This window comes from Lentzea sp. NPDC003310 (genome assembly GCF_040610935.1).
Taxonomy (GTDB): domain Bacteria; phylum Actinomycetota; class Actinomycetes; order Mycobacteriales; family Pseudonocardiaceae; genus Lentzea.
Genome location: NZ_JBEXNC010000011.1, coordinates 115344 through 170517 on the forward strand (window position 1 = coordinate 115344; position 55174 = coordinate 170517).

At 69.0% G+C, this 55174-nt stretch carries 59 protein-coding genes, 5 tRNA genes and 2 pseudogenes (2 of these 66 only partly in view); 30 read left to right on the forward strand and 36 right to left on the reverse strand.

What is annotated here, in order from left to right; all coding sequences use genetic code 11:
• Positions 1-191, forward strand: partial view of a DNA polymerase Y family protein gene (locus ABZX02_RS23535; protein WP_355300711.1) — the 3' portion only. 1312 nt of this gene lie to the left of the window's left edge; the window shows 191 of its 1503 coding nt (coding positions 1313-1503); its start codon lies off the left edge, out of view; its stop codon occupies positions 189-191.
• A gap of 60 nt (positions 192-251) precedes the next feature.
• Entirely contained in the window at positions 252-3539 is a 3288-nt protein-coding gene (locus tag ABZX02_RS23540; protein ID WP_355300712.1) for an error-prone DNA polymerase, read from the forward strand.
• Positions 3540-3548: 9 nt separating this feature from the next.
• Here the strand turns inward: ABZX02_RS23540 and ABZX02_RS23545 are convergent, their stop codons facing one another.
• The 7 genes from ABZX02_RS23545 to ABZX02_RS23575 all read right to left on the reverse strand — a co-directional run bounded on the left by ABZX02_RS23545 (position 3549) and on the right by ABZX02_RS23575 (position 5593).
• The gene (locus tag ABZX02_RS23545) at positions 3549-4223 is read right to left on the reverse strand and encodes an SUKH-4 family immunity protein (protein WP_355300713.1); all 675 of its coding nucleotides are present in this window, start codon (positions 4221-4223) and stop codon (positions 3549-3551) included.
• 14 nt (positions 4224-4237) lie between these two features.
• A tRNA-Asn gene (locus tag ABZX02_RS23550) sits at positions 4238-4309 on the reverse strand.
• A 10-nt stretch (positions 4310-4319) separates the two neighbouring features.
• Positions 4320-4408, reverse strand: a tRNA-Ser gene (locus ABZX02_RS23555).
• A gap of 13 nt (positions 4409-4421) precedes the next feature.
• Positions 4422-4506: transfer RNA gene (locus ABZX02_RS23560), tRNA-Ser, on the reverse strand.
• A gap of 11 nt (positions 4507-4517) precedes the next feature.
• A tRNA-Phe gene (locus ABZX02_RS23565) sits at positions 4518-4589 on the reverse strand.
• 99 nt (positions 4590-4688) lie between these two features.
• Positions 4689-4760 (reverse strand) — tRNA-Arg (locus ABZX02_RS23570).
• Positions 4761-5029: 269 nt separating this feature from the next.
• The gene (locus ABZX02_RS23575; protein ID WP_355300714.1) at positions 5030-5593 is read right to left on the reverse strand and encodes a dihydrofolate reductase family protein; all 564 of its coding nucleotides are present in this window, start codon (positions 5591-5593) and stop codon (positions 5030-5032) included.
• Between the two features lie 75 nt (positions 5594-5668).
• On the opposite strand from ABZX02_RS23575, the gene ABZX02_RS23580 reads away from it, so the two are divergent.
• Positions 5669-6241 (forward strand): TetR family transcriptional regulator, encoded by a 573-nt coding sequence (locus tag ABZX02_RS23580; protein ID WP_355300715.1) that lies wholly within the window; start codon positions 5669-5671, stop codon positions 6239-6241.
• On the opposite strand, the gene ABZX02_RS23585 is transcribed toward ABZX02_RS23580, so the two are convergent.
• From ABZX02_RS23585 to ABZX02_RS23595, 3 genes are read right to left on the reverse strand one after another with little or no spacing between them, the layout of a single operon-like run.
• Complete coding sequence (locus tag ABZX02_RS23585; protein WP_355301056.1) at positions 6231-6524, reverse strand: DUF3017 domain-containing protein; 294 nt, start codon at positions 6522-6524, stop codon at positions 6231-6233. The two genes, ABZX02_RS23580 and ABZX02_RS23585, sit on opposite strands and share 11 nt — an antisense overlap.
• 13 nt (positions 6525-6537) lie before the next feature.
• Complete coding sequence (locus tag ABZX02_RS23590; RefSeq protein ID WP_355300716.1) at positions 6538-7386, reverse strand: bifunctional methylenetetrahydrofolate dehydrogenase/methenyltetrahydrofolate cyclohydrolase; 849 nt, start codon at positions 7384-7386, stop codon at positions 6538-6540.
• A complete protein-coding gene (locus ABZX02_RS23595; protein WP_355300717.1) occupies positions 7383-8303 on the reverse strand; it encodes a DMT family transporter in 921 nt (306 codons plus the stop codon). Before ABZX02_RS23595 ends, ABZX02_RS23590 begins: the two co-directional genes overlap by 4 nt.
• Before the next feature lie 138 nt (positions 8304-8441).
• On the opposite strand from ABZX02_RS23595, the gene ABZX02_RS23600 reads away from it, so the two are divergent.
• On the forward strand, positions 8442-11177 hold the full coding sequence (locus ABZX02_RS23600; protein ID WP_355300718.1) for a glycohydrolase toxin TNT-related protein: 2736 nt from the start codon (positions 8442-8444) through the stop codon (positions 11175-11177).
• Positions 11178-11236: 59 nt separating this feature from the next.
• On the opposite strand, the gene ABZX02_RS23605 is transcribed toward ABZX02_RS23600, so the two are convergent.
• Complete coding sequence (locus ABZX02_RS23605) at positions 11237-11827, reverse strand: pentapeptide repeat-containing protein (RefSeq protein WP_355301058.1); 591 nt, start codon at positions 11825-11827, stop codon at positions 11237-11239.
• Positions 11828-11928: 101 nt separating this feature from the next.
• On the opposite strand from ABZX02_RS23605, the gene ABZX02_RS23610 reads away from it, so the two are divergent.
• Positions 11929-12909 carry a malate dehydrogenase gene (locus ABZX02_RS23610; protein ID WP_355300719.1) on the forward strand — a complete coding sequence of 327 codons (981 nt, stop codon included), beginning with the start codon at positions 11929-11931 and terminating at the stop codon, positions 12907-12909.
• A 24-nt stretch (positions 12910-12933) separates the two neighbouring features.
• A complete protein-coding gene (locus ABZX02_RS23615) occupies positions 12934-13746 on the forward strand; it encodes an inositol monophosphatase family protein (protein ID WP_355300720.1) in 813 nt (270 codons plus the stop codon).
• Here the strand turns inward: ABZX02_RS23615 and ABZX02_RS23620 are convergent.
• The 10 genes from ABZX02_RS23620 to ABZX02_RS23665 all read right to left on the reverse strand — a co-directional run bounded on the left by ABZX02_RS23620 (position 13743) and on the right by ABZX02_RS23665 (position 22043).
• Positions 13743-13934 carry a DUF1918 domain-containing protein gene (locus tag ABZX02_RS23620; protein ID WP_355300721.1) on the reverse strand — a complete coding sequence of 64 codons (192 nt, stop codon included), beginning with the start codon at positions 13932-13934 and terminating at the stop codon, positions 13743-13745. The two genes, ABZX02_RS23615 and ABZX02_RS23620, sit on opposite strands and share 4 nt — an antisense overlap.
• 97 nt (positions 13935-14031) lie before the next feature.
• Positions 14032-14379 carry a hypothetical protein gene (locus tag ABZX02_RS23625; protein ID WP_355300722.1) on the reverse strand — a complete coding sequence of 116 codons (348 nt, stop codon included), beginning with the start codon at positions 14377-14379 and terminating at the stop codon, positions 14032-14034.
• A 45-nt stretch (positions 14380-14424) separates the two neighbouring features.
• Positions 14425-15396, reverse strand: a complete 972-nt coding sequence (locus ABZX02_RS23630) for an ATP-binding cassette domain-containing protein (RefSeq protein ID WP_355300723.1) — start codon at positions 15394-15396, stop codon at positions 14425-14427.
• On the reverse strand, positions 15393-16190 hold the full coding sequence (locus tag ABZX02_RS23635; protein WP_355300724.1) for an ABC-2 family transporter protein: 798 nt from the start codon (positions 16188-16190) through the stop codon (positions 15393-15395). The genes ABZX02_RS23630 and ABZX02_RS23635 overlap by 4 nt, the downstream gene beginning before the upstream one ends.
• The gene (locus tag ABZX02_RS23640; protein ID WP_355300725.1) at positions 16183-16893 is read right to left on the reverse strand and encodes an ABC-2 family transporter protein; all 711 of its coding nucleotides are present in this window, start codon (positions 16891-16893) and stop codon (positions 16183-16185) included. Before ABZX02_RS23640 ends, ABZX02_RS23635 begins: the two co-directional genes overlap by 8 nt.
• Before the next feature lie 110 nt (positions 16894-17003).
• Complete coding sequence (locus ABZX02_RS23645; protein ID WP_355300726.1) at positions 17004-18383, reverse strand: serine/threonine-protein kinase; 1380 nt, start codon at positions 18381-18383, stop codon at positions 17004-17006.
• Between the two features lie 38 nt (positions 18384-18421).
• Positions 18422-19387, reverse strand: a complete 966-nt coding sequence (locus ABZX02_RS23650) for an esterase-like activity of phytase family protein (RefSeq protein WP_355300727.1) — start codon at positions 19385-19387, stop codon at positions 18422-18424.
• A gap of 52 nt (positions 19388-19439) precedes the next feature.
• Positions 19440-20006, reverse strand: a complete 567-nt coding sequence (locus tag ABZX02_RS23655) for an HhH-GPD-type base excision DNA repair protein (RefSeq protein WP_355300728.1) — start codon at positions 20004-20006, stop codon at positions 19440-19442.
• Between the two features lie 121 nt (positions 20007-20127).
• Positions 20128-20766: an RICIN domain-containing protein gene (locus ABZX02_RS23660; RefSeq protein ID WP_355300729.1), complete on the reverse strand. Its 639-nt coding sequence runs from the start codon at positions 20764-20766 to the stop codon at positions 20128-20130.
• 161 nt (positions 20767-20927) lie between these two features.
• The gene (locus ABZX02_RS23665) at positions 20928-22043 is read right to left on the reverse strand and encodes a DnaJ domain-containing protein (RefSeq protein ID WP_355300730.1); all 1116 of its coding nucleotides are present in this window, start codon (positions 22041-22043) and stop codon (positions 20928-20930) included.
• A gap of 105 nt (positions 22044-22148) precedes the next feature.
• Here ABZX02_RS23665 and ABZX02_RS23670 point away from each other — a divergent pair.
• The 3 genes and pseudogenes from ABZX02_RS23670 (at position 22149) to ABZX02_RS23680 (ending at position 23065) form a co-directional block, all read left to right on the forward strand.
• A pseudogene (locus ABZX02_RS23670) lies at positions 22149-22225 on the forward strand.
• A gap of 188 nt (positions 22226-22413) precedes the next feature.
• Positions 22414-22784: pseudogene (locus tag ABZX02_RS23675) on the forward strand (MmcQ/YjbR family DNA-binding protein).
• A gap of 20 nt (positions 22785-22804) precedes the next feature.
• Complete coding sequence (locus ABZX02_RS23680; protein ID WP_355300731.1) at positions 22805-23065, forward strand: Prokaryotic metallothionein; 261 nt, start codon at positions 22805-22807, stop codon at positions 23063-23065.
• On the opposite strand, the gene ABZX02_RS23685 is transcribed toward ABZX02_RS23680, so the two are convergent.
• A complete protein-coding gene (locus ABZX02_RS23685) occupies positions 23062-23655 on the reverse strand; it encodes a helix-turn-helix domain-containing protein (RefSeq protein WP_355300732.1) in 594 nt (197 codons plus the stop codon). The two genes, ABZX02_RS23680 and ABZX02_RS23685, sit on opposite strands and share 4 nt — an antisense overlap.
• An 80-nt stretch (positions 23656-23735) precedes the next feature.
• Here ABZX02_RS23685 and ABZX02_RS23690 point away from each other — a divergent pair, with 80 nt between their 5' ends.
• Complete coding sequence (locus ABZX02_RS23690; protein ID WP_355300733.1) at positions 23736-24071, forward strand: hypothetical protein; 336 nt, start codon at positions 23736-23738, stop codon at positions 24069-24071.
• A 5-nt stretch (positions 24072-24076) separates the two neighbouring features.
• Here ABZX02_RS23690 and ABZX02_RS23695 read toward each other — a convergent pair whose 3' ends face one another.
• Genes ABZX02_RS23695 through ABZX02_RS23705 form a run of 3 tightly spaced genes read right to left on the reverse strand, consistent with a single transcriptional unit; the run spans position 24077 to position 26168 of the window.
• Entirely contained in the window at positions 24077-24652 is a 576-nt protein-coding gene (locus tag ABZX02_RS23695) for an ABC transporter permease (protein ID WP_355300734.1), read from the reverse strand.
• The gene (locus ABZX02_RS23700; protein ID WP_355300735.1) at positions 24649-25122 is read right to left on the reverse strand and encodes a TetR-like C-terminal domain-containing protein; all 474 of its coding nucleotides are present in this window, start codon (positions 25120-25122) and stop codon (positions 24649-24651) included. Before ABZX02_RS23700 ends, ABZX02_RS23695 begins: the two co-directional genes overlap by 4 nt.
• Entirely contained in the window at positions 25119-26168 is a 1050-nt protein-coding gene (locus tag ABZX02_RS23705; RefSeq protein ID WP_355300736.1) for a medium chain dehydrogenase/reductase family protein, read from the reverse strand. The genes ABZX02_RS23700 and ABZX02_RS23705 overlap by 4 nt, the downstream gene beginning before the upstream one ends.
• A gap of 110 nt (positions 26169-26278) precedes the next feature.
• On the opposite strand from ABZX02_RS23705, the gene ABZX02_RS23710 reads away from it, so the two are divergent.
• Entirely contained in the window at positions 26279-26905 is a 627-nt protein-coding gene (locus ABZX02_RS23710) for a TetR/AcrR family transcriptional regulator (RefSeq protein ID WP_355300737.1), read from the forward strand.
• A gap of 1 nt (position 26906) precedes the next feature.
• On the opposite strand, the gene ABZX02_RS23715 is transcribed toward ABZX02_RS23710, so the two are convergent.
• The 4 genes from ABZX02_RS23715 to ABZX02_RS23730 all read right to left on the reverse strand — a co-directional run bounded on the left by ABZX02_RS23715 (position 26907) and on the right by ABZX02_RS23730 (position 30743).
• Positions 26907-27851, reverse strand: a complete 945-nt coding sequence (locus ABZX02_RS23715) for a ribose-phosphate pyrophosphokinase (protein ID WP_355300738.1) — start codon at positions 27849-27851, stop codon at positions 26907-26909.
• Between the two features lie 10 nt (positions 27852-27861).
• Complete coding sequence (locus ABZX02_RS23720) at positions 27862-28344, reverse strand: hypothetical protein (RefSeq protein ID WP_355300739.1); 483 nt, start codon at positions 28342-28344, stop codon at positions 27862-27864.
• A complete protein-coding gene (locus tag ABZX02_RS23725; protein ID WP_355300740.1) occupies positions 28341-29858 on the reverse strand; it encodes a PHP domain-containing protein in 1518 nt (505 codons plus the stop codon). Before ABZX02_RS23725 ends, ABZX02_RS23720 begins: the two co-directional genes overlap by 4 nt.
• A 78-nt stretch (positions 29859-29936) precedes the next feature.
• Positions 29937-30743, reverse strand: coding sequence for a metal-dependent hydrolase (locus ABZX02_RS23730; RefSeq protein WP_355300741.1), 807 nt, complete (start codon positions 30741-30743; stop codon positions 29937-29939).
• A gap of 260 nt (positions 30744-31003) precedes the next feature.
• Between ABZX02_RS23730 and ABZX02_RS23735 the strand changes: the two genes are divergently transcribed.
• From ABZX02_RS23735 to ABZX02_RS23750, 4 genes are all read left to right on the forward strand, one after another.
• A complete protein-coding gene (locus tag ABZX02_RS23735) occupies positions 31004-32227 on the forward strand; it encodes an NADP-dependent isocitrate dehydrogenase (protein ID WP_355300742.1) in 1224 nt (407 codons plus the stop codon).
• A 167-nt stretch (positions 32228-32394) separates the two neighbouring features.
• Entirely contained in the window at positions 32395-32706 is a 312-nt protein-coding gene (locus tag ABZX02_RS23740; RefSeq protein ID WP_355300743.1) for an SH3 domain-containing protein, read from the forward strand.
• Between the two features lie 10 nt (positions 32707-32716).
• A complete protein-coding gene (locus ABZX02_RS23745; protein ID WP_355300744.1) occupies positions 32717-32935 on the forward strand; it encodes a hypothetical protein in 219 nt (72 codons plus the stop codon).
• Positions 32936-32946: 11 nt separating this feature from the next.
• Positions 32947-33741, forward strand: coding sequence for an exodeoxyribonuclease III (locus tag ABZX02_RS23750; protein ID WP_355300745.1), 795 nt, complete (start codon positions 32947-32949; stop codon positions 33739-33741).
• Here ABZX02_RS23750 and ABZX02_RS23755 read toward each other — a convergent pair.
• Positions 33729-34166 carry a hypothetical protein gene (locus ABZX02_RS23755; RefSeq protein WP_355300746.1) on the reverse strand — a complete coding sequence of 146 codons (438 nt, stop codon included), beginning with the start codon at positions 34164-34166 and terminating at the stop codon, positions 33729-33731. The two genes, ABZX02_RS23750 and ABZX02_RS23755, sit on opposite strands and share 13 nt — an antisense overlap.
• A gap of 177 nt (positions 34167-34343) precedes the next feature.
• Between ABZX02_RS23755 and ABZX02_RS23760 the strand changes: the two genes are divergently transcribed.
• The 5 genes from ABZX02_RS23760 to yhjD all read left to right on the forward strand — a co-directional run bounded on the left by ABZX02_RS23760 (position 34344) and on the right by yhjD (position 40978).
• Positions 34344-36002: a TIGR03767 family metallophosphoesterase gene (locus ABZX02_RS23760; protein WP_355300747.1), complete on the forward strand. Its 1659-nt coding sequence runs from the start codon at positions 34344-34346 to the stop codon at positions 36000-36002.
• Between the two features lie 61 nt (positions 36003-36063).
• Positions 36064-38586, forward strand: coding sequence for a bifunctional FO biosynthesis protein CofGH (locus ABZX02_RS23765; RefSeq protein WP_355300748.1), 2523 nt, complete (start codon positions 36064-36066; stop codon positions 38584-38586).
• Positions 38587-38709: 123 nt separating this feature from the next.
• Positions 38710-38904 carry a hypothetical protein gene (locus tag ABZX02_RS23770; protein WP_355300749.1) on the forward strand — a complete coding sequence of 65 codons (195 nt, stop codon included), beginning with the start codon at positions 38710-38712 and terminating at the stop codon, positions 38902-38904.
• A gap of 27 nt (positions 38905-38931) precedes the next feature.
• The gene (gene trpS, locus ABZX02_RS23775; protein ID WP_355300750.1) at positions 38932-39954 is read left to right on the forward strand and encodes a tryptophan--tRNA ligase; all 1023 of its coding nucleotides are present in this window, start codon (positions 38932-38934) and stop codon (positions 39952-39954) included.
• A 37-nt stretch (positions 39955-39991) separates the two neighbouring features.
• Positions 39992-40978 carry an inner membrane protein YhjD gene (gene yhjD, locus ABZX02_RS23780; RefSeq protein ID WP_355300751.1) on the forward strand — a complete coding sequence of 329 codons (987 nt, stop codon included), beginning with the start codon at positions 39992-39994 and terminating at the stop codon, positions 40976-40978.
• Positions 40979-41035: 57 nt separating this feature from the next.
• On the opposite strand, the gene ABZX02_RS23785 is transcribed toward yhjD, so the two are convergent.
• Positions 41036-42301: a D-alanyl-D-alanine carboxypeptidase family protein gene (locus ABZX02_RS23785; protein ID WP_355300752.1), complete on the reverse strand. Its 1266-nt coding sequence runs from the start codon at positions 42299-42301 to the stop codon at positions 41036-41038.
• Positions 42302-42362: 61 nt separating this feature from the next.
• Between ABZX02_RS23785 and ABZX02_RS23790 the strand changes: the two genes are divergently transcribed.
• Together ABZX02_RS23790 and ABZX02_RS23795 are read left to right on the forward strand one after the other, a co-directional pair.
• Entirely contained in the window at positions 42363-42590 is a 228-nt protein-coding gene (locus ABZX02_RS23790) for an SCO4848 family membrane protein (RefSeq protein WP_030478462.1), read from the forward strand.
• 10 nt (positions 42591-42600) lie between these two features.
• Entirely contained in the window at positions 42601-42951 is a 351-nt protein-coding gene (locus tag ABZX02_RS23795) for a hypothetical protein (protein WP_355300753.1), read from the forward strand.
• 97 nt (positions 42952-43048) lie between these two features.
• Here ABZX02_RS23795 and ABZX02_RS23800 read toward each other — a convergent pair whose 3' ends face one another.
• The gene (locus tag ABZX02_RS23800) at positions 43049-43543 is read right to left on the reverse strand and encodes a hypothetical protein (protein WP_355300754.1); all 495 of its coding nucleotides are present in this window, start codon (positions 43541-43543) and stop codon (positions 43049-43051) included.
• On the opposite strand from ABZX02_RS23800, the gene ABZX02_RS23805 reads away from it, so the two are divergent.
• Entirely contained in the window at positions 43533-43691 is a 159-nt protein-coding gene (locus ABZX02_RS23805) for an LPXTG cell wall anchor domain-containing protein (RefSeq protein ID WP_355300755.1), read from the forward strand. The two genes, ABZX02_RS23800 and ABZX02_RS23805, sit on opposite strands and share 11 nt — an antisense overlap.
• Positions 43692-43730: 39 nt before the next feature.
• Positions 43731-44645, forward strand: a complete 915-nt coding sequence (locus ABZX02_RS23810) for a hypothetical protein (RefSeq protein ID WP_355300756.1) — start codon at positions 43731-43733, stop codon at positions 44643-44645.
• Positions 44646-45042: 397 nt separating this feature from the next.
• Here the strand turns inward: ABZX02_RS23810 and ABZX02_RS23815 are convergent, their stop codons facing one another.
• Genes ABZX02_RS23815 through sdhC form a run of 4 tightly spaced genes read right to left on the reverse strand, consistent with a single transcriptional unit; the run spans position 45043 to position 48435 of the window.
• The gene (locus ABZX02_RS23815; protein WP_355300757.1) at positions 45043-45825 is read right to left on the reverse strand and encodes a succinate dehydrogenase iron-sulfur subunit; all 783 of its coding nucleotides are present in this window, start codon (positions 45823-45825) and stop codon (positions 45043-45045) included.
• Positions 45825-47579 (reverse strand): succinate dehydrogenase flavoprotein subunit, encoded by a 1755-nt coding sequence (gene sdhA, locus ABZX02_RS23820; protein WP_355300758.1) that lies wholly within the window; start codon positions 47577-47579, stop codon positions 45825-45827. Before sdhA ends, ABZX02_RS23815 begins: the two co-directional genes overlap by 1 nt.
• Before the next feature lie 22 nt (positions 47580-47601).
• A complete protein-coding gene (locus ABZX02_RS23825; RefSeq protein WP_285643312.1) occupies positions 47602-48009 on the reverse strand; it encodes a succinate dehydrogenase hydrophobic membrane anchor subunit in 408 nt (135 codons plus the stop codon).
• A gap of 3 nt (positions 48010-48012) precedes the next feature.
• Positions 48013-48435, reverse strand: coding sequence for a succinate dehydrogenase, cytochrome b556 subunit (gene sdhC, locus ABZX02_RS23830; RefSeq protein ID WP_355300759.1), 423 nt, complete (start codon positions 48433-48435; stop codon positions 48013-48015).
• A gap of 605 nt (positions 48436-49040) precedes the next feature.
• On the opposite strand from sdhC, the gene ABZX02_RS23835 reads away from it, so the two are divergent.
• The 6 genes from ABZX02_RS23835 to ABZX02_RS23860 form a co-directional block, all read left to right on the forward strand.
• A complete protein-coding gene (locus ABZX02_RS23835; protein ID WP_355301060.1) occupies positions 49041-50174 on the forward strand; it encodes a BMP family ABC transporter substrate-binding protein in 1134 nt (377 codons plus the stop codon).
• 81 nt (positions 50175-50255) lie between these two features.
• The gene (locus ABZX02_RS23840; protein WP_355300760.1) at positions 50256-51836 is read left to right on the forward strand and encodes an ABC transporter ATP-binding protein; all 1581 of its coding nucleotides are present in this window, start codon (positions 50256-50258) and stop codon (positions 51834-51836) included.
• Positions 51836-52909 carry an ABC transporter permease gene (locus ABZX02_RS23845; protein WP_355300761.1) on the forward strand — a complete coding sequence of 358 codons (1074 nt, stop codon included), beginning with the start codon at positions 51836-51838 and terminating at the stop codon, positions 52907-52909. Before ABZX02_RS23840 ends, ABZX02_RS23845 begins: the two co-directional genes overlap by 1 nt.
• Positions 52910-52917: 8 nt before the next feature.
• Positions 52918-54159 (forward strand): ABC transporter permease, encoded by a 1242-nt coding sequence (locus ABZX02_RS23850; protein ID WP_355301062.1) that lies wholly within the window; start codon positions 52918-52920, stop codon positions 54157-54159.
• The gene (locus ABZX02_RS23855) at positions 54152-54541 is read left to right on the forward strand and encodes a cytidine deaminase (RefSeq protein WP_090067213.1); all 390 of its coding nucleotides are present in this window, start codon (positions 54152-54154) and stop codon (positions 54539-54541) included. The genes ABZX02_RS23850 and ABZX02_RS23855 overlap by 8 nt, the downstream gene beginning before the upstream one ends.
• Positions 54538-55174, forward strand: the 5' end (the start) of a protein-coding gene (locus ABZX02_RS23860) for a thymidine phosphorylase (protein ID WP_355300762.1). The gene runs 638 nt beyond the window's last position; only the first 637 of its 1275 coding nucleotides appear in the window; it begins with the start codon at positions 54538-54540; its stop codon lies beyond the right edge, outside the window. The genes ABZX02_RS23855 and ABZX02_RS23860 overlap by 4 nt, the downstream gene beginning before the upstream one ends.

Sequence of the window (55174 nt, forward strand, 5' to 3'; positions counted from 1 at the left end):
GACCGGCGGTGCTGGCGGTCAGGGGGAAGAGGCTGGAGATCACCGCGTGGGCTGGTCCGTGGCCGGTCGACGAGCGGTGGTGGGCGCCGGACCCGCACCGGGCCGCGCGCATCCAGGTGCAGACGGACGAACGGGCGTTCCTGCTGGTCCGCAGGGACCAGAGGTGGTTTCTGGAAGGGGTGTACGACTGATGAAGGACGAGTACTGGGATCTGCTGGAGACGCTGATCCCGTTGCCGCGCAAGGAAGCCGATGGGGTGGAATAACCCGCCGGTCCGCTGGAGGGAGCTCGAGCGGGCCCTGTCCGGCAAGCCCTACGAGCAGAAGCCCGACGGCGGTGACGGTCCGGGGTGGGGAAGACACCGCGACCGCTACACCGCCCCACCGGGTTTCACGCTGCACGCGGACGAGATGGCGGTCACCCGCAAGCGCGTCCCGTACGCGGAACTGCACTGCCACAGCAACTTCAGCTGGCTCGACGGCGCGAGCCACCCCGAGGAGCTGGTCGAGGAGGCGCAACGGCTCAAGCTCGACGCCATCGCGATCACTGACCACGACGGCATGTACGGCGTGGTGCGGTTCGCCGAGGCGGCCAAGGAGCTCGGCATGCACACGGTGTTCGGCGCCGAGCTGAGCATCGGGTTGTCGAGGCCCGCCAACGGTGAACCGGATCCCGAGGGCGACCACCTGCTTCTCCTTGCACGCCAACAGGACGGCTACCACGCGCTGTGCCGCACGCTGACCACCGGGCACCTGCACGACGACGCCGAGAAGGGCAAACCCGTCTACGACGTCGACCAGATCATCGCCGACACCAGGGGCGACGTCGTGGTGCTCACGGGCTGCCGCAAGGGAACCGTGCGCCGGGCGTTGACCAGGGAAGGCCCCGAGGCGGCGTTCGAGGAGATCGTCAAGCTCACCGACATGTTCGGCCGGAGCCGCGTCTACGTCGAGCTGACCGACCACGGCCTGCCGGAGGACAGCCGCCGCAACGACCTGCTCAACGCGATGGCGCAGAAGCTGCAACTCCCCGTCGTGGCAACGAATGCCGCGCACTACGCGACCCCGAGCCGGGGCAGGCTCGCCGCCGCGATGGCCGCCGTGCGCGCACGGAGCAGTCTCGACGACATGGCGGGCTGGCTGCCGCCGTCACCCGCGGCGTTCCTGCGCAGCGGTGAGGAGATGTTCCACCGGTTCCGCCGTTTCCCGGGAGCCGTGCACAACGCCGCGTTGCTCGGCATGCAGCTGGCGTTCGACCTGCGGCTGGTCGCGCCGAAGCTGCCGCCGTTCGACGTGCCGGCGGGCCACACCGAGATCACCTGGTTGCGCGAGCTCACCTACCTCGGCGCCCGGCGCAGGTACCCCGACGGCGCCGAGAAGGCGATGCGGCAGATCGAGCACGAGCTGCGGATCATCGAGCAGCTCGGCTTCCCCGGCTACTTCCTCGTCGTGCACGACATCGTGGACTTCTGCAAGCGCAACGACATCCTCTGCCAGGGCAGGGGCAGCGCGGCGAACTCCGCGGTGTGCTTCGCGCTCGGCATCACCAACGTCGACGCGGTCCGGTTCGACCTGCTCTTCGAACGGTTCCTCGCCCCCGCCCGCGACGGCCCGCCCGACATCGACGTCGACATCGAGTCCGACCGGCGCGAGGAGGTCATCCAGCACGTCTACGCCAAGTACGGCCGCAGGCACGCGGCGCAGGTCGCGAACGTCATCACCTACCGCGCCCGGTCCGCGGTGCGGGACATGGCGCGCGCTTTGGGGCACTCGCCGGGCCAGCAGGACGCGTGGAGCAAGCAGATCGACAGGTGGGGTCCACTCGGCACCACCACCGACGACTGCGACATCCCGCGCGACGTGCTGGAGCTCTCGGCGCAGCTGGAGAACTTCCCGCGCCACCTCGGCATCCACTCCGGCGGCATGGTGATCTGCGACCGCGCCGTCAGCGAGGTGTGCCCGGTGGAGAAGGCGCGCATGGACAAGCGCACGGTCCTGCAGTGGGACAAGGACGACTGCGCGTCCATCGGCCTGGTGAAGTTCGACCTGCTCGGCCTCGGCATGCTCTCCGCGCTGCACTACGCCATCGACCTGGTCCGCGACCACGAGGGCGTCGACGTGGACATGGGCCGGATCGACCTCGCCGACGCCGCCGTCTACGAGATGCTGCAGAAGGCCGACTCGGTCGGCGTCTTCCAGGTGGAGAGCCGCGCGCAGATGGCGACGTTGCCCCGCCTGAAACCGCGGGAGTTCTACGACCTGGTCGTCGAGGTGGCGCTGATCAGGCCGGGCCCGATCCAGGGCGGTTCCGTGCACCCGTACATCCGGCGCCGCAACGGGGTCGAGAAGTGGGACTACGACCACCCGTTGCTGGAGAACTCGCTGAAGAAGACCTACGGCGTCCCGTTGTTCCAGGAACAGCTCATGCAGATCGCGGTCGACGTGGCCGGCTTCACCGCCGCCGAGGCCGACGAACTGCGCCGGGCGATGGGCGCCAAGCGTTCCACCGCCCGCATGGAACGCCTGCGCGACCGCTTCTACGAGGGCTGCGCCGCGCAGGGCATCGACTCCGAGCTGGCCGGCCGCATCTACGCGAAGCTGCTGGCGTTCGCGAACTTCGGCTTCCCGGAGTCGCACGCCCTGTCGTTCGCGCACCTGGTGTTCGTGAGCGCGTGGTTCAAGCTCTACCACCCGGCGGCCTTCTGCGCGGCCCTGCTCCGAGCGCAGCCGATGGGCTTCTACTCGCCGCAGTCCCTTGTGATCGACGCCCGCCGCCACGGCGTGACGGTGCACGGCCCGTGCGTCAACCGCTCCCTGCCCTGGGCGGGCCTGGAACTCTTCGAGGGCGCCCAGGCCGTCCGCATCGGCCTGAGCGCAGTCCGCGGCATCGGTGACGCGGACGCCGAGAGGATCGTTGCGGCACAACCGTTCCGCGACATGGAGGACTTCGGCACCCGAGTCCAGCTCACCGCCGCCCAGGTCGAGGCACTGGCCACCGCAGGCGCTTTCGCCTGCTTCGGCCTGGCCCGCCGCGAGGCCCTCTGGGCAGCGGGCGCAGTGGCCGCGATCCGCTCCGACCGCCTGCCCGGCACCGTGGTCGGCGTGGACGCACCCGCACTACCGGGCATGGACGACGTGGAACTGGCCGTCGCGGACGTCTGGGCCACGGGCCTGTCCCCGGACAGCTTCCCGACCCAGTTCGTGAGGTCCACTTTGGACTCGATGGGCGCACTGCCGGTGACGTCGCTCGGGGACGTGAAACCCGGTACCCGAGTGCTGATCGGCGGCGCGGTGACGCACCGGCAGCGGCCGGCGACGGCGGGCGGCGTCACGTTCCTCAACATCGAGGACGAGACGGGGATGGTGAACGTCGTGTGCTCGCCGGGGCTGTGGGCGCGGTACCGGAAGGTGGCGCGGGGCAGCGGCGCGATGCTGGTGCGGGGCGTGGTCGAGTCGGCCGACGGCGTGGTCAGCCTGCTGGCGGACCGGTTGCAGCACCTGGATCTGCGGATCCCGTCGAAGTCGCGGGACTTCCGCTGACCTCGGCGATCAGCAGCCGCTCAGTTCGGTGACGACCTCGCGCCAGAGCGAGCCTGGGAAAACGGCTCGCAGCTGGTGGTCGATCTTCTCCACGTGCTGGAGGACGATCCACTCGTACGCTTCCAGGCGACGTACAGCCGCCTCCTGCACCTCCCGAGGCGCGTCGAAGGGAGGCTGCTCCATCGCCGCGACGACTCGCACCACAGCGCGCCACCGCCACGAGATCTCGACCAGGTGCGTCACCGAGGAGTTGATGAAGTCCACGGCGGGGTGGTGGAGGTGGCGATAGTGCCAACGCAGATCCCGGTGCACGTCCTGCGCCGTCATCGGTCTGTCGCGGATGGCGAGGACCCTGCCGTCGCCGGCGACCGCACCCATCCGCGGGGTGCCTTCCCACGACCCCCACCCGCCCAGCCGGTAGAGCCGGTCCTCGGGGGTGATCAGGCGGCTCTCGAACGGGCCGGCCACGTTCGGCACGAGCACCGGTTCGGACTCCGTCTGGAAGTCGGGCGTCTTGATCCCGTCGTGGGGCAGACCCCACCTCGACAAGGCGCGCAGATCGGACTCCGGCAACCGCCACCGGCGCAGCACCTCCTCGGGAGGGAGCGTCTGCGCGTCGACGTCGACGATCGAGTCCAGCGGTGCCGTCAGCACCTCTACCAGTCGCTCTTCCCCCAGCACCACGGGGCGAAGCGTAGTTCCCCTGCCAGGATTCGAACCTGGTCCTCCCGCGTAACAGTCGGGCGTGCTGCCATCAGCACTTCAGAGGACACGGTGGAGCGGAGGATGCAGGATTCGAACCTGCGCAGCGCTCACGCGCTGACCACTGTTTTCGAGACAGCTGCCTTACCGGGCTCGGCCAATCCTCCTCGGAACGGGACGCGGAGGGCGCGCGGATCGAACGCGCGCCAGACATCGCTGGACCTCGGATCAGCAATCCGGTGCCTTACCACTCGGCCAGCCCTCCTTCGTCCGTCGTGGCTCCCCAGGGAGTCGAACCCTGACCACCGGGTCTTCACCCCGGTGCTCTGCCAGTTGAGCTAAAGAGCCTTGCGCGCTCCGAAGAGCGCCAGTCGGATGCCCGCGAGTCGAACGCGGTGTGTCCTCATCCCAAATGAGGCGGGTTGCCGTCTCCCTCGCATCCGGAATTACCCCTGCCAGGAGTCGAACCTGAATCTCGGCGTTCGTAGCGCCGCACTCTCTCCATTGAGCTACAAGGGCAAGAAAATGAACACAACAAATAAAGAGAGCCGCCCTGATCGGTTTCCCGATGGGCGGCTCCCTGTGGTGGCCTCGATCAACTCATGCCACTACAAGGAGCTCACCTGCGAAAACGGTCGCGAGGAGCTTGGGCGTCGCGACGAGTGCACGCACGCGACGACGACGCTAAATCGTCCGTCCCGTCGCAGCTGGCTCATCATGACGTTCCCCTTGGTCTCGGTGTGTGGCACAAGTATTGCGGGCGCACGCGGCGCCCGTCAATCATTTTTCTAAACGCGTTCGTAAGTCATGAACGAAACTCCGCTCTCGAACAGCTGCGCGTCGGTGCGCTGGAACTTCCTGATGTCGGCTTTTCCGTCGAACAGCGGGATGCCGCGGCCGAAGACCACCGGGTGGAACTTGAGCAGCAGCGTGTCGATCTCCGGCAGCAGCTCGGCGGCCAGCTTGCCGCCGCCGCACAGCCAGATGTCCATGCCGTCCTCGGCCTTGAGTGCCCGCACGCGGCCGACGACGTCCGACGAGATCACCTCGACGTCCGGCGGGGTGTCGAGGTCCTGCGTCGTCACGACGAACTGGCGCAGGTGCGCGTACGGCGAGGCCAGGCCGCCGGGGACCTGGTAGGTGTTGCGGCCCATCAGCACCGTGTCGAAGTGCTGGTTCTTCGCGTCCTGCAGGCCGACCAGTTCGCGCGCCTGGGTGGGCACGGTCTCCGGGTAGTGCGCGTTGATGCCGGCCATGTGGTCGCCTTCGAAGATGAAACCGTCGAAGGTCCCGTCCTCGGCGGCGATGAACCCGTCGAGCGTCACGGCCACGTAGTAGACGAGCTTTCGCATAGCTGAACCCCCTGGGATGTATCTCAACCACGACAACTGTAGTACTATGTCTGTAGTGGTTGTCAAGGAGGCATCGTGGTCAAGAACGAGGCACGGCGAGCGGCCCTGCTGGACGCGGCGATCGACGTCCTGGCCGAGGAGGGTGCGCGGGGCCTGACCTACCGCGCGATCGACGCGAAGGCCGAGACGCCACCGGGCACCGCGTCGAACTACTTCGCGAACCGCGACGAGCTGATGGCGGCGGTGATGACGCGCGTGCACATCAGGCTGATGCCGTCCGACGAGTCGGTGGCGGAGTCGCTCGCCAGGCCGCGCGACCAGGCGCTGAGCGTGAAGTTCATGCACGACATCATCAAGCGGGCCGACGCCGACAAGGCGTGCTACCTCGCGATGATGGAGCTTCGGCTCGAGGCCACCAGGAGGCCCGACCTGCAGGCGGAGCTGACGAAGACGATCGCCGAGGGCATCGAGTTCAACGTCGCGTTCAACGAGGAGTCGGCGCTGCCCGGCGACCGGATGACCGTCATGCTCATGTACTTCGCCATGACGGGGTTCATCTACGAACGGCTGACGCTGCCCGACGCGGCCGCTGCGGCGGTGGACCTCGACGAGTTCGTCGAGGTCCTGGTCGACCGCGCTATCGGCTGAGCGGGCCGCCGGTGATCGTCAGGGCCACGGCGATCACCACGATGCCCAGCGTCGAGTAGAGGAACGCGTCCATGCCGCGGCCGCGGATCTTGATCAGACCCGCCTGCTCGTCGGTCACGAGGATGCGCAGGACGGCCGCGACCAGCAACGACACGCCGAGCAGCACGGCACCCTGCCGCCAGTGGTACTGGAAGATCCGCACCAGGCCGAGCACGCCGACCCCGAGCACCAGCGCGAACGGCAGGTGCTTGCCGGGGCCGGAACGCCAGCGCGTCTCTCCCATGAGCGCCTGCGCGTCAGACCGCTGCATGAGCGCGCTCGGCGGCCTCGACGGTGTTGGTCAGCAGCATCGCGACGGTCATCGGGCCGGCGCCACCGGGGATCGGGGCGAGCCAGCCGGCCACCTCGCGGACCTCGGGGGCCACGTCGCCGACGAGACCGGCCTCGGTGCGGGTGATGCCGACGTCGACCACGGCCGCGCCCGGCTTGACCATGTCCGCGGTGATCAGGCCGGGGCTACCCGCGCCGGCGATCACGATGTCCGCGCGGCGCACCTCGGCCGCCAGGTCCTTGGTGCCGGTGTGGCACAGCGTCACGGTGGCGTTCTCGCTGCGACGGGTCAGCAGCAGGCCGATCGGGCGGCCCACGGTGACGCCGCGGCCGACCACGGTGACCTGGGCACCCGAGATCGGCACCTCGTAGCGGCGCAGCAGCTCGACGATGCCGCGCGGCGTGGCGGGCAGCGCCGCCTCCTCGCCGAGCACGAGCTTGCCGAGGTTGACCGGGTGCAGGCCGTCGCCGTCCTTGGCCGGGTCGATGCGCTCGAGGATCGCGTTCGCGTTGAGGTGCTTGGGCAGCGGGAGCTGCACGATGTACGCGGTGACCTCGGGGTTCGCGTTCAGCTCGTCGATGACGGCTTCGAGCTCCTCCTGGGTCGTCTCCTCGGGCAGGTCGCGCCGGATCGACGCGATGCCGACCTTCTCGCACGCCCGGTGCTTGCCCTTGACGTACGAGTGCGAGCCGGGGTCGTCGCCGACCAGCACGGTGGCGAGACCGACGGGGCGGGGGAGCGCGGCCACCCGCGCCTTCAGGTCCTCGAACAGCGCGTTCCGGGTTTCGTTGCCGTTGAGCAGCGTCGCAGTCACGGCCTCATCTTCCCACTGGGCAGCGCGGCGACGCCCACCGACACCAGCGTCAGCGCCACGCCGATCACCGTCGGCAGCGCCAGGTGGCCGCTCGCCGCGTCGAGCAGCACGGCCCCGATGAGCTGCCCGCACACGCCGCACAACCCGACCATCAGCACGCCGATGTACCGCACGGATGTGATCGCGCCGCCCACGCCGACGATGCCCAGCAACCCGCCGAGGTAGAGCCACCAGCCGCTCGGGAACGAGTCGGGCACCCCCTGCCACGCCACGGCGTTGACCAGCGACAACGCGATCGTGCCGACGCTGAAGTTCACCAGGATCGTGGCCATCGAGTTGTCCGCGGCCTCGCGCACCAGCCCGTTCACCGCCTGCTGCCAGCCCATCAGCAGGCCCGCGGCCAGCGGCAGCACCGCGAGCCACAGCGCGCCCGGCGACGTGAGCTGGTGCGACACCGCGACCGTCACGGCGATAACGCCGACGGCCGCTCCGACGACACGTGTCTTCGTAACCGGCTTCGACTCGCCGGGACCGACCCCGAGGTTGTCCATGACCAGACTGCTCACGACCTGTCCGATCACCACCGCGACCGTGAACACCGCCACACCGATGGTCGCGACGGCGAGACCCTGCGAGCCGACGAGGAACGCGCCGCTGACGCCACCGACGCACTCCCACCACCGGATGCGCCGGTGCCGCAACGCGTCCCGCAGCCGGGTGAGGCCGTCCCGTCCGGACTGTCGCGTCAGGACGACCGCGAGCAGCACGAACCACCCTCCGGCGAAGGAGATCAACGCCGCCACGAGGCCGTTGCCGAGCCCCTGCGCGAGCGACCCGTTGACGCGCGCCTGCACGGCGATGGCCACGCCGCCGGCCGCGGCCAGCAGACCGCCGGTCACCTGCGCGGACCGCGCCACGTCGCCTCCAGACAGGTCAAAGGTGTTCTTGATCAGCTTTAACCTTGCACGTCCACCACGTTATGGTCGGGCCTCCACCGTTCGGCGCAGTGGCGGGGGACGTGTGCGATCCGGCGAGTTGCGGGGGAAGATGTTGGCGTGTCCGAGCCGAAGCCGTTGAACCCTACTGAGCAGGACGCTCTGGTCAAGCAGATCGGCCTGACGCTGATGCGGGCCGCACCAGAGGACTGGCGAGGCGTGATCGCGCAGTACCGCGCCACCGGCCGGTATTTCGAGCTGGAATCCGAACTCAAGCTGCAGGACGGCTCCAAGCGCGCGTGGCAGGTGCCGCAGGAGGTGGCCTCGCTGTTCGCGCGGCTGCGCGCCGGCATGCACCGCGAGGGCCGCGGCAGCTGGACCAACGCCCGGTACCAGCTCGATCACCCGTCCAGCTACAACCTCGACTTCGACCGCGCGGAGCCGAGCTGGCAGACCCCGCCTCCGCAGCAGGCCTACGTCGACGAGATGCGGTTCTTCCCGCGCGCCGAGGAGAACGTCCCCGACTGGCTGCGCCGCAGGCTGAACCCGCCGACGCCGGTGTTCCGCACGGTCCGCGTCTTCGACGGCGCCGGACCGAACGGTCGTCCGTCGGTCAACCGGCCGCCGGTGCCGGAGCCCGAGGTCGCGCCGCTGCTCGCGTACCTGTCGAACGCGCCGGTCGCCGTGGCCGGGCGCGGCTTCGACAACGACGTGCTGCACCCCGACACGCCGCCGGTCGTGCCGTCCGGGTTCCAGACCGACGGTGCGTGGATCTGGCCCGCCGGCGTCTCCTACTACCTGCGCAAGTACGGCGTCCCGCCCGAGCCCGAGCTGGTCGACCGCGCGCGTGCCGCCGGTTTCACCCTGCCCGAGGTGAGCGAGGAGGCCCGGCTCGGTGCCGCGGCGAACCTCGGCGCGCCCGCCGCGCCTCCCGGCACCGTCGTGCCGGCGCCGGTCGAGCCCGAACCGCAGCCCGAGCCCGCCGCCGACGCGACCCAGTTCGTCGAGGCGCCGAAGTTCGAGGACGCGAAGGCCGGCGAGGAGCAGGAGGAGGAGTACGACTTCGAGCCGATGTACCCCGAGCCGCCCGCGGCCGAGGTCAAGGCCGAGCAGCCGCTGCCCGTGCGGGAGTCCGCCCGTGACGACCTGGGCGAGACGCTCGCGGTCGGCGCGCCGCCGCTGGGCGTGGACGGTCCTCCCTACCGGGTCGTCTTCGACTCCGACGGCGTGCCGGACACGGTCGACGAGCGGACCCTGCGCGACACGTACGGCGCGGGCATGGACCTCTTCGCGCCGCACCCGGCCGACCTGGTGGAACCCGAGCCCGAGCCGGCCCCGGAGCCCGTCCGGCAGCAGCCGACGCCCGCACCGGTCCGCGAGTCCGCTCCGGAGATCGTCCGGCAGCCGGTGCGCGAGCCCGTCCGGGAGCCGGAGCCGGTCGAGGACTTCGCCGCCGACGACCCGAACGAAACGGCCGCTCGGGACGAACACGAGGACGTGGACGTTCCCGAGGAACCCCGGATCCCCACCGCGGGACCCGACGAGCCCGAGCTCCTCACGCACCACCGGGAGCCGGAGCTGCTGACGCACCACGGCGAGGCCGAGGTCACCGACCACCTCGACGCCGAGACCGAGGAACGACCGCGCGACGCCATGCAGGACACGATGGCGTGGAGCCCGGTCGTCGACGAGCCGGCGGAGAGCGCGGCCGAGGTCACCGAGGAGCACCCGGTCGTCGAGGTGGCCGCGGACGAGCCCGACCTCGCCCCCGAGGAGGAGATCGAGTCCACCACCTCCTTCGAGGCGCAGCTCGACTCGCACTTCGAACCGGAGCCCGAACCGGAACCGGAGCCCGAGCCCGTGGCCGTCGCACCGGTCGTGCCCGCGCCGACGCGCTCCGAGGAGACGACCCAGTTCGACGCGGCGCTGTTCAACGAGCCCGAACCGGAGCCAGAGCCGGAACCGGAGCCCGAACCCGAACCGGAGCCCGAGCCGGAGCCGGAGCCGGTCAGGCCGCCCCGCCAGGTCACGCAGGAGGAGGACCGCGAGCTCGCGGGCACCCGCCGCGCGCTCGACGACCTCAACGTGCCGCACGGGGTGTTCCGCATCGGCGGCGAACCCGCCGACCGCACCTGGACGCTGCGCCTCGACGGCGACAGCTGGGAGGTCAGCTGGTTCGACCACGGCCCGAAGAACCCGGTGCGGTTCGACAAGGTCGAGGACGCGTCGGCGTACCTGGTCGGCAAGCTGGTGCTGGGCAACTTCCGCACCATCCCGCCGCGGGCACCGCAGCCGCCGCAGCGGCCGATGACCAACGGCTTCCGCGAGGAGCCGCGCCGTCCCGTGCCGCCGCAGCGCCCGCCGATGCCGCCGCAGGCCCCGCCCGTGCAGCCGCCCGCGCCGATGCCGGCGGCCGCCGCGCCGACGCAGGTCCAGCAGGTCCCGCCGCCCGCACCGCAGCAGGCACCCTCACCGGTCGCCGCCGCCGTGGCGCAGGAGGAGCCGTCGAAGCGGAAGTTCCCGATCTCCCCGCTCGCGGGCGAGCCGCCGCTCACGTTGTTCCGCCACAAGCAGATGTTCGAGCTGCCGGCGGGCACCGAGGTCGACCGCTACGGCGACCAGAGCGGCAACCTCGTCTACGTGGCGGGCACGCCGTTCCCGGAACGCAGCCTCGTGCCGTCGTGGATCAACCGCCCGTACCGCGTGTACCGGTTGCGCCGCCCGCTCGAGGTGCTGACCGGCGTGGCCGTGCCGTGGTTCGAGCAGCCGGGCGGCGGCACCGCCTACCTGCTGCCGAAGGCGGTCGAGGAGATGATCGCGGACGGCGTGCTGGTGGAGATCTCCGCCGACAACTAGGTCCTGCACCACAACGGCCCCGCGTCCTCACGAGGACGCGGGGCCGTTGCCGTTGCAGGTCAGCTCACCACGAGCCCGTAGGCCGCGGCGAACGCGATCGCCGTGTCGACGTCGATCTGCGCCCCGGCGAGTTTCGCCTGCCGGAGCCCGTTCGCGTCGATCTTCGCGCCGCGCAGGTCCGCGCCGTCGAGCTTCGCGTCGAGCAGCCGCGCGCCCATCAGGTCCGCGCCGCTCAGGTCGGTGTTGCGCAGATCCGCCTCGCTGAGGTTCGTCTCGCGGAACCGCTGTCCCTGCAACTTCAAGTCGTACAACGGAGCCTTCACGAACGACGCCAGCGTGAAGTCGACCTCCGTGAACGTCACGGGCCGCAGCACGCAGTCGACGAAGTTCGACCCCATGAGGCTGCACGAGTCGAACGACGACCGCGTCAGCACCGTGCGGTCGAAGGTGCACTGCCGGAACGCCGTCGCGTGGTGCTTCGACTCGCCGAGGTCCGTCCGGGTGAAGTCGCACCGGGTGAACGTGCACCCGGTCGTGACGAGCGAGCGGAGATCGGCTTCGGTGAAGTCGCAGTCCGTGAAGGAGCGCTTCTCCCACTGCTGATCAGGCAGGTTGGCGTCGGAGTAGTCCTCCCCGACCTCTTCGACCAGGTTGTCCACTCTCACACTCTCGCAGAGTCCACGTGTTGGTAACGTGCGGGTCGCCGGGCGACCTGCCCGACGTCAACGAGGACCGTCATTCGGGAAGGCTCATGACCCGCACGCCCGTGAACGTCACTGTCACCGGTGCAGCCGGCCAGATCGGCTACGCACTGCTCTTCCGCATCGCTTCCGGCCACCTGCTGGGCCCGGACACCCCGGTCAACCTGCGGCTGCTGGAGATCACCCCCGCGCTGAAGGCCGCCGAGGGCACCGCGATGGAGCTCGACGACTGCGCCTTCCCGCTGCTCAAGGGAATCACGATCACCGACGACGCGAAGACCGCGTTCGACGGCGTCAACGTGGCCCTGCTCGTCGGCGCCCGCCCCCGCACCAAGGGCATGGAGCGCGGCGACCTGCTCGAGGCCAACGGCGGCATCTTCAAGCCGCAGGGCGAGGCGATCAACGCCGGCGCCGCGGACGACGTCAAGGTCCTCGTGGTCGGCAACCCGGCCAACACCAACGCCCTCATCGCCCAGCAGCACGCGCCAGACGTCCCGCGCGAGCGCTTCACCGCGATGACGCGTCTCGACCACAACCGCGCCCTGTCGCAGCTCGCCAAGAAGCTCGGCGTCGCGGTCACCGACATCGAGAACATGACGATCTGGGGCAACCACTCGGCCACCCAGTACCCGGACCTGTTCCACGCCAAGGTCGGTGGCAAGACCGCCGCCGAGGCCGTGAACGACCAGGCGTGGCTCGAGAACGACTTCATCCCGACCGTCGCGAAGCGCGGTGCGGCGATCATCGAGGCCCGTGGCGCTTCGTCGGCCGCGTCGGCCGCCAACGCCGCCATCGACCACATCTACGACTGGGTCAACGGCACCGAGTGGACCTCGATGGCCATCCCGTCGGACGGCTCGTACGGCGTGCCCGAGGGCATCATCTCGTCGTTCCCGGTCAAGTGCGCGGACGGCAAGTACGAGATCATCCAGGGCCTGGAGATCGACGAGTTCTCCCGCGCCCGCATCGACGCCTCGGTCGCCGAGCTCGTCGAGGAGCGCGACGCGGTCAAGGGCCTCGGCCTCATCTGAGTTTTCCGTGGCAGTGTTGGGGACGTGCTGATTCCTTGGGACGTCCCCACGCCACAGCTCTCTGACGACGTGCACCCCGCGCTCGCCGATGCCGCCCGCGCGGCGTCGGCGGCGTACGGGCGTGCCCGTTCATCGCACACGCGCCTCGAGCTCCGCGAGGAAGTAGCGGACGGCGCGGACGGAACACCGACGATGCGCGTCGACCGCATCGTCGAGGACGCGATCCTGGAGTCCATCCACCGCAGTCGCGTGAACCTGCTGTCCGAGGAAGCCGGGTTCGTCGACAACGGCTCCTCGATCACCCTCGTCATCGACCCGGTCGACGGGTCCGCGAACGCCGCGTTCGGCGTTCCTCTCTCTTGTTTCGCCGGTGCGCTCGTGGAAGACGGCACGGCGAAGGAAGCCCTCACGACGTGGTTCGACACGGGCCGTGCGTGGCATGCGCGCGCAGGAGAGCCCACGCCGTTCCGCACGACCGGACGCACCACGTTGAAGGGGGCGTCCGTGTGTCTCATGCGCCCGAAGACAGGCACTCAGGACGCGTGGCTGCGCATCGCGAACACGGCCGACCGCATCCGGGTGCTGTGCACGACGTGCCTGGAGACCATGCTCGTCGCGGAAGGCACCGTGGACGCCTTCATCGATCCGGGCAGCGACACGCACCGGATCATGGACCTCGCGACGGCGCTGGTCACCGTGCCCGCCGCAGGCGGGGTGCTGGTCGACCTGCACGGCCGGCCGTTCACGTTCGAACCCGACCTGACCCACCGGTGGTCGGGCGTGGCGGCAGCGACTCCCCAGCTGGCCGAGGAGCTGATCGCGACGGTGCTGGGTTAGACGGACCCTCGCGGTTCGACGACGCAGTCGGGGCCGGGGAACACCAGGCCCTCGTGGCCGTCGTTGAAGCGGACGAGGTACGGCGGATGTCCGTCGTTCCCGCGCACTTCGAGGATCTCGCCGAGGCGCTCCTCCAGGCCGACGGAACGGCTGTGGACGTGGAGCCTGTCACCCACTGTTGCTTGCATGGTGCTGCAACACCTCCGGTGTGCGGCGTGAGGCTTGGCACGATGAACGCGTCAAAGCCTAGGCCGCCACCGGAGGTGCGCAACAGGGCTCAAGTGCTCATCCGCCGCAGGCCGAGGAGACCTTCGCCGCGATCTCGGCCTTCTGCTGCACCCAGTCCGCCGCGGAACCGACGTTCTGCATGCCGTTGGCTGCCTCTTCGAGAGCCTTCTTCACCTGCTCGTCCGGCGCGGAGTTCGCGAGGTTCTCGAGCTCCTTCGCCTTGGCCTGGGTGTCCTCCAGAGCCTTCTGCGGGTCGCTCATGTCCGGCGAGAAGCCCAGGAGCGAGATCGCGTCGGCGCACAGCTTCACCTTGTCCGCGGCGTCGCTGACGCCCTGGATCGTGTCGCACGCCGTCAAGCTGCCCAACGCGATGACAGCCGCGGCAAGCGGTCCAACTAGGCGCATTCGCTCTCCTTGTGCCCGAAGTGTCCGGATTTGTTGCTGATGACTCTACCGATGAATGTTTTGATCGAGTTGGCGTTGGTAGAGCTTGCGGATGACGTCGTCGATCTCGGGCTCCACGACGGCGAGGTCGTGGACCTCCACCTGCCGCACCACCTGGGTGATCAACTGCGCCGCCGTCGTCTCCGCCCTCCTGAACGTGAGGTGGTGTCGCAACCCGCTCGCGTCGCTGCGCACCGCCGTTACTCCAGGGACGTCCGGTGGAGGGCCGGGTTCCCGCAGGTCGATGACGAGCTCGCGTTCGGGGGTGACCTCGGCGCGCAGCTCCGCCAGCGGCCCGTCGGCGAGCACCCGGCCGTGGTCGATCACCATCAGCCGCGGGCAGAGGCGTTCGATGTCGTCCAGGTCGTGCGTGGTGAGCAGGAGAGTGGTGCCGCGCCGGGTGTTGAGGTCCGCGAGGAACTCCCGCAGGCGTTCCTTCGACTCCAGGTCCAGGCCGATCGTCGGCTCGTCCAGCACCAGCAGCTCGGGGGCGTGCAGCAGCGCGGCGGTGATCTCACCCCGCATCCGCTGCCCCAGCGAGAGCTGCCGCACCGGTGTGACGAGGAGCTCCTGCAGGCCGAGGAGCTCGACGCACTCGTCGAGCCGGCGGCGGTAGTCCTCCGCCGACACCCGGTAGATCGACCGCAGCAGGTCGAAGCTGTCCTGCAGCGGCAGGTCCCACCAGAGCTGGCTGCGTTGCCCGAACACGACGCCGATGCGCTTCGCGAGGTCCCGCCGCTGCTTCGACGGGTCCACGCCGTCGACGCGGACGTGCCCGCTCGTCGGCACCAGGATCCCGGTCAGCATCTTGATCGTCGTGGACTTGCCGGCCCCGTTCGGCCCGACGTACCCGACGGCCTCCCCGGCCTGCACGCCGAACGTGACGCCGTCGACCGCCGTGACCGTCTTGTAGTTGCGCCGCAGGCCTTTCGACGTGGCGACCTTGAACTCCCTGCGGAGCTCCCGAACCTCGATCATGATCCCGTTCCCCGGTAGTGCCTGACCGCGAACCGCCACACGAACCCGGCGACGCCCGCCGCCAGTGCCGCGACGAGCGGTGATGTCCAGCCGACCCAGCCAGGAAGGCCGAGCGAGTCCTGCTTCCCGAGCAGCGCGAGGCTCGGGTAGTACGCGACGAACGCCCCCGGCACGACGAACGCCATCAGCCAGCGCAACGGCCGCGAGTAGACGTTGATCGGGTACGACGTGAAGGCGTTGCTGCCGTAGGTGACCGAGTTCGCGAACTCGCGGCCCTCGACGATCCAGAAGCAGATCGAGCAGGCCACCACCCACACAGCGCTGTAGATGACCGCGCCCGCGATCGGGGTGACGACCGTCAGCACGACCTTCGCGGGCGACCAGTCGACCGCGACGTTCGCCAGCGCGTAGAACATCACCGCGAGCGCACCGGTGATCCGGCCGACCCTCCGCAACCGGATGTCCGAGCACATGATCTGCGGCAACGTGCGCAGCGGCCGCATCAGCAGCACGTCGAAGCTGCCCGTGCGGATGTAGGTCGGCAGGTTGTCGAGCTGTCCCGCGAACAGGTCCGCGACACCGAACGCGGTCCCCGCGAACGCGTACATCAGCAGCACCTCGTTCTGCGAGAAGCCGCCCAGCGCGTCGATCCGGGTGAACAGGATCAGGATGACGACCATCTCGTAGCCCTGGGCCATCACCTGCGTCACGAAGTCCAGTGCGAACGACGCGCGGTAGGACATCTGGCTGCGCAGCCGCGCGCCGATCAGCCTCGGGTAGACGAACTCAGCCACCCTGCACCACCACCCTCCGCACGGCGCGTTGCAGCACGAAGTGGCCGATCGCGAGCATCACCACGGCCCAGAACGCCTGCAGTGCAATGACCTTCACCCAATCGCCGTGCCCGAGGAACACGTCGATCGGCGCCTGCAGCACCGCCGGGAACGGCGTCAGCCACAGCACGTCCCGAGCCCACTCGGGGAAGAACGCGATGGGCACCGTCAGGCCGCACAGCAGACCCGACGAGATGGTCCAGAACCCGTACAGCCCCCGGTTGTCGAGCAGCCAGAACGAGCTGACCTCGACGAGGAACCGGAAGCCGAAGCTGATCACGAGCGCGAGCAGCGCACTGACCCCGAACAGCGGCCACTGCACGGCGGTCTGCGGGAACTGGAACGGGAACAGCACCATGCCGAACACCACCGGCGGGGCGAGCCGCGTCAGGAACGCGAAGCCACCCCGCCCGACGTCCTCCGCGAGGAGGGCGCCCTGGAGGTTCCACGGCCGGTAGAGGTCTACCACCACGTCACCGGATCGCACGCGCTCGGCGAGCTCGTTGGTTCCCCACAACAGGACGAACCCGAGCAGCCCCTGCCCGATCCAGACGTAGGTGTTGGCGGCAGCGACGTCGTAGTCGGCGATCTCGCCGTTCGCCGCTTCGAGCGCGGCGACGAGGATCGCGACCCGCAACAGGCCGAAGACCACGTTCGTGGTCATCCCGGCCAGCATCGCTTGTCGGTAGGTCGAGTACCTTCGGAATCCAGCAATGATCAAATCGGCGTGAACACGCACGTCGGTCTACGTTAGCGACCGTCGCAAGTGGATTTCTAGTTGCTGCCGAACGCGCTGGTGAAGACCTCTCCCGCCCCAGGTTGCGAGGCCAGGCAGAGGAAGTAGTTGCGGGACCCGTCCTTGAAGCCGACGGCCGTCCTCTCCCAGCCGGTGGTGTCGACGGTCGGCCGGGTGGCGGCCTTCATCACCTCGGGCGTGCAGACGTCCTTCACCTCGACGGACTCCAGCAGCTCGTCGGAGTCGACGTCCGGAATCTCCCCGGAGAGCCAGCCGCCACCGAACGCCTCCCAGTAGTGCTCGCTCGAGCAGCTGCCGACCTTGCGCGCCGAGGCCGCCTGACCGCCGATGCTGACGATCCCGCGGAAGCAGGTCGACTGGTCGATGCAGTACCTCTCACCACACTTCTTGAGGTAGGGCGGGATGTCCTCGGCGCCACCCGGCTGCGTCGTCGCCGGACCCGGCCCCTGCGCGTTCGTCTGCTCCTTGCCGCCGAACGGGTTCCAGATCAGGAAACCCGCCACCAGCAGCACGACGAGCGCGGCGGCCCCGGCGACCAGCGGCCACGTCCTGCGCTTCGGCGGGGGAGGCACCGGCACCGTCGGCATCCGCATCGGGTCGATCAGCTCGTCCCGCAGCTGCGCCGCGCTGGGCGTGCGCAGGTTCGCGTCCGGGTGCAGCGCGCGGGCCAGCGCCTCGTGCATCGCCGGAGGCACCCCGGGCACCGCCACGATGGGCCGGCGCAGGATCTCGCCGAGCTGGTCGAACGAGGTGATGGGCCACGGCACCGGGCGCGGCGGTTTGCCGGCGAGCAACGTGTAGAGCGTGGCGGCGAGCGAGTAGACGTCGGCCTGCGGCGTCGGCTCGGCCATCGCGAACGCCTCGGGCGGCGCGTAGCTCGGGCTCAGGGCGTCCCGCGTGACCGTGCTGCCGCCCTGCGCGTCGAGCAGCGCCGCGAGCCCGAAGTCGGCGAGCTTCGGCGTGCCGTAGCGGTCGACGAGGATGTTGCCGGGCTTGATGTCGCGGTGCAGCACTCCGACCTGGTGCGCCGCCGCGAGCGCGTCCGCGAGCTTGATGCCGAGGTCGCGCACCTGCTCCGGGTGCAGCGGGCCGTGGTTGTCGAGCTGGTCGGCGAGCGAACCGCCCGTGCACAGCTCCATGACGATGTACGGCGTGCCGTTGACGGTGATGTCCGCGTCGTGGATGCCGATGATGTGCGGGTGGCCGGACAGCTTGGCCGCCGCCTGCGCCTCGCGCAGGAACCGCCGCCGGTCCCGTTCGTCGGCGAGCACCCGGTTGTCGATCTTGACAGCCACGTCGCGACCGAGTTGTGCCTGGTGGGCGGTGTAGACGGTGGCGAACCCGCCCGCGCCTAACGGTCTCAGCTCGGTCAGGCCGGGGATGTGGGGTGCGGTCACGCGCGGGAGCATAGTTCCGCACCCCGACAAAGCTCCGGTTAGGCCGTGCAGGTCAGCGCGCCACTCCTGAGCGCGTGGCTGCTCGTGTTGTCGTCGTCCGCCCAGAGGACGACCTTCTTGCCGTTGACGCAGCTCGGCGAGATCGCGAAGCCCTCGAGGTTCACGTTCGGCAACGTCGACGGCCGGTTGTACGTGGCCGTGGCCTTGAACTTCCCGCTGCTGATGGTCAGCGTCGTCGTGCGTCCGCTGCAGTGGTTGTCGCAGATGCTCCACAGCTTGGCGCCGTCGAACTCCAGGTCCATCACCTGGCTCTGCCCGCTCGCGAACCTGCTGAGCAGCTTCGCGCTCGTGCCCTGCAAGGCGTACACGTACACCTCGCCGGTGGCCTCCAGCCCCACGAAGAACAGCCCGGTGCCGTGACCGGGGTGGTCCGCCGGGTCGTAGGTCTTGCCGCTGTCGTCCTTGAAGCCGTTGCGCGTGAGGTACGTGTCGGGCACCCACGAGATCGCCTCGGGCCCGTCGTTGGGGTCGACCTCGGGCATGCCCCCGAGCTCCCACTCACCGACCGCGTTGCCGCCGGTGGTGCCGTACTTGAGGATCATCGGCGCGCTCACGTCCCCGTCGTCGTTGTCGCGCTCGACAGCGACGAAGAGCCCGTCCGGCGTGCTCACGACCCCTTCGGCATCGGGATCACCCTGCCCGTCCGCGAACCTCAGGGACCGCTTCTGGTCGACCTTCCAGGTGCTCCCGCTGGGCACGAGCCGGTACAGCGTCGAGGGCCCGTTCTTGACCGCCCACACGACCCCTGAGCTCTCGAACGACAGCCCGCTGAGGTTCGTGCCGAAGACGTTGGTCCCGTCCGCGTACTTCGTGGCCGAGTCGCCCGGCCACGACGTGGCGGCCCCCGCGGGCACGCACGCCAGACCCAGCGCGAGGACGGTGAAGACGCCGATCACCTTGATGCGCAACGCAAACGCCCCTTCTCCCACGAGGCGCGATCGCACCCCGTGCAGGCTGGCGGCGTACGTCCAGTGCACCAGACGACGAACGGCGCGGCTACTTCTTGGCAGCGGCCTTCGCGGCCTTCTTGAAGTCGCGGACCTCCAGCAACGACGTCTGGTCGCGCACGTCGGCCACGCTACGTCGGCTTCCTTCGTCCCCGTAGTGCCCGGCAGCGGCACGCCACCCCTCGGGCTGGACGCCGAACTGTTTGCCCAGAAGTGCAAGGAAGATCTTGGCCTTCTGGTCCCCGAACCCGGGCAGCGCCTTGAGCCGCTTGAACACCGCGGCCCCGTCCCCGTCGGACCAGATCCGCGTGACGTCGCCGTCGTAGGTCTCGACGACGTACTGCGCCATCGCCTGCACCCGCTTGGCCATCGAGCCGGGGAACCGGTGCACGGCGGGCGGGGTGGCCATGATCGAGGCGAACGCCTCGGGGTCGGCGTCGGCGATGCGGTGCACGTCCAGGCCGCCCATGCGGTCGGCGAGGACCTTGGGGCCGGAGAACGCCTTCTCCATCGGGATCTGCTGATCCAGCAACATGCCGGTCAAGAGCGCGAACATGTCCGACGCGAGGAGTGCGTCCGCGTCCGGGTTCTGCGCGAGGCACACCGTCCGAGTCATGACGAGAAGGATCGCATGCCCGGCAGAAGATCGCCGGGGGTGGGGCGGTGCTGTTTCGTGAAACACCAAATGGCCGCCCGCGGAAATGTGCGGGCGGCCACTTCAGGTGTACTTCAGATGATTATTCCGGAAGGTAAAGCGTGAACAGCTGGTTGGCGTTGCCGTGGCAGTCCCACTGCAGGAAACCGGTGCCATTCACGGTGTTGGCGTTGTCGAGATCGAGGCACTTGCCGGTGGCGCGGTTCTTGAACAGGACCGGCCAGACGTGGGTCTGCGGGTCGGCGCCGGCGGGCAGGACGACGTCCCACTGCTGGTTCGAGCCGTTGTGGCAGTTCCACTGGATCACGTGAGCGCCGTTGGCCGCGGAGCCGTTGGCCAGGTCGAGGCACTTGCCGGAGTTCGCGTTCACGAACATCGCGGTGCCGTACTGGCTGTCGGACTCGACCCAGATCGGGCCCCACTTCTGGTTGTTCGTGCCGTAGCAGTCGAACAGGATGGTGCGGGCACCGTTGTCCACGGAGTTCCAGGCCACGTCGGCGCAGCGCGGCGCCGTCGAGCCGAACTTCGGGTCGTTGGTCTTCGGGACGATCAGGGTCCACACGGCCCCGCCCGCGACGGCGGCGGTCTTGGCGGCTCCGCCCAGCTTCGGGATCTGGTAGGGCTCGAGGTCCGGTGCTGCCGAGGCCGGCGAGATCGCGACGGACATCAGGGCGGCGGCAGCCGCAATGGCAACGGAAACTCTGCGCGCGATGTTCTTCACTATCTGTCCCCCATGTTTGCCGACTGAGAAATCCATGGGAGGGCGTCCCCCGACGCTAAGTTGCTCCCCCAGGAACAACGCCAATCTTTCAAATCGGCAGTCGTCCGTCAAGGGTCATTTTGTCGTGATCGGCCGGGTCGTTCGTGGGGGATGAAACGACTTCAGGCGCCCGCGACGCGCACTTCGGAGACCACCTGGCGCACGAGTACGCGCAACGCCTCCCGGTCGACCGTGGCCGGGTCGTCGGCCAGCCAGTCGCCGATCTCGCTCACGAACTGCTCGGGGGTCATCGGGGGCACCTCGAAGTCGAGGTCGTCGTCGCACGTGACCTCGCCGGCGCGGCTCGGGTAGACGAGCAGGGCGCCGCGGATCTCGAGCCACGGCAGGAGTTCGGCGAAGCGCTCGACGCCCTCCAGCAGCTGGGTGCCGCCGCCGCGGAACGGGTGGCCGTTGCGCCAGAGTTCGCCGTCCTCGTCGCAGTAGTAGTGGCCGGGCAGCCACGACTTCGACTCGATGAGGACCAGGCGGCGGCCGCACAGCAGGGCGTGGTCGATGTCGGTGAAGACCGAGCCCGGCCAGGCGAGGCCGTGGAAGATGCGCACGCCCGGTAGTTGGGTCATGTACTCGGTGAGCAATCCGGCGGTCAGCCGTTCGCGTCTGTTTTCACCCGGACGGCCGAAAATGGTGTTCCCGTCGTACTCGCCGGCGAACGCCCGTTCGGCCCGCGCGACCGTCATGTAGCGGCGCACCAGTCGGAACGCCCCGTAACCGGCGGCCGCCACGAGCGGCAGCCAGACGGCGAGCAGCAGTGGCGACAAGGTCATCGTCAACGGGATGAGCAGGACGAACCACCCACCGATCGCGGCCGCCGCGGGGGCGTGGCCGAGGCCGGTGGCGGGCACGTAGCGGACCCGCGCGCCGAGGTCGATGCGGTGCCACCACTCCATCGAACCGAGGTCGACGCGGGGGCGCGGCGCCATGAAGTTCGGGTCGTCGCCGAAGTCGCGCAGCCTGCCCGTGTGACCTGTTCTGCGAGGTCGTGGGCGTGTCTGCGGGCGGACGACCGTCGGCGCGGGCCGTGCGGGGCGGTCGTAGTCGGCCCGGCGGACCGGGTCCTTCAGCGTCTCGTAGGCCTCCTGGAGCAGGCGGAAGCCGCCAGACGTCCCACCCGCGTCGGGGTGCATGACCTTGGCTAGCGAGCGGTAGGCCGACTTGATCTCCGAGGCGCTGGCGCCCCGGGTCACACCGAGCAACTCGTAGTAGTCGATCCCTGGCACGACACCGTCCAGTTCGAGGTTGGTCCGTGAACCTTATTGGGTCCAACACTTTCGCAGGGCATACGGCCCGCCCTTCGCCGTCTAGTGTGAAGGACGAGGTGGCGAGGGGCCTGTAGCGCAGTGGTCGACGCGCCCTCCTGAACGGGGGAGGGAGAACGCCGGTTCGAATCCGGCCGGTCCCGCTTTCTCTCCTGGGGATTCCTGCGAAGCGAAGTCCTTTGTGGACAGTGTGAGCGGCACGTAGGGCCGGCGGCACCGCATTCGTCGTCGAGTCGCAACGGTCTCCCGACGAGCAAGATGGTGCTGGACCTCGGTTTCCGCGGCCGCGGCTGGACCGGCCGACCCTCGACAGGTGGCGCAGGATGTCCGGGTGGACGCACTCGAACACCTGCGCCGCCTCTGCCTCGCGTTGCCAGAGGTGACCGAACGCCTGAGCCACGGCGAGCCCACGTGGTTCGTCCGCGGCAAGAAGACCTTCGTGACGCTGTCCGACCACCACCACGACGACCGCGTGGGGTTCTGGTGCGCGGCCGGTCCCGGAGTCCAGGAGACCCTGGTCGCCCAGGACCCCGAGCACTACTCCGGCCGCCGTACGTGGGCCACCGCGGCTGGCTCGGCGTGTACCTCGACGTCGACCTCGACTGGGGCGTCGTCGCCGACCTCGTCGAGGACGCCTATCGGGTGATTGCCCCGAAGACGCTGGTCGCGCAACTCGACGCTTCGAGTTGCCGACCCGACTGACCTGCCGCAGTCTTCCGCGCATGGCGACCTGTGACGTCTGTGGCAACGACTACTGGATGGCGTTCGAGGTGCGCACCGTCGGCGGCGGCGTGCACACGTTCGACAGCTTCGAGTGCGCGATCCAACGGCTCGCGCCGCGCTGCGAGCACTGCGACTGCCGGGTGATCGGGCACGGCGTGGAGGTGGAGGGCAAGTTCTTCTGCTGCGCCCACTGCGCGCGTTCGGGCTCGGCGGACCTGGGCGCGATGATCCGCGACACCGTGGGCGCGCATCCCGGCTAACTCAGCACCAGGTCCAGGCTGAGCGGCACGGCCGGCGGCAACGCGTCCGTGCCCGCCCGGAACGCCTCCAGCAGGTAGGCGACCAGCCGTTTCGACGCGGCGACGGCGACCTCCACCGGTACCCCGGCGAGGCCGCCGTTCGCCATGAGCACCAGCGTGAGGTCGTGCGGCGAGAAGTCCGCCCGCAGCTGACCGCTGTCCTTCGCCCGCTGCACCAACGCGCTGAAGCCCGCCCACGTGCGGTCGCGCACCTCCGAGTGCAGGTCCGGGAACGACGCCGTGAAGGCCGCGGTGAAGCCGCGGTCGCACGCCTGCAGCAGGCAGACCTGCTCGATCACCGTGCGGAAGCCGCGCCACGGGTCCGGGTCGGTCAGCGCCTCGTCGATCACGCCCTGGCACACCGCGAACTGCTCGGTGAAGGCCTCCATGACCAGCGCTTCCTTGGTCGGGAAGCGGCGGTACAACGTCGCGACGCCCACGCCGGCCCTCCGCGCGATGGCGGCCATCGGCACGTCCAGGCCTCGTTCGGCGAAGAGTTCCCGTGCGACGGTCAGCACCCGTGCGCGGTTCTCGCGTGCGTCGGCTCGCATCTGAGACGGTTCGGCAGTCACTTCTTCTCACTTCGCCTCAAGTGGACGGGGGTCTCCACTTAGCAGGCTACGGTCGGAGCATGGACTTCAGAAGCCCGATCGTGAACCGCGTCAACAGGCTCGTCGTCGGGCTGCGCGACGCGCCGCTCGTCGGGAAGCTCGTGCGCAAGGGGATCACGGTCGTGTCCTACACGGGCCGCAAGTCGGGCCGTACGTTCTCCACACCCGTTGGCTACCAACGCAAAGGTGACACCGTTGACATCAGGGTGATGATGCCCGACGCCAAGAAGTGGTGGCGCAACTTCAACGGCGAGGGTGGTCCGCTCACCCTCGAACTCGATGGCGCCCAACGGACCGGACACGCGACATCGCACCGTGACGACAAAGGTCGTGTCACGGTGCGAGTGCAGCTCTAGAAGCCTTAAGCGGCAAGGCGTCGGCGCTCCAGGAACGCCGCCACGAGGTAGGCGCCGCCGCCCAGCACGGCCAGCACGCCGAAGAAACCGGCTCCCGGCACGAACAGCGTCGCGGCGGCGACCAGCATCAGCCACGTGCCCAGGTTGTAGTGCAGGGCGTTGCCGCGGATCGCGCCCTCCGCGATGTAGATCAGGCCGACCACGATGGTCGAGCCGGCGGGCCACAGCACGGTCTGCAGCTCTGGCTTGTCGAACACCGTGCTCAGGCCGGTCACCGCTAACGCGAGTGCGGTGAACCCGGTGATCCAGGCCGTGCCGACCAGCTTCTCGGCTCGTCGGCGCGCTTCGGTGGCCACCTTCTGCGCTCGCAGCGACGCGGTCATGGCGAAGGCGGTGCCGGCGAGGAGGCCGGTGGCGAGCAGTGCGATCGGCAGCCACGCCGGCATCGTCACCAGCTCTGCCCGGGACAGCAGCGCGGCGCCGTGGCCGAAGACGTAGGCGAACGCGAAGCCCAGGTAGGCGGCGCGGTTGTCGACCTCGGCGGACGCGACGGTGGTGGCGCGGACGGCGGTGGCGTTCATGGTGACTCCTCGAAGACTAGTGACGTGATCAGGCGTGGGGCGATGACGGTGAACTGGGGGGAGCGGCGGATCGAGGCGCGCTGGTCCGCGAGGCCGTGCAGGCCCAGCCAGAACGTGAGGGCGCGGTCGGGGTCCGAGAGGACCTGGGTGAAGAGCCGCAACGCCTCGAGAGAGAGGTCGGCCGCACCGAACATCACGCGGTAGCGGCGGGGGTGCAGGACGGCGAAGTCGAGGTACGCGAGGCCCGCCGCGTAGGCGTCGGGCGCGTCCAGAACGGCCGTTTCGAGCTCGTGGAACGCTTGGTGGCAGACGGCCAGCAAGATCGCTGTCGCGTCGGGGAACTGCTGGTAGATCGACGAGGTGGGGACGGCCGCCGCGCGGGACACGGCCCGCAGCGTCACGGCGTGGTCCGTGTCGACCAGGGCGGTCGCCGCCGCCACGATCGCCTGGCGGCAGCCCGGCCTGCTCACGGCTCCGGGACGATGACGACCTTGCCCAGCACCGTGCGCGACTCGGCCAGTGCCAGCGCGGACGCGGCCTCGGACAACGGGATGCGCGCGGCGATCTGCGGGGTCAGCACGCCGGCCTTGACCAGCTCGAGCACCTGCACGAGGTCCTCGCGCAGACGGGCGCGGAACGTGGCGGTGCGGAAGCGCTTGCCGGCCCAGAAGTTGTAGAAGCCCGCGCGCTTGCCGTTGGGCAGCAGGTTCCAGATCATCAGCTGCCCGAACAGCTTGAGCACCGGCAGCATGCCGCTGCCCGGCTCGTCCTTCGTCGCGGCCGTGCCGTAGTTGACCAGTGCGCCGCCGCGCCGCACCAGCGCCCACGAGTCGTGCAGCGCGGGCCCACCGACGTGGTCGAACACGGCGTCGACGCCCTCCGGCGCGAGTTCGCGGATCTTGGCGTACATGGTCGGGTCGCGGTAGTCGACGGGAATGGCGCCCAGTTCGCGAACGGCGTCGTGGTGGCGCGGCGACGCCGTGCCGATGACCTTGATGCCGGCGTGGCGGGCGAGCTGCACCAGCGTCGAGCCGACCCCGCCGTTCGCACCGAGCACGACGATCGTGTCGCCGCGCTTCACCTTCGCGGTCCGGTGCAGCATCTGCCAGGCCGTGACGCCGTTGACGGCCACGGTCTCGGCGGCGGCCGACTCCACGCCGTCGGGCACGGGCACCAGGTCGGCGGCCTCGACGATCAGGTGGCTCGCCCACGCGCCGACCTTCGTGACCACGGCGAACCGGTGTCCCCGCAGGTCGCGGTCCACGTCCGGACCGGCGGCGACGACCGTGCCGACGAGGTCGTAGCCGGGCACGAACGGGAAGGGCGGCTGGTCGTAGTACTTGCCCAGGCGCATCTGCTGCTCGGCGAAGCAGACGCCCGTGGCGTCCATCCGCAGGACGACCTGGCCCTTGCCCGGCGCCGGCAGGTCGCGGACCCGGACGTGCAGGCCGTCGGGCTCGACGACACCCGGCAGGACGATCTCGGTGGCGCGGGTGGTGGCGGTCGTGGCGTTCATCGTGGGAGCTCCTCGCGGTCTCGGTTGTGCTTACGGACATAAGCTAACGCCCGTAAGTTCACGAGCGCAAGACCTAACACCCATAAACTTTCAGGTGTATGGTTACGAGCGTGACGAACACGGAACCGCGCAGGCGCAACCGCCGTGGTGAGGGCGGGAAACTGCGGGACGAGATCATCGCGGCGGCCCTGGCCCTGCTCGACGAGGGCGGCGACGAACGCGCGGTCACGCTGCGCTCGGTCGCCCGCAAGGCGGGGATCGCGGCGCCGTCGATCTACCCGCACTTCGCGGACCAGCCGTCGATCATGCTGGCGGTCGTGCAGGGGGAGATGGACAAGCTCACCACTGTCCTGCGCGAAGCCGATGACAACGCACCGCGTGATGCGCGCGCACGGCTGTTCGCAGTGTGCAACGGCTACCTGGACTTCGCGAACGAACACCCGCAGCGCTACCGGATCATGTTCGGCGGCCTGTGGACACCGTCGGTCGAGGACACCTCGATCACCGACGCCGACCTCGACTCACTGGGAGTCGAGGCGTTCACGCTGCTCGTCGACGTCCTCGGCGCGTGCGTGGAGGAAGGGATCGCGCACGCCAGCGACGACCTCTACGGCGATGCCGTGGCGTTGTGGCTGGGGCTGCACGGGCTCGCGCACCAGCGGGCCGTGGTGCGCAAGATGCCCGGACCCGCCGACGTCGGTGACCGGCTGATCAAGGCACTCGCGCACCTCAAGTGAACTAGGGAGCCTCGAACAGGGTCGACACGGACTCGCCGACGTTGATCCGCCGCATCGCCTCGGCCATCGCCGGCGCGATCGACAGCACCTTCAGCTTCGGCACGGCCTTCTCGGCCGGGATCGGCACGGTGTTCGTCGCGACGATCTCCAGCACGTCGTCGAAGGCCTGCAGCCGGTCGAGCGCCCCGGACGAGAACAGCCCGTGCGTGCAGGCCACCCGGATCGACCCGGCGCCGCGCTCACGCAGCTTGTCCAGCAGCTCGATCACCGTCGAGCCCTTGGCGATCTCGTCGTCCAGCACGATCACGTCCCGCCCGGCCACGTCGCCGATGACCGTCGAGATCTGCACCTTGTCGTCGGCGAACCGCTGCTTCGCGCCGGCCGCGACCGGCAGCCCGAGGATCCGCGCGAAGTGCGCGGCCTCCTTGGCGTTGCCGAGGTCCGGCGACACCACGACGGTGTTCGACAGGTCGTGCTGGGAGAAGTGCGCGGCCAGTTCGCGCAGCGCGTGCAGGTGGTCGACCGGGACCGAGAAGAACCCGTGCACCTGCGGCGAGTGCAACGTCATCGCCAGCACCCGTGACGCGCCCGCGGCCACCATCAGGTCGGCGACCAGGCGGCCGCCGATCGAGATCCGGGGCGCGTCCTTCTTGTCCGAACGCGCGTAGGCGTAGTGCGGCAGCACGACGGTCGTGCGCGCCGCCGAGGCGCCGCGGGCGGCGTCGAGCATCAGCAGGAGCTCGACGAGGTGTTCCTGCACCGGCGGCACGAGCGGCTGGATCAGGAACACGTCCCGTTCGCGGCAGTTCGCCTGCAACTGCACCTCGAGGCAGTCGTTGGCGAACCGCGTCAAACGGCTGGGAGAGAGTTCGACGCCGAGGTGACCACAGATCTCGGCGGCGAGTGAGGGATGGGCAGAACCACTGAAGACAGCGATGTCACGCACACCCCGAAACCTAGTCGATGACCAGCACCAACTTGCCGTCGCGGAAGAACGGCGTCAGGTTCCCGCGCGTGTCGACCGTGTGCGTGCCTCGCGGCAGAACGGCCTCTATGGCCGTGAACGCCAAGATGTCCGAGACGCCGTGACGGCCGCGCAACGAGCGTTGGCCTTGGTAGCGCAGAGCGCGCCCCTCGCGCCGGTACTGATGTGCCTCAGCAGCAGTGGAGGCGCCTACTCGAAGCGCCTCCGGACCTACCTGACGTGCCGAGGAAGCGCCACGTACGGAAACACCGAAGCCCTGCGCGACCAGTGAGTTCACCACTGCGTCGGACGGGGGCACCGGCAGGAGGAAGGACATCGCGTAGTGGCCCTCGACCTCGTGCACCACGACCGTTCGGGCCGTGGTCAGCACGGTGTCGTGCAGCTCGAGCGCGATCTTCTCCGCTTCCCAGCGGTTCTCGTAGCCGGCGTCGATGCCGACGAAGGTGCTGGTCACCTGACCTCCACGAAGATCGGGTTGGTGTAGCACCACAGGTCCTCCCACGGGTTCGCGGCTCCCGGTGCGTCCGCCTGCGGTTCGAACGCGCCGCGGTTGCCGTCGGTTCCGCGCAACCGGATGTAAAAAGGCTCCCGGACGTTGCGGAACGTGTGCGTGAAGACCGCATAGTGCCAGCGCGGCTCGTAGGATCGCTCGACCTTCACATGTGGCGTGGCCAACGTTTCAGATGATGATCGTCCGGTTACAGCCCCTTTAATGAGGTCCAAACGGCGCAACCTGGGGATGAATCCCGCGCTGTTCGGCCGGGTCGCGAGACGGGCCTTGACCAGCACGGTCACGTCCGAGCCGCGGCGCACGCGCAGCCGGCCGCCCATCGTCTCCGTTCCGCCGGATGCGTAAACTCGGAAGCGAAGATCGTCCACGAGGCCGCCGTGCGACACCCACGACCGTCCAGCCCGCAGGCCCTCCATGAGCGCACCGCGCGTCCGTCGCGTCACGCCGACAACGGTTCTGGAGAACTCGCACGGGAAGAAGTCGACGTACGGCGGCATGACCTGCGGTACGGCACCCACGACCGGGTCGAGGTGTTTGCCGGTGCGGTCGAACTGGTCGCCCGGCTCCGGCACGCGGACGATCGTGTCGCGCGAGTTGAAGTGCGAGTCGGAGTTCGAGGTGATCCACCAGCCCAGGCCCTCGGCGAGCAGCGCGTCCCACACGCCGCCGACCTTCGCCGTCATCCAGTCGAAACCGCCGTAGGTGCGGTAGGCCTCGGGCGGGAAGGGCGCGTAGGAGTTCGCGCCGGGGCTGTTCGCGTAGCCGCCGCGGTACCCGCCCGGTCCGCGCACCGGGTCGCCGTCGCCCTGCGCTCCGGGCGCGCCCTCCATGCCGACAACGATGTCCGGAGCCAGGTCGCGCATCGCCCTCAACTCGTGCGGCGCCACCCGGCCGTTGCGCATCGGGTGGTTCACGAACACCAGCGCGGACTTCATCGTGCCGTTGCGGATCTTGGTCTGCAGCCACCGGACCGCGTCCAGCGCCTTGGCCTCGTTGGCCGGGGTCGACGCCTCGGCGCCGTTCAGCCGCCAGTCGAACTGCCGCTCGAAGTCGCGCAGCACGCCGGCCTCGTCCCGGCAGTCCTCGAAGAACAACGTCGCGTGCTCGGCGCCGGGCACGTTCCACTCCATGCCGTGCCACAGCAGCAGTTGCGGGAACTTCTGCCGTGCGCGCTGCACGTCCGATGCCGTCGCCTCGACCGAGTGCGCCTCGTGCGACGCGTGGCCGTGGTCGGTGACGACGAGCCAGTCCGTGCCGTGCCGCAACGCGCCGCGGATCTGCTGCTCGATGGTGTACATGCCGTCGTACGAGTACTGCGTGTGCGTGTGGTGGTCGCCGGAAAGCCATTGATAGCCCGACTTCTGGCCCGACGCCGACGCACGGCCCGTGCCGACCGCACCGGCCACACCGAGCACGCCCGCTCCCTGGAGGAAGCGTCTGCGGGCTATTTCGGACATGGCTGGACCTCCACACGACAGATCGGGGTCCGTGGAGGCTAGAGCGAACGGGTGAGCCGCAGGTGGACTCCGGATGAACTAGACCGGAAGCAGATCGACCCAGTCCAGGAACGGCAGCGCGCCCGTCCCCTGCAACGCCGCGAGCCCCAGCCAGATCGACAGGATCGTCACGACCGGCCCGACGATCGCCATCTCCACGACGCCACCGGTCTTCATCCGCATGATCTTCGGCGGCGCGACCGGGTACCAGGTCTTGCCCATGATGGGGATCGGCCACAGGATCGGGCAGCCCTGCTCGGTGATCGCGTCACCGATGTAGTGCGCGAAGCACCCGATGCCGACCGCGATCCCGCACGCCGCCGCGGACGCGTCCGTCTGCGACGTCCAGGCGATCATCGCCCACGTTATGCCCGCCGAGACGACCGTGATCCACAGCGCGTCCTGCTTGGGGCACCAGTCGTTCATGATGCCGCGCACGGCGAGACCGGCGAACACGAACATGAGCACCGGCAGCGCCCACTTCTGGCTGTTCTGCACGACCGCGGCGGTGAAGACGGCGGAGAACAACGCGAAGACGAGCGTGTGCGTGAGGCCGCGATGTCCGCCATCTCGCTTGGAATCCCGCTTCAGCCGCGTCGTCCGGTAGACGAAGCTGCTCAACGCGTTGATGCCCGCGGACAGCCCTCCGCTCAGTGCTCCGAACGTGCGCGAGATGGTCGAACCGGGGTGGTCGAGGTCGGGCAGGAGTGCCGCTCCGGTGGCGAGAACCGCGCCGACGGCCCAGCTCTGCGGCGAGAGCTGACCGATCGGGTGGCTCGACGCGAGTGCGGTGACGGCGCTCCAGGCGAGCAGTCCACTCATCGCATGTGTTGGCCCAGTTGACACTTACGCCCCTTCTGATGATCACCCGACGGAGAGACTTTATCGCTCGCACGTTCGAACCGTGTCGTTTCTCAACACGCATGGCGAGGCGGTTCTGTTGCGCTCGTCGTGGTAGCCATGAGGGAGCACCGCGTGCGCTGCTGGGCGGCCACGCGGGGGCTATGGTGCGCCTGAATCGGTGTAACCAGGGTCGCAGGTACAGCCGGGCGTTCTACCAGTACGCTTGTCTTGCTTGCATCGTCGCGAGAGGAGCGCCCGGAGTTATGGGCAAGATCAAGGTTCAGGGCACCGTCGTCGAGCTCGACGGCGACGAGATGACCCGGATCATCTGGCAGTTCATCAAGGACAAGCTGATCCACCCGTACCTGGACGTCACTCTGGAGTACTACGACCTGGGCATCGAGCACCGGGACGCCACGGACGACCAGGTCACGATCGACGCCGCGAACGCCATCAAGAAGCACGGCGTCGGCGTCAAGTGCGCCACGATCACGCCGGACGAGGCGCGCGTCGAGGAGTTCGGCCTCAAGAAGATGTGGGTCTCGCCGAACGGCACGATCCGCAACATCCTCGGCGGTGTCGTCTTCCGCGAGCCGATCATCATCTCGAACGTCCCGCGCCTGGTCCCGGGCTGGACGAAGCCGATCATCATCGGCCGTCACGCGCACGGTGACCAGTACAAGGCCACCAACTTCAAGGTGCCCGGAGCCGGCAAGCTCACGATCACGTTCCAGCCGGAGGACGGCTCGGACCCGATCGAGCACGTCGTCACCGAGTTCCCGGCGGAGGGCGGTGTGGCGATGGGCATGTACAACTACAACAAGTCCATCGAGGACTTCGCCCGCGCCTCGTTCTCCTACGGCCTGCAGCGGGGCTACCCCGTCTACATGTCCACGAAGAACACGATCCTGAAGGCCTACGACGGCCAGTTCAAGGACATCTTCCAGCGCGTGTTCGACGAGGAGTTCAAGGCGGAGTTCGACGCCAAGGGCCTCGTCTACGAGCACCGCCTGATCGACGACATGGTCGCCGCCGCGATGAAGTGGGAGGGCGGCTACGTCTGGGCGTGCAAGAACTACGACGGTGACGTGCAGTCCGACACGGTCGCGCAGGGCTTCGGCTCGCTCGGCCTGATGACGTCGGTCCTCATGACGCCGGACGGCCAGACCGTCGAGGCCGAGGCCGCGCACGGCACCGTGACGCGTCACTTCCGCCAGCACCAGGCGGGCAAGCCGACCTCCACGAACCCGATCGCGTCGATCTTCGCGTGGACCCGCGGCCTCATGCACCGCGGCAAGCTGGACAACACCCCCGAGGTGATCCGCTTCGCCGAGGCGCTCGAGTCCGTCGTCATCGAGACGGTCGAGGCCGGTCAGATGACCAAGGACCTGGCCCTGCTGATCAGCAAGGACCAGGAGTGGCTGACCACCGAGGACTTCCTCGCCGCGCTGGACGAGAACCTCAAGAAGAAGATGGCGTCCTTCTGACGTCCGTGTGCTGAGAAGGGCCACCCCGGTCACGCCGGGGTGGCCTTTTTCGTTGCGCGTCACCCGGTCGGTTCCTCTTGCGGGTGGTTGCCGCGCGGAGCCGTCCACACAGGTCCTGCAGCCGCTATATCTGCTGTTCCAGGGCTTTTGTGTGCGGAGGCAGCGCCATGTTGGGTGTACCGGTTCGGGGATTGATCGTCATCGGCGTGCTCGGCGTCGCCGGCGTGATGTACGCGGTGAACGGCGGCAAGCCGATGGGCAGCGACAAGAGCGCGGAGATCTGCAAGGTCACCGTGACCGCGGACATCCTCAACGTCCGGTCCGGCCCCGGCGACATGCAGCCGATCGTCTCGACCATGCAGCGCGACGCCGTGGCCGACGCCCAGGCCCGCGTCGAGAACGGCTACCGCATGCTCAGCGACCGCCGCTGGGTCAGCCAGTCCTTCGTAGCGCTGACCAGCGACTCGACCTGCAAGTAAACTCGCGGGCATGTTGCGGAACATGTTCCGGTGGGGCAGGGGCAAGGGCGTCACGCAGTGCTCCTGCGAGCCCGAGTGGCAGGGCCTGTACACGGAGGTCTACGGCGAGCGCCAGCTCGCGCTGCCCCGCGACGAGATGGCGACGCTGGTCGGCTACCTCGACCTGACCGCGCACTGCGCCGGCTGCGGCGCCGAGTACCCGAAGCCCTGGGGCCTGGCCTCCCAGTAGGCTCTCCCGTCGTGCTCACGGTCTCCACGGTCAACGTCAACGGTCTGCGCGCTGCCGCGAAGAAGGGCTACTTGGAGTGGCTCGCCTCGTCCTCGGCGGACGTGGTGTGTCTGCAGGAAGTCCGCGCGGAACCCTCGGAACTGGCGCCGGAGGTCCACTCGCCCGACGGCTGGCACGGCGTGTACGCACCTTCGTCGTTGAAGGGCCGCGCGGGCGTGGGCATCCTCTCGCGCGTAGAGCCGACCTCGGTCCGTGTGGGCTTCGGCGTCTCGGAGTTCGAGTCGAGCGGCCGCTACCTGGAGATCGAACTGCCGGGCGTCGTCGTCGCGTCGCTGTACCTGCCGTCCGGGGACGTCGGCACCGAGAAGCAGGACGAGAAGGACCGCTTCATGGCGGCCTTCCTGCCGTACCTGGTGTCGCTGCGCGAGAAGGCGGCCGTGTCGGGGCGTGAGGTGCTCGTGTGCGGTGACTGGAACATCGCGCACCAGCAGGCGGACCTGAAGAACTGGAAGACGAACCAGAAGGAGTCCGGGTTCCTGCCTTATGAGCGGGAGTGGATGACCTCTGTGTTCGCTTCCGGGTATCACGACGTGGTGCGGGCTTTGCACCCTGACGTGGTTGGGCCGTACTCGTGGTGGTCTTATCGCGGGAAGGCGTTCGACAACGACTCTGGTTGGCGGATCGACTACCAGGTGGCGACGGATGGGCTGGCTGGGCGGGCATTGACCGCTGTGGTGGAGCGGGCGGCCACCTATGGCGAGCGTTGGTCGGACCACGCGCCGGTGACCGTCGTCTACGGCGACTGACGGCGCTGCCGCCTCGACCACTCGTGCTGCACGCCCAAGACCACCCCAGCCACGCCCAGCACCCCGAGGATCACCGGCACCCCGTACGGGTAGCCGGCCTGCCCGGCGTGCGTGAACACCTCGCCCTTCGCGCCGATGTCGAACGCGCGGATCGTGTCGGTCTTCTTCAGCCCGCGCGGCATCCCGTTGCGGACGTGCACGTCGGAGAGCCTGATCTTGCCGTCGTCGCTGACGAACGTGCCCGTGCGCGTGTAGCAGCGCACTGAGCACTCCGGCACGTCACCGACCACGTAGGTGCCCGGCGTCCCGAGGTCGAAGCCGACCTTGAAGGCCGTCGGCGCCATGGGGACGGCGATCAGCAGGAGGACGAGGCCCACGAAGAACGCGACCGCCGCGGACGTGTCGTTGTTGTCGTCTCTCGCCATGCCGCACCCCCCTGTGTCGGAGCTTCAACGTCAACCGCGACCTGCTCGTTGCAAGTGATCCGTCTGGCCCAGCCCGACCAGCCTTTATCGCTCTTGTCACCCACCTGACCCCTCGATTCCACCCACCGGCTCCCCGAACATGAACACGATTCACCATCGATGAATCGGGGGCGGCACATGGCAGGGTTCAACCGGCGGTCTTTCCTCCTGGCGACGGCGATGGGCGCGGCAGGCGTCCCGCTGCTCGACCGCCAAGCGTTTGCGTCCACCGCGGGCACGACGCTGGACGCCACGGCCACGCCGATCGGCACCAGCGGCTACCGCAGGCTCACGGCGGGGCCGGGATGGCCGACGGTCGTGCGCGGCGACCTCGTGCAGGCCAAGCCCAACCGCGAGGCGAGGCGTAGGGCGCTCGCCAGTTTCGTGCAGTTCAGCGACATGCACATCTGCGACGCGCAGAGTCCGTTGCGGTTCGAGTACCTGCACCCGGTCATGGGGTCGAGCGCGCACCGGCCGCAGGAGGCGCTCACGACCCAGGGGTCGACGAGCCTCGTGCGGAGGGTCAACGCCGTCAAGAACGGTCCGCTGACCGGCAGGCCCTTCGACTTCCTCATGACGACCGGCGACAACACCGACAACCACGAGAACGTAGAGCTCGACTGGTACCTCGCCGTCCTCAACGGCGGCAGCATCACGCCCAACACCGGCGACAGCCGGTACGAAGGTGTGCAGAACGCCGGCATCAGCACGTACTGGCAGCCGGACCTCAGCGGTGCGGACGACTACAAGGCGAAGGGTTTCCCGCAGCTCGCAGGTCTGCTCGACGCCGCCGTCCGCACGTTCACCAGTCCCGGGCTGGACATCCCCTGGTACTCGACGATCGGCAACCACGACGACAGCGTGGTCGGCGCGTTGCCGGACGGGCTGCTCGACGGCTGGTACACCGGGCGCAACAAGATCGTTGGGTTCGGTGACCCCGTGCAGAACGCCAAGGTCGCGAAGGCGTTCCACGATCCTGCGGCGATTCCGGAAGCGATGGCGATCCTCGGCACGAGTGGTGTTGTACGGACCGTGACGCCCGACGACCGCCGCAGGCTCTTCAGCACTGGTGAGTTCGTGCGCAAGCATCTGCAGACCGGTGGACACGGGTACACGGACGCCAACGCGGACGGGGTTGACGTCTTCTACACGTTCCGGATGGCGCCTGGCGTCACGGGCATCAGCATGGACACCACGAACCTCGCGGGGTTCTCCACGGGCTCGATAGGGCTGCATCAGCTCAACTGGATCGAGAAGACCCTCAAGCGCAACAGTTCGCTCTACTACGATTGGCTCGGTCTGCCGCAACGGCAGAACGTCACCGACGAGCTATTCGTGCTCTTCAGTCACCACACGAGTTCGACGATGGGCAACGTGCTGCCGGACAAGCGGCGGCCGTTGGACCCGCGCGTGAACGGCGACGCGCTCGTGAACCTCCTGCACCGCTTCCCGAACGTGCTCGCGTGGGTCAACGGGCACACGCACCGCAACGTGATCACCCCGCACCGGCACGACACGGCGAGCAGGAGCTTCTGGGAGATCAACACCGCCGCCCACGTCGACTTCCCGCAGCACGCCCGCGTGATCGAGGTGGCGGACAACGGTGACGGCACGTTGTCGCTGTTCACGACGTTGCTGGAGGCCGACGCGCCGTACCGGGTCGACTACGACGACCGGTCCGACGCGGCCCTCGCGAGCCTGTGCCGGGAGATCACCTACAACGACATCCACTCGCGGACGAACCCGCTGGGCACGCCGCTCGACCGCAACACCGAGCTGCTCGTGGCCGTCCGCTGAGTGGGATGTCCCACAGCCGTCACGACGCGGTCAGGAATTTCCTCCGCCTAAGGTCGTTTACGTGGCAGTGGACATCTCGCTAACCCCACCGCAGCCCCGTCCGAGCGCGGCGGCCATGAGGCGTGCGCTGCGCCGGGCCGCTGACGGTGCCGTGCTCGACGCGACCGAGGCGGCCGTGTTGCTGCACGCGCGCGAGGACGACCTGGACGCGTTGCTGACGGCGGCGGGCAAGGTGCGGGACGCCCACCTGCTCGCCGAGGGGCGGCCCGGGGTCGTCACGTACAGCCGGTCGGTGTTCATCCCGCTGACCAGGCTGTGCCGGGACCGGTGCCACTACTGCACGTTCGCGACCGTGCCGCACAAGCTGCCGGCCGCGTTCCTCGAACGCGACGAGGTGCTCGCGATCGCGCGCGCCGGTGCCGCGCAGGGGTGCAAGGAAGCGCTGTTCACGCTCGGCGACCGGCCGGAGGACCGCTGGCCCGCCGCGAAGGAGTGGCTGGAGGCGCGCGGCTACGAGTCCACTTTGGACTACGTGCGCGCCAGCGCCATCGCGGTGCTGGAGGAGACCGGCCTGCTGCCGCACCTCAACCCCGGCGTGCTGAGCTGGGAGGAGCTCACGCGGCTGCGGCCCGTCGCGTCCAGCATGGGCATGATGCTCGAGACCACGGCCGAGCGGTTGTGGAGCGAGAAGGGCGGCCCGCACTACGGCAGCCCCGACAAGGACCCCGCCGTCCGGCTGCGCGTGCTCACCGACGCAGGCCGCGTGAACGTCCCGTTCACCACCGGGATCCTCATCGGCATCGGTGAGACGATCAGCGAGCGCGCCGATTCGTTGCTCGCGATGCGTCAAGTCGCGAAGCAGTACGGGCACATCCAGGAAGTCATCATCCAGAACTTCCGCGCCAAGCCGGACACGGCGATGCGCGGCATGCCCGACGCCGACCTGACCGAGCTCGCGGCGACGATCGCCGTGGCACGCCTGGTGATGCCGTCGACGGTGAGCGTGCAGGCGCCGCCGAACCTCGTCGGCGGCGAGTTCGCCCTCATGCTGCGCGCGGGCGTCGACGACTGGGGCGGCGTCTCGCCGGTCACGCCCGACCACGTGAACCCCGAGAAGCCGTGGCCCCAGGTGGACCAGCTCGCCCAGACCACCGCGCAGGCCGGTTTCTCCTTGCAGGAGAGGCTGAACGTCTACCCGCGCTACGTGCGCGCGGCCGCCGGGCAGTGGATCGACACGCGGCTCACGGCCCACGTTTCCGCGCTGGCGCTGGAAAGCGGCCTCGCGAACCCGGACGCGGAGGTCGCCGGCCGCGAGTGGCAGGAACCCGACGGCGGCCTCGACACGTTCGGCCGCGCGGACCTCAACACCGCGATCGACACCGAGGGCCGCACGAGCGACCGCCGCGGCGACTTCGACGAGGTCTACGGCGACTGGGACGAGCTGAAGATCCCCGTTGCGCCCCAACGACTTTCCGAAGACGTCCAACGTGGACTGAAGATCGCGGCGAACGACCCCGGCGCGATCCTCGACGACACCGACGCCGCGATGGCGCTGCTGACCGCGGACGGCGACGCGCTGGAGGAGATGGTCCGCCTCGCCGACGACCTGCGCCGCGAGGTGGTCGGCGACGACGTCACCTACGTGGTCAACCGGAACATCAACTTCTCGAACGTCTGCTACGTCGGCTGCCGCTTCTGCGCCTTCGCCCAGCGCGAGCGCGACGCGGACGCGTTCCGGCTCTCAGCCGAAGAGGTCGCCGACCGCGCGCAGGAGGCGTGGGACGACGGCGCCACCGAGGTCTGCATGCAGGGCGGCATCGACCCCAAGCTGCCGGTGACCTACTACGCCGACGTCGTGCGCGCGATCAAGAAGCGCATCCCCGGGATGCACGTGCACGCGTTCAGCCCGATGGAGATCGTGTCCGCGGCGGCGAAGGCGGGCGTGAGCGTCCGCGAGTGGCTCACGGAGCTGAAGGAGGCCGGCCTCGACACGATCCCCGGCACGGCGGCCGAGATCCTCGACGACGACGTCCGCTGGGTGCTGACCAAGGGCAAGCTGCCGACCGCGACCTGGCTCGATGTCGTCGGCACGGCCCACGAACTGGGCATCCGCTCGTCCAGCACGATGATGTACGGCCACGTCGACCACCCCGGTCACTGGCTCACGCACTTCCGCGTGCTCGCGCGGCTGCAGGACCGCACCGGCGGGCTCACCGAGTTCGTCGCGCTGCCGTTCGTGCACCGCAACGCCCCCATCTACCTGGCCGGAGTCGCCCGCCCCGGCCCGTCGCGACGGGACAACCGCGCCGTGCACGCGTTCGCACGGCTGGCGCTGCACGGGCGCATCGACAACATCCAGTGCTCCTGGGTGAAGCTCGGCGACGAGGGCACGGCGGAGATCCTCAACGGCGGCGCGAACGACATCGGCGGCACGTTGATGGAGGAGACCATCAGCCGCATGGCCGGGTCCGAACACGGGTCGGCGCGCACGGTGAGTGAGCTCGAGACCCTGGCTTCACTAGCAGGGCGTAACGCCCGTCAGCGGACTACGACATATGGGCGAGTGCAAAGCGATCACCCGTGACCGATAGTCTGATTCGGCGCATAGACGCTACCGGCGATCGGTAGCTTGGCGGCCAATCAGTCAGCGAGGTTCACCCGTTCCGGGGTGGATCTGTGCCATGGGGAGGCTCGGCAAGTGCACGGCATGAGTCTGGTTGTGAGCGCGGCGGTCGAGAGCAGCATGACCGGCACCGCAGCTGCGGGTCCCGTGGGTCTGATCGCGGTCGGCGCGGGTATCGGCGGTCTGGTGTACGGCCTGGTCAAGCGCCGCAAGCCGGCCCCCGTCATCGCGGCCAACCAGCGCATCGACCTGGGCCAGCAGGACACCGCGCAGAACTGATCCACCTGGTCTGAGAAGATTTCGTCCGTGTCCACGGAGAACGCGCCTGCAGAGCCCGTAAAGCGCCCCCGCGTCCTGTCCGGCATCCAGCCGACGGCCGGGTCGTTCCACCTCGGCAACTACCTGGGTGCGGTGCGGCAGTGGGTGGCCCTGCAGGAGGCCCACGACGCGTTCTACTGCGTCGTCGACCTGCACGCGATCACCGTGGAGCAGGACCCGAAGACCCTGCGGCAGAACACCCGCGTCTCGGCCGCGCAGCTGCTCGCGCTGGGCATCGACCCGGATCGGGCGACCCTGTTCGTGCAGTCGCACGTGCCGGAGCACGCCCAGCTCGGCTGGGTCATGCAGTGCCTGACCGGCTTCGGCGAGGCCGCGCGGATGACGCAGTTCAAGGACAAGTCCGCACGCCAGGAGCAGTCCGTCGGCGTGGGCCTGTTCACCTACCCGATCCTGCAGGCCGCGGACATCCTGCTGTACCAGGCGCACTACGTGCCGGTTGGCGAGGACCAGCGCCAGCACCTGGAGCTGACCCGCGACCTCGCGACGCGGTTCAACTCGCGCTACGGCAAGACGTTCCGGCTGCCCGAGGCGTACATCGTCAAGGACACGGCCAAGATCTTCGACCTGCAGGACCCGACGGCGAAGATGAGCAAGTCGGTGCCCGGCGGCGTCGTCGAGCTGCTCGAGGACCCGAAGCGCTCGGCCAAGAAGATCCGGTCCGCGGTCACCGACACGGGCCGCGAGATCGTCTTCGACGTCGAGAACAAGCCGGGCGTCTCGAACCTGCTGACGATCTACTCGGCGCTGACCGGCCGCACGGTCGAGTCGCTGGTCACCGACTACGACGGCAAGGGCTACGGCGACCTGAAGAAGGACCTCGGCGAGGTCTTCACCGAGTGGGTCACGCCGGTCCAGGAGCGCGTGAAGACGTACCTCGACGACGTGGCGACGCTCGACAAGATCCTCGCCGCCGGCGCCGAGCGCGCACGTGAGGTCGCGGCGGGCACGTTGCGCCGCACGTACGAGAAGATCGGGTTTGTGCTGCCGTAATCTGCCCGGCTAGTGCAAGTGCACTAGCGTCTTGATCGTGGACAAGTGGCGGCAGAAGTACGCGTGGCTCGACCACATCATGCGTGCGTACGAGCGCTTTGATCAGAGGTACGGCACCCAGCACGCCGCTGCGGTCACGTACTTCAGCGTGCTCTCCCTCGTGCCGATCCTGATGATCGGGTTCGCGATCGCCGGTTTCGTGCTGCAGTCGCAGCCGGACCTGCTCGCGTCGTTGCGGCAGAGCATCGCCGAGGCGGTGCCGGACCAGCAGCTGCGCTCCCAGATCAACGAGGCCGTCGACACCGCCCTGGAGTCCAAGGGCACCGTCGGCATCATCGGTCTGCTCGGTGCCGCCTACTCCGGTCTCGGCTGGATGAGCAACCTCCGCGACGCCCTGACCGCGCAGTGGGGCCAGGCCAAGGGGGAGCTGCCGTTCCTGGGCACGCTGTGGCGGGACCTGCTGTCGTTGGTCGGCCTGGGCCTCGCGATCGTGCTGTCGTTCGGCATCACGGCGCTCGGCACCGGCTTCGCCGAGCAGATCCTGGAGTGGCTGGGCCTCGCGGACGCCGGCTGGGCGCACGTCCTGCTGCGCATCGGCACGATCGTGCTGTCGCTGCTCGCGAACTGGCTCGTGTTCCTCTGGGTGCTGTCCCGGCTGCCGCGCAAGCCCGTGGGCTGGCGCTCGGCGGTGCGCGGGGCCCTCGCGGCCGCGATCGGCTTCGAGGTGCTCAAGCAGCTCGCCACGATCTTCCTGTCGTTCACGACGAAGTCGCCGACCTCGGCCGCGTTCGGGTCGGTCATCGGTGTGCTGGTGTTCGCGAACCTCGTGGCGCAGTTCATCCTGTTCATCACGGCCTGGACGGCCACCGCGCGGGAGAACCGCGAGCCGGAGGTCGTGAAGGCGCCGCCGCCCGCCGTGATCCAGCCCGTGGTGACCGTGAAGCAGGGGCCGTCGCCGTCGTTGATGATCGGTGCCGGAGCGCTCGCGGGAGCCTTGCTCGGGCTGCGCTGGCGCCGCAAGTAGTCCTTGAAAGGAGAACGGCCCCAGCGCGTGTGCGCTGGGGCCGTCGTTCCAGGGGTCTCAGACGCCCTGTCCCGCCTGAGCGGCCTGGCGGCGTGCCCTGGCCGCCTTGGCCCGCTTGTTGCGGAACACGAGCAGCAGGGCGGCCAGCAGGCCGATGCCCGCCGCGGCCGTGATCGGGAGGCCGACGGTGCCGAACGCGGTCGGCGCGGGACGGCCGGTCTCCGGGTCGGTGGCCGCCGCGGTGTCCTGGTCGGTGCTGCTCTGGGTGGGGACGACGTTCTGCTTGGGCTGCGGGGCGCCGTCGACGAGCTTGCCCACGCCGCCGGGGCCCATGGCGAAGCCGTAGTCGAGGAGCTTGCCCGCCTGCGCGTCGATCCGCGTGGGCGTCTGCTGGCCGCGCAGCAGCACCACGACGAGGCGGCGGCCGTTGCGCTCCGCGGCGCCCACGTAGGTGTGCTGCGAGTCGTCGGTGAAGCCGGTCTTGCCGCCGAGCGCGCCCTGGTAGTTCGTGAGCAGGCGGTTGTCGTTCTGCAGCATGATCGTGCCCCCGTTGCGGCCGGGGAACTGCGACTGCTGCAGCTTGATGGCCTGCGCGAACTCGTCGTACTTCATGGCGCCGCGGAAGATCAGGCCGACGTCGTAGGCCGACGTGCTGGTGCCGGGGCCGTCGAGGCCGGACGGGGTCACGGCGCGGGTGTCGAGGGCGCCGAGCTCCTTGGCCATGGCGTTCATCTTGCGCAGGGCGTTCGGGACGCCGCCGAGCTGGCGGGCGAGCGTGTGCGCCACGTCGTTGCCCGAGGTGAGCAGCAGCCCGTGCAGCAGCTGGCGGACGGTGTACTGGCCGCCGTCCTTCAGGCCGACGCAGGTGCACTCCTGCTGGGTGTCCTCGGCGCTGGCGGTGACGACCAGGTCGCCGCGGAGCTCCTTGGCGACGACCATCGCGAGCAGCACCTTCATGATGCTGGCGGGACGCTGGCGCCCGTGCGGGTCGTACGCGGCGAGGACCGCGCCGCTGTCCATGTCCGCGAGCAGCCACGAGGCGGCGGTGATGCCGCTGGGCGGCTGGGCCGAGTTCGGCGGCAGGATCAGGCCGCACTCGCCGAGCCGGTCGCCACCGATGGGCTTCTCGGGCACCTCGAGCGGGGTCGGGGCCTTCTGTCCCGGCGCCGGCTGCTCGGACGTGTCCACCGGCGGCGGAGGGGTCTCGCGGTTAGCGCACTGCGCCGAGCCGGCGGCCTGCTGTGCGGTGCTCGTCGGTGCGGCGAACGCGGCGGTGGCCGTTGCTAGGACCAGGGCGACGATGAGCCGTTTTGGGAAGGGCACACGTTCAGGCTATCCACCCCCGTTTAGCCGCTTGCACGCACCACGTCCGATACTGGTGAACGTGAAGCTCTCGCGCCCGATGTCACTCTTCCTGGTGGCTTTCGGAGTGTGGTCGTGGGTGATCTGGCCCACGTTCCTGAAGAACATCTGGAAGGACCCACGTTCGTTTAGCGACGGACCTACCGCCTTCTTCACGGTGCACCTGGTGCTCGTGATCGCCTCGCTCGTCTTCGGCACCGTCATCGGCGTGCTGGGCGTGCGGGGTTTCCTGGCCACTCGACGTCGATAGGGAAAACGCTGTGGAGTTCGTACGCCTGCTGCTGGTGTTCCTGCACCTGCTCGGCATGGGCATGCTCGTCGCGATGATCATGTTGCAGGCCCGGGCCGGCAAGGACGCGCCGGTCAACAAGGGCTGGCTGCACGGCGCGGCGCTGCAGCTGCTGACCGGCATCGCGCTCGTCGGCATCGACCCGCTGGTCGACTCGGTGAAGTACGACCACATCAAGATCGGCGTCAAGCTGCTGGTCGTGGTGGCCATCGCCGCCGTCGTGGCGATCAACGTGAACAAGCCGAAGGCGCCGTCCTGGCTGCTGCCGACCGCCGCGTCGCTCGTCGTGCTGAACGTCGGAATCGCGGTCTTCTGGACCTGATCGGGCGATGTCGTGATCACTCGTGGGTGACGTGGGCCTGCTTTTGACCCGACTTGCGGTACCCGCGCGCCACCATCCGTGGCATGTCACGTATCGCCTATTTCGGTGTGCTCACCGCCGGGGCAGTGTTGACGGTCGTCTCACTGCACGGTGCCGCCCCGGAGGCCACGGCTTCCGGGGATGGCCAGGTGTGCGCCGCTGCGTGGTGCCCGAAAGACCGTCCCGGATGGCGCGCGCCGTCGCCGAGAGGTGAAGAGCCTCCGTCGTCGACCACGACCACCCCGGCCACGACCATCACCACTCCGTACACGACCACGACGACTCCGGTGACCACCACCACGACGGAGTCCACGACCACGACGACGTCGACCACCACAACGACGGAGTCGACGACCACCACGACCGACTCGACCACGACGACGACCGACTCGACGACGACCACGACGCCGACGTCGACCACGACCACGACCTCGTCCTCGTCCTCGTCCACCACGACGCCGCCGACCTCGACGACGACGTCCGGCACCACCACGCCACCGGTCACCACGACGACCACGAAACCGTGGCTCACGACGCCGCCGGTGACCACCACCACCCACACGGTTCCGGTGCACCAGGACAACCGCCTGGCCAACACCGGCACCTCGCCCGTGTGGACGCTGCTGCTCGGCGTCCTGATGCTCGTCGGCGGCTCGGTCCTGATGCTCCTCGACCGCGCCAGGCGCCAGCCCCGCCGCTGACCGCCGAGAACTGTCGGTGCTCCTCGTCACACTGATGACGTGCGAATCGAACACCTGCGCGAACGCAGCGATCTCGGCGTCATCAGTGCCGGCACCCTGAAGTCACTGGGTGTCACCAACCCGTGGCGACGGTGCGCCTCGGGCGGGCCGTGGCAGCGCATGTACCCCGGCGTCGTGCTGCTGCACAACGGCCCGCCCACCCCGGACCAACAGCTCACCGCCGCTCTCCTGAGAGCGGGCCCGGGAGCCGTGGTGACGGGCGCCTGGGCGTGCCGCCGCCACGGCCTCCCCGCGCGGGGGCTGGAGATCCACCTGCTGGTGCCCGGCTCCGTGCGCGGCAGCGGCTCCCTCATCCTCGAACGCACCTCACCGGTACCCGCTGCCACCGACGTGGGCGGCTTCCCCGTGGTGTCCGCGGCCCGAGCAGTGGTGGACGCGTGCCGCTTCCTGCGCTCCGTCGACGAGGCCACGGCCCTGATCGCCGCCGCGATCCAACGAGGCCACTGCACCCCGGCGGAGTTGGCGGCCGAGGCTCGCACCAACCGCTACGGCACGAAGCTGGTTCGTTCTGTGCTGCGCGAACTGGGCCGGGCGGAGTCGGTGGCGGAGCGGGATGCCCGCCGGTTGTCGCGTCGGATCCGGCTGACCACGCCGCACTGGAACGCGACGATCGCCGGGGCCGACGGGCTGATCATCGGGCGGCCCGATGCCTGGTACGACGACGTGGGGCTGGCGTGGGAGATCGACTCGCGGGCGTTCCACTACGGGGTGCGCGACTACGAGCGCACGCTTGCCCGCAACAGTCGTTATGCGGCGGCGGGGATCTTGGTGGTGCAGACGTTGCCGACGCGGTTGCGGGATCAGGCGGAGGCGGTGGGGAAGGAGTTGAAGGCTGCGTACCGGGCGGCCGCGGCTCGGCCACGGCCGCCGGTCCGGGTGGTGGAGATGGGCTGAGGGTGCCTGGGGTGTGGCGCGGGATCGGGCGACGCGGGTGGGGTGACGCAGGCGGAGCGACACGGGAGGGACTATCCGGCCGGGTGACGCGGGTGGGGTGACCCAGCCGGGACGACCCCGGCGGGTGACGCGGGCGTGATGACGCGGCAGGTCGACCTGGCCGAGACGCCCTGGCGGGCGACCGAGGCGGGGCGACCCAGGCGGGGCGACACCGTGGGCGCCGCCAAGCCGACCCGCTGGCGCACCCCAACGCGCCGCCGGACCTGCCGCCTCGGAAGCCGCCGCCGCGGAGCCGCCGTAGTGGAGCCGCTGCGTCCCGAACGCCCCGCCGCGGCCCCCAGAACGCCGAAACGCCGCGCCCCCAACGGGAACGCGGCGCTTCGAAGCAGCCAGGAACTCAGACGCGCTTGAACAGCAGCGCCCGCTTCACTTCCTGGATCGCCTTCGTCACCTGGATGCCACGCGGGCAGGCGTCGGTGCAGTTGAAGGTCGTCCGACACCGCCACACGCCGTCGATGTCGTTGAGGATGTCGAGCCGCTCCTCAGCGCCCTCGTCGCGCGAGTCGAAGATGAACCGGTGCGCGTTCACGATCGCCGCCGGGCCGAAGTACGAGCCCTCGGTCCAGTAGACCGGGCAGGAGGTGGTGCAGCAGGCGCACAGGATGCACTTCGTCGTGTCGTCGAACCGCTCGCGGTCGGCGACGGACTGGATGCGCTCGCGCGTCGGCTCGTTGCCGTACGTCACGAGGTACGGCTTGACGGCGCGGAACGCCTCGAAGAACGGCTCCATGTCGACGAGCAGGTCCTTGTTCACCGGCAGGCCCTTGATGGGCTCGATGGTGATCGTGGTGTGCTTGTCGCCCTTTTCCAGGAGGTCCTTCAACAACACCTTGCACGCCAGGCGGTTCACGCCGTTGATGCGCATGGCGTCCGAACCGCAGATGCCGTGCGCGCACGAGCGGCGGAACGTCAGCGTGCCGTCCACGTACCACTTGATGTAGTGGAGCAGGTTCAGCACGCGGTCCGACGGGAGCGCGGGGATGTCGAACGAGTCCCAGCGCGGCTCGTCGTCGAACTCCGGGTTGAACCGGCGGACCTTCACGGTGACCGTGACAGCGCCGTCCGGAACCGGGGGCTGCGAGCCGCGCGAGCCGGTGGCAGTTTCAGCGGTGGCGGTCATCAGTACTTGCGCTCCATCGGCTTGTACCGGGTAAAGGTCACGGGCTTGAAGTCCATGCGGATGTCCGCGCTGAGACCCTCGCCCTGCTTGTAGAACATGCTGTGGCGCATGAAGTTCGTGTCGTCGCGGTTCGGGTAGTCCTCGCGGGCGTGGCCGCCGCGGGACTCCTTGCGCGCGAGGGCACCGTGCACCAGCACCTCGGCGAGCTCCAGCAGGAAGCCGAGCTCGACGGCCTCGAGCAGGTCCGTGTTGAAGCGCTTGCCCTTGTCCTGCACGGAGATGTGGGCGTAGCGCTCCTTCAGCGCCTGCACGTCGTGCAGGGCCTGCTTGAGCGTGTCCTCGGTGCGGTAGACGGACGCGTTGGCGTCCATGGTGGCCTGCAGCTCGGTGCGGATGTCCGCGACGCGCTCCTGGCCGTGCTCCGACAGCGCCAGCGAGACCTGGGCCTCGACGTTCGCGGCCGGGTTCTCCGGCAGGTCGACGTGCGACTCGCGGGAGTTGGCGTACTCCGCGGCGGCGACGCCGGCGCGGCGGCCGAAGACGTTGATGTCCAGCAGCGAGTTCGTGCCCAGGCGGTTCGCGCCGTGCACGGAGACGCAGGCGCACTCGCCGGCGGCGTAGAGGCCCGGGACGATGTTGTCGTTGTCCCGCAGCACTTCGCCGTGGATGTTCGTCGGGATGCCGCCCATCGCGTAGTGCGCGGTCGGGTAGACCGGGACGGGCTCGACGACCGGGTCGACGGCCAAGTAAGTCCGCGCGAACTCGGTGATGTCCGGGAGCTTCGTCTCGAGGACCTCGGCACCGAGGTGCGTGCAGTCCAGCAGCACGTAGTCCTTGTTCGGGCCGGCGCCGCGGCCTTCCAGCACCTCGAGGGCCATCGAGCGGGCCACGATGTCGCGCGGTGCCAGGTCCTTGATGGTCGGGGCGTAGCGCTCCATGAACCGCTCACCCGAGGCGTTGCGCAGGATCGCGCCCTCGCCTCGCGCACCCTCGGTCAGCAGGATGCCGAGACCGGCGAGACCGGTCGGGTGGAACTGGTAGAACTCCATGTCCTCCAGGGGCAGGCCCTTGCGGAAGACGATGCCCATGCCGTCGCCGGTCAGCGTGTGGGCGTTCGACGTGGTCTTGAAGACCTTGCCGAAACCACCGGTCGCGAACACGACGGACTTGGCCTGGAAGACGTGGATCTCGCCGGTCGCGAGCTCGTAGGCGACGGCGCCGGTGCAGACCGGGCCGTTCTCCGTCTCGGTCAGGCAGATGTCGAGCACGTAGAACTCGTTGAAGAACTCGATGCCGTGCTTGACGCAGTTCTGGTAGAGCGTCTGCAGGATCATGTGACCGGTGCGGTCCGCGGCGTAGCAGGCGCGGCGCACGGCGGCTTCACCGTGGTTGCGCGTGTGGCCGCCGAACCGGCGCTGGTCGATCTTGCCCTCGGGCGTGCGGTTGAACGGCAGGCCCATCTTCTCGAGGTCGAGGACCGCGTCGATGGCCTCCTTCGCCATGATCTCGGCGGCGTCCTGGTCGACCAGGTAGTCGCCGCCCTTGATCGTGTCGAAGGTGTGCCACTCCCAGTTGTCCTCCTCGACGTTGGCGAGGGCGGCGCACATGCCGCCCTGGGCCGCGCCGGTGTGCGAACGCGTGGGGTAGAGCTTGGTGAGCACCGCGGTGCGGGCGCGCTGGCCGGACTCGATTGCCGCGCGCATTCCGGCACCACCAGCGCCGATGATGACTACGTCGTACTTGTGGAACTGCATTGTGGTGGGCTCCCCGCGCGGGTCAGTTCGAGATGTTCGGGTCGAAGGTGAAGATCACGAACGTGCCGAGCGAGATGATCAGGACCATCGACACGTAGAGCAGCATCTTCAACCAGAACCGGGTGGAGTCCTTGCGCGCGTAGTCGTTGATGACCGTCCGCACGCCGTTGCCGCCGTGGATCTGCGCGAGCCAGAGCATCGCGAGGTCCCAGAACTGCCAGAACGGCGAGGCCCAGCGGCCGGCGACGAAACCGAAGTTGATCTTGTGGACGCCACCGTCGAGGATGTTCATGATGAACAGGTGGCCCAGGACCAGGACCACGAGCAGCAGGCCGGACAGGCGCATGAACAGCCAGCTGTACAGCTCGCCGTTGCCGCGGCGGGCGGCCGGGCGGCGCGGCTGACGGGGCTTGTCGAGTGCGAGTGACATGGCTCAGTGACCCCCAACCAGGTCGGAGATCGTGCGCTCCATCATGAAGTAGAAGCCGGGGATCATCACGAGGACCCACACGACCAGCACGGTCCACAGCATGACCCGCTGGTACTTGGCGCCCTTCTCCCAGAAGTCGACCAGCATGACCCGGATGCCGTTCAGCGCGTGGTAGAGCACCGCGCCGACCAGGCCGACCTCGAAGAGGTTGACGACCGGGTTCTTGTAGGTCTCGATCACCGCGTCGTACGCGTTCGGGGACACCCGCACGAGGGCGGTGTCGAGCACGTGGGTGAAGAGGAAGAAGAACGTGAGGACACCGGTGATCCGGTGGGCGACCCAGGACCACATGCCCAGATCACCGCGGTAGAGCGTCCCACCCCCTCGGGTGGTGCTCGGCCGTTCGGGTGCGCCTGCGCTGGTCATGCGCCGCGGCCTCCAACGTCAGTGGTGGTGGTCGGTGAACACTTCTGTCCGACCATGACCGGGAAATGCTAGTCCCGCACGTTGGACCCTTGACAGCAGGCGCACCCGCTCTGTGATCGATGAGACACGCTGTCGATCGGCCAAGCGGTCTGGATCGATTCGGAAATGCGGTCCACGCCACATTTCGGGCATTTGTACCGGGACGAAGAGGACGGCGGCCAGGACCTCCGCCTTGGTCCGGGCCGCCGTCGTCGGCAAGGGCACTTGCCGCCACTCACACGAGCGGAGGCCCGCGAGCGGTTCAACGGGATCGGGAGGAACTTCGTCCACCGTCGAAGCGCAGGCCGCGCGCCGCTCGGCGAGCGGAACTGCTCCAACCGGACGAAGATCGGTGCGGAGAAGGGCCTCAAGAGGACAAATCGCCACGCCCCGAACACGAGTGATCACCTCTCGTACGGCCAAAGCGTCGAATGCGTAACCGATAGGGGTCTTTGTAGGTGCTGGCGGCAACGGGGTTGGTTACTAAGAGGTACGGTGCCGCGTCTAGGACCCAACAACGTCGTTGGGGAGGAACCTCAGGGAGGAGACGCGCCGTGCGTCGTCAAATGCGTGGTGTCGCGGTCGCCGCGATCGCGTTGACCAGCGTGATGACTATGGCCGCCTGCGCGAAGGACTCGGGTGGCGGTAACACGAACTCCGGCACCGGCAGCGGCGCCGCTTGCGAGTTCGCTGAGGCTCCGAGTGCTCCGGCCACCTCGAACACCAGCGCCGCCGCAGGCGACAAGGTGGACGCGAGCGCGCTGAAGATCGGTCTCGCCTACGACATCGGTGGCCGTGGCGACGCGTCGTTCAACGACTCCGCCGCCGCCGGTCTGGACAAGGCCATCGCGGACATGGGCGTGAAGAAGGAGAACACGCGCGAGCTGTCCGCCGCCCCGAACGAGGACGAGTCCGCCAAGCAGACCCGCCTGCGCCAGCTCGCGTCCGAGGGCTTCAGCCCGATCATCGGTGTCGGCTTCGCCTACGCCGAGTCGATGAAGCTGGTCGCCGCGGAGTTCCCGAACGTCAAGTTCGGCCTGGTCGACTCGGCCGTCGAGGGCGCCGCCAACGTCACGCCGCTGCTGTTCGCCGAGCAGGAGGGTTCCTTCCTCGCCGGTGTCATCGCCGCGTACCAGAGCAAGAAGTGCCACGTCGGCTTCGTCGGCGGCGTCGAGATCCCGCTGATCCAGAAGTTCGAGGCGGGCTACGTCCAGGGTGCCAAGGCCGCCGCGCCGAAGATCCAGGTCGAGAAGAAGTACATCACGCCGGCCGGTGACTTCACGGGCTTCCAGGACGCCCCGAAGGGCCAGGAAGCCGCGAAGGGCCAGATCGACAAGGGCGCCGACGTCATCTACCAGGCCGCGGGTGCGTCCGGTAAGGGCATCTTCTCGGCCGCGAAGCAGGCCAACGTGCTGGCGATCGGTGTCGACTCCGACCAGTACAACCAGGCCACCGTCGCGGACACCAAGGACGTCATCGTCTCGTCCATGCTCAAGCGCGTCGACGTCGCGGTCTACGACTACGTCAAGGCCGTCGCGAAGAACGACCTCGCCGGCCTGCCGAAGGTCTTCGACCTGAAGGTGGACGGTGTCGGTTACGCCACGTCGGGTGGCAAGATCGACGCGAAGCTGCAGGGCATCCTCGAGGGCTACAAGGCCCAGATCATCGAGGGCAAGATCAAGGTCGCGGACAAGCCGTAGTCCGAAAGCCAAACCACCACCGGGCCCTGTGAGGATTTCGCCCTCACAGGGCCTGGTGCGTGGTAGGAGGAGCACTCGACGATGAGCAGTTCCACGTCCGTTGGGACGGACGAACACCCCGCGGTGGTGCTCACAGGCATCACCAAGCGATTCCCCGGTGTGGTCGCCAACAGCGACGTGCACCTGACCGTCCGCCGCGGCGAGGTCCACGCCCTGTGCGGTGAGAACGGCGCGGGCAAGTCCACCCTGATGAAGATCCTCTACGGCATGCAGGCGCCGGACGAGGGCACCATCGAGGTGAACGGCGAGCAGGTGCGGTTCCGCACCCCGTCGGACGCGATCAAGGCCGGGATCGGCATGGTGCACCAGCACTTCATGCTCGCCGACAACCTCACCGTCCAGGAGAACGTCGTCCTGGGCGCCGAGGCGCTGCACGGCATCGGCCAGAAGGCCCGCAAGCGCATCATCGAGCTCTCCGGCAAGACCGGGCTGAACGTCGACCCAGGCGTCCTGGTCGAGCAGCTCGGCGTCGCGGACCGCCAGCGCGTCGAGATCCTCAAGGTGCTCTACCGCGGCGCCAAGGTGATCATCCTCGACGAGCCCACCGCCGTGCTCGTGCCGCAGGAGGTCAACGAGCTCTTCGACACCGTGCGCGGCATGCAGGAGCAGGGCTACACGTTCCTCTTCATCTCGCACAAGCTCGACGAGGTCCGCGCGATCGCGGACTCCGTCACGGTGATCCGCCGCGGCACGACCGTGGGCAGCGCGGACCCGAAGACGGTGTCGTCGCGCCAGCTCGCCGAGATGATGGTCGGCAGCGAGCTGCCCAGCCCGGAGACCCGCGAGTCCACCGTCACCGACACGGTCGTGCTGGAGGTCAAGGGCCTCAAGCTGATGACCCCGGACGGCTCGCGGCCGATCCTCGACGACGTCGACATGGTCGTGCGCTCCGGCGAGGTCGTCGGCATCGCGGGCGTCGAGGGCAACGGCCAGACCGAGCTCGTCGAGACGATCATGGGCATGCGCAAGGCCGGCAGCGGCACGATCACGTTGCAGGACAAGGACCTCACCAAGCTGGGCACGCTCGCCCGGCGCGAGGCGGGCATCGGCTACGTGCCGGAGGACCGCCACCGCCACGGCCTGCTGCTCACGCAACCCCTCTGGTACAACCGGATCCTCGGCTACCAGACCCGCAAGCCCACCGCCAAGGGCGTCTGGCTCGACACCGACGGCGCGAAGAAGGACACGGAGCGGATCGTCGCCGACTTCGACGTCCGCACGCCCGGCATCGACGTGCCCGCGGCGGCGTTGTCCGGCGGCAACCAGCAGAAGCTCGTCGTCGGCCGGGAACTGTCCGGCGACCCGGTGCTGCTGATCGCCTCGCACCCGACCCGCGGTGTGGACGTCGGCGCGCAGGCGCTGATCTGGGACGAGATCAAGCGCGCCCGCGCCGCCGGTCTCGCCGTGCTGCTGATCTCGGCCGACCTGGACGAGCTGATCGGCCTGTCGGACACGATCAAGGTCATGCTGCGCGGCCGCCTGGTGGCCGACGCCGACCCGAACACCGTCACGCCCGAGGACCTCGGCAGCGCCATGACCGGTGCGGGCAGCACGAGTGCCGCGGTTCACGAGACCGCCGCGGTAGAGGAAGGCGAGAACTGATGGGACACCTGCGCGGCAAACTCCTGCCGCCCGCGTTGGCGATCGTCTTCTCGATGCTGTTGTGCGGCGTGGCGCTGGTGATCTCCGGCGCCAACCCGCTCAGCGCGTTCGGTGCGATGGTGACGCAGGTCGGGAAGGGGTCGACGCTCGTCGACATCATCAACTCGACGGGCATCTACTACATCGCGGCGCTCGCGGTGGCGATCGGGTTCCAGATGAACCTGTTCAACATCGGTGTCGAGGGCCAGTACCGCGTCGCGGCCGTGATCGCGGCCGTCGTCGGCGGTTCGATCGCGCTGCCGCCCGGCATCCACACGCTGGTCATCATCATCGTGGCCGCGATCGCCGGTGCCGCCTGGGCCGCGATCCCCGCGATCCTCAAGGTGACCCGCGGCGTCAACGAGGTCATCTCGACGATCATGATGAACGGCCTGGCCATCGGCCTGTCCGCCTACCTGATCCGCCGGGACGTCTTCGGTGAGCTGCGGGGCAACAACATCCGCACCCCCGAGATCCCGGAGAGCGGCTGGATGCCCGGCATCTCGTTCGGGGGCGGCGGCACGATGTTCGGCTTCATCTTCGTGGCCATCGCCCTCGGCATCGGCTACTGGGTGATGATGAACAAGACCCGGTTCGGCTTCGAGCTGCGCGCGTCGGGCGAGTCCGCCACGGCCGCGTCCGCCGGTGGTGTCAACGCCAAGAAGATGGTGCTCGTCTCGATGCTGCTCTCGGGCGCCATCGCGGGCCTCATCTCGCTGCCGGAACTGCTCGGCCGCGACCACACGTTCAGCCTGAACTTCACCGCGGGCATCGGCTTCTCGGGCATCGCGATCGCGCTGCTCGGCCGCAACCACCCCGGTGGCATCGCGTTCGGCGCGCTGCTCTGGGCGTTCCTCGACAAGTCCGGCCTCGCGCTCGACAACGTCGGCGTGCCCAGGGAGATCGTCACCATCATGCAGGGCTCCATCGTCCTGTCGGTCGTCGTCGCCTACGAGGTGGTGCGCCGCTTCGAGCTCGCCGCCGAACAGCGTCGCGTCGGCCGTGAGCTCGGAACTGTCGGAGGTGCCGCGTGATCACGACGATGGAGGAGAAGCCGCACGTCCCCGCGGCGCCTCGCAAGCGCAAGATCCCCGGCTGGGCGGTCGGCATGCTCAGCGTCGCCGGCGCCATCGCACTGCTGTCGACGACGTCGTACCTGACGAACTTCCCGCAGCTCACGTCGTCCGGCACGACGCAGACCGCGGTCCGCCTCGCGCTGCCGATCCTGCTCGCCGGCCTCGGCGGTCTGTGGGCGGAACGCGCCGGCGTGGTCAACATCGGCCTCGAAGGCATGATGATCATGGGAACCTGGGGCGCGGCGTGGGCCGGCTACCAGTGGGGCCCGTGGGCGGCGCTCGTCGCGGCGGTCGTGTTCGGTTCGCTCGGCGGTCTGCTGCACGCGATCGCCACGGTCACGTTCGGCGTCAACCACATCGTCTCCGGTGTGGCGATCAACCTGCTCGGCGCCGGTCTGACGAAGTACCTGTCGACGCTGATCTTCCTGCCGCTGTCGAACAACCCGCGGCAGTCGCCGCCGGTCACGCCGTTCGACACGTACTCGGCGGCGGGTTTCGCCGACTGGCTCGGCCAGTTGGAGGCGGAACAGCGCGTCGTCCTCTCGGACGTCGCCGGCATCCTGCGCGGCCTCGTCACCGGTGTCTCGCCGCTGACGATGATCGCGATCCTGCTGCTGCCGCTGTCGTACTACCTGCTCTGGCGCACCCGCTTCGGCCTGCGCCTGCGCTCGGTCGGCGAGAACCCGCACGCCGCGGACTCGCTGGGCGTCAAGGTGTACTTCCACAAGTACGTCGCCGTGATCGTCTCCGGTGGTCTCGCCGGTCTGGGTGGCGCCGCGCTGGTGCTGAACCCCGGTCAGCTGTCCTACCTGGAGGGTCAGACCGGCGGCCGCGGCTACATCGGCCTCGCCGCGATGATCTTCGGTAACTGGCGGCCGGGCGGTCTGCTCGGTGGTGCGGCGCTGTTCGGCTACGCCGACGGTCTGCAGCTGCGCTCCGGCGGTGAGACGGTGCTCGGCCTCGTCTACGGCGTCGTGATCCTGCTCGCCGTGATCGTGGTGTGGCAGCTGTACCGCCGCAAGTGGTTCTCCGCGGCGGCGGCGATCGTCGTGGCCGTGCTGATGTACCTGCTGTACATCAGCCTCGACGAGATCCCGAGCGAGTTCGTCTCGTACGCGCCGCACATGGTGACGCTCGCCGTGTTGGCCGTGGCGTCGCAACGGTTGCGAATGCCCGCGGCCGACGGTCTGGTGTACCGCCGTGGCTGAGGTCGACTGGGACCTGCTCCGGGCACGGGCGGTGGAGGCGGCGTCGTTCGCCCACTGCCCGTACTCGGGGCTGCAGGTCGGCTCCGCGGCGCTCTGCGACGACGGCCGCATCGTGACGGGCTGCAACGTCGAGAACGCCTCGTACGGCGTGGGTCTGTGCGCCGAGTGCGCGATGGCCGGCCAGCTGCAGCTCACGGGCGGCGGCCGGTTCGTCGCGGTGGCCTGCCGCTCCGGTGCCGGTGAGCTGCTGATGCCGTGCGGCCGGTGCCGTCAGGTGCTGTACGAGCTGGGCGGTCGCGACTGCCTGGTGGACACCCCGTCCGGCATCCTGCCGATGTCCTCGGTGCTGCCGGACGCGTTCGGACCGGAGGACCTGCCATGAGCTTCTCGGCGGTGGACGTCATCCGCGCCAAGCGCGACGGGCTCGCGTTGTCGGACCAGCAGATCGACTGGGTCATCGACGCGTACACGCGCGGCGCGGTCGCGGACGAGCAGATGTCCGCGCTCGCGATGGCGATCTTCTTCAACGGCATGACGGCGACGGAGACCGCGCGCTGGACGCAGGCGATGATCTCGTCCGGCGAACGGCTGTCGCTGCACGTCGACCGCCCGACGGTGGACAAGCACTCGACGGGCGGGGTCGGCGACAAGATCACGCTGCCGCTGGCACCGCTCGTCGCCGCGTGCGGTGCCGCCGTGCCGCAGCTCTCGGGTCGCGGCCTCGGCCACACCGGCGGCACCCTGGACAAGCTGGAGTCGATCCCGGGGTGGCGGGCCGCACTGTCCACCTCGGAGATCCTTGACCAGCTGTCCGCCGTCGGTGCCGTCGTGTGCGCTGCCACGGAAGGACTTGCTCCGGCCGACCGCAAGCTCTACGCGTTGCGGGACGTCACCGGGACCGTCGAGGCGATCCCGCTGATCGCCTCGTCGATCATGTCGAAGAAGATCGCCGAAGGCGCCGAGTCACTGGTGCTGGACGTGAAGGTCGGCTCCGGCGCGTTCATGAAGGACCTGA

Excerpts from the sequence above, each read along its gene's own strand:
- ABZX02_RS23540 (WP_355300712.1), top strand. The coding sequence starts at position 252 with ATGGGGTGGAATAACCCGCCGGTCCGCTGGAGGGAGCTCGAGCGGGCC.
- ABZX02_RS23575 (WP_355300714.1), bottom strand. The coding sequence starts at position 5,593 with ATGCGAAAGCTCGTCTACTACGTGGCCGTGACGCTCGACGGGTTCATC.
- ABZX02_RS23585 (WP_355301056.1), bottom strand. The coding sequence starts at position 6,524 with ATGGGAGAGACGCGCTGGCGTTCCGGCCCCGGCAAGCACCTGCCGTTC.
- ABZX02_RS23610 (WP_355300719.1), top strand. The coding sequence starts at position 11,929 with ATGACCCGCACGCCCGTGAACGTCACTGTCACCGGTGCAGCCGGCCAG.
- ABZX02_RS23620 (WP_355300721.1), bottom strand. The coding sequence starts at position 13,934 with ATGCAAGCAACAGTGGGTGACAGGCTCCACGTCCACAGCCGTTCCGTC.
- ABZX02_RS23625 (WP_355300722.1), bottom strand. The coding sequence starts at position 14,379 with ATGCGCCTAGTTGGACCGCTTGCCGCGGCTGTCATCGCGTTGGGCAGC.
- ABZX02_RS23630 (WP_355300723.1), bottom strand. The coding sequence starts at position 15,396 with ATGATCGAGGTTCGGGAGCTCCGCAGGGAGTTCAAGGTCGCCACGTCG.
- ABZX02_RS23640 (WP_355300725.1), bottom strand. The coding sequence starts at position 16,893 with ATGACCACGAACGTGGTCTTCGGCCTGTTGCGGGTCGCGATCCTCGTC.
- ABZX02_RS23655 (WP_355300728.1), bottom strand. The coding sequence starts at position 20,006 with ATGACTCGGACGGTGTGCCTCGCGCAGAACCCGGACGCGGACGCACTC.
- ABZX02_RS23680 (WP_355300731.1), top strand. The coding sequence starts at position 22,805 with ATGGCGACCTGTGACGTCTGTGGCAACGACTACTGGATGGCGTTCGAG.
- ABZX02_RS23685 (WP_355300732.1), bottom strand. The coding sequence starts at position 23,655 with ATGCGAGCCGACGCACGCGAGAACCGCGCACGGGTGCTGACCGTCGCA.
- ABZX02_RS23690 (WP_355300733.1), top strand. The coding sequence starts at position 23,736 with ATGGACTTCAGAAGCCCGATCGTGAACCGCGTCAACAGGCTCGTCGTC.
- ABZX02_RS23695 (WP_355300734.1), bottom strand. The coding sequence starts at position 24,652 with ATGAACGCCACCGCCGTCCGCGCCACCACCGTCGCGTCCGCCGAGGTC.
- ABZX02_RS23705 (WP_355300736.1), bottom strand. The coding sequence starts at position 26,168 with ATGAACGCCACGACCGCCACCACCCGCGCCACCGAGATCGTCCTGCCG.
- ABZX02_RS23725 (WP_355300740.1), bottom strand. The coding sequence starts at position 29,858 with ATGTCCGAAATAGCCCGCAGACGCTTCCTCCAGGGAGCGGGCGTGCTC.
- ABZX02_RS23735 (WP_355300742.1), top strand. The coding sequence starts at position 31,004 with ATGGGCAAGATCAAGGTTCAGGGCACCGTCGTCGAGCTCGACGGCGAC.
- ABZX02_RS23740 (WP_355300743.1), top strand. The coding sequence starts at position 32,395 with ATGTTGGGTGTACCGGTTCGGGGATTGATCGTCATCGGCGTGCTCGGC.
- ABZX02_RS23745 (WP_355300744.1), top strand. The coding sequence starts at position 32,717 with ATGTTGCGGAACATGTTCCGGTGGGGCAGGGGCAAGGGCGTCACGCAG.
- ABZX02_RS23755 (WP_355300746.1), bottom strand. The coding sequence starts at position 34,166 with ATGGCGAGAGACGACAACAACGACACGTCCGCGGCGGTCGCGTTCTTC.
- ABZX02_RS23760 (WP_355300747.1), top strand. The coding sequence starts at position 34,344 with ATGGCAGGGTTCAACCGGCGGTCTTTCCTCCTGGCGACGGCGATGGGC.
- ABZX02_RS23770 (WP_355300749.1), top strand. The coding sequence starts at position 38,710 with ATGAGTCTGGTTGTGAGCGCGGCGGTCGAGAGCAGCATGACCGGCACC.
- ABZX02_RS23815 (WP_355300757.1), bottom strand. The coding sequence starts at position 45,825 with ATGACCGCCACCGCTGAAACTGCCACCGGCTCGCGCGGCTCGCAGCCC.
- sdhA (WP_355300758.1), bottom strand. The coding sequence starts at position 47,579 with ATGCAGTTCCACAAGTACGACGTAGTCATCATCGGCGCTGGTGGTGCC.
- ABZX02_RS23825 (WP_285643312.1), bottom strand. The coding sequence starts at position 48,009 with ATGTCACTCGCACTCGACAAGCCCCGTCAGCCGCGCCGCCCGGCCGCC.
- sdhC (WP_355300759.1), bottom strand. The coding sequence starts at position 48,435 with ATGACCAGCGCAGGCGCACCCGAACGGCCGAGCACCACCCGAGGGGGT.
- ABZX02_RS23835 (WP_355301060.1), top strand. The coding sequence starts at position 49,041 with ATGCGTGGTGTCGCGGTCGCCGCGATCGCGTTGACCAGCGTGATGACT.
- ABZX02_RS23840 (WP_355300760.1), top strand. The coding sequence starts at position 50,256 with ATGAGCAGTTCCACGTCCGTTGGGACGGACGAACACCCCGCGGTGGTG.
- ABZX02_RS23845 (WP_355300761.1), top strand. The coding sequence starts at position 51,836 with ATGGGACACCTGCGCGGCAAACTCCTGCCGCCCGCGTTGGCGATCGTC.
- ABZX02_RS23850 (WP_355301062.1), top strand. The coding sequence starts at position 52,918 with ATGGAGGAGAAGCCGCACGTCCCCGCGGCGCCTCGCAAGCGCAAGATC.